At 69.8% G+C, this 55,869-nt stretch carries 55 protein-coding genes and 8 pseudogenes; 29 read left to right on the top strand and 34 right to left on the bottom strand.

The features are described from left to right. Positions 1-523: 523 nt before the first annotated feature. Both AB0A97_RS35310 and AB0A97_RS35305 read right to left on the bottom strand, forming a co-directional pair. On the bottom strand, positions 524-991 hold the full coding sequence (locus AB0A97_RS35310) for an ATP-binding protein (protein ID WP_361158021.1): 468 nt from the start codon (positions 989-991) through the stop codon (positions 524-526). Between the two features lie 216 nt (positions 992-1,207). Then, positions 1,208-1,705, bottom strand: coding sequence for an STAS domain-containing protein (locus tag AB0A97_RS35305; protein ID WP_361158019.1), 498 nt, complete (start codon positions 1,703-1,705; stop codon positions 1,208-1,210). A 635-nt stretch (positions 1,706-2,340) separates the two neighbouring features. Here AB0A97_RS35305 and AB0A97_RS35300 point away from each other — a divergent pair. Beyond that, positions 2,341-2,637, top strand: coding sequence for an STAS domain-containing protein (locus AB0A97_RS35300; RefSeq protein ID WP_361158016.1), 297 nt, complete (start codon positions 2,341-2,343; stop codon positions 2,635-2,637). Positions 2,638-2,881: 244 nt separating this feature from the next. Here the strand turns inward: AB0A97_RS35300 and AB0A97_RS35295 are convergent, their stop codons facing one another. Beyond that, the gene (locus AB0A97_RS35295) at positions 2,882-3,604 is read right to left on the bottom strand and encodes a chaplin family protein (protein WP_361158013.1); all 723 of its coding nucleotides are present in this window, start codon (positions 3,602-3,604) and stop codon (positions 2,882-2,884) included. Between the two features lie 614 nt (positions 3,605-4,218). Between AB0A97_RS35295 and AB0A97_RS35290 the strand changes: the two genes are divergently transcribed. Next, positions 4,219-4,686, top strand: a complete 468-nt coding sequence (locus tag AB0A97_RS35290) for a lamin tail domain-containing protein (protein WP_361158010.1) — start codon at positions 4,219-4,221, stop codon at positions 4,684-4,686. Between the two features lie 417 nt (positions 4,687-5,103). Here AB0A97_RS35290 and AB0A97_RS35285 read toward each other — a convergent pair. The 3 genes and pseudogenes from AB0A97_RS35285 to AB0A97_RS35275 all read right to left on the bottom strand — a co-directional run. Further along, positions 5,104-5,304 (bottom strand): annotated as a pseudogene (locus tag AB0A97_RS35285) (sigma-70 family RNA polymerase sigma factor); the annotation flags it as partial. A 611-nt stretch (positions 5,305-5,915) separates the two neighbouring features. Next, complete coding sequence (locus AB0A97_RS35280; RefSeq protein WP_361158008.1) at positions 5,916-6,512, bottom strand: 3-isopropylmalate dehydratase small subunit; 597 nt, start codon at positions 6,510-6,512, stop codon at positions 5,916-5,918. Between the two features lie 102 nt (positions 6,513-6,614). After that, positions 6,615-6,992: pseudogene (locus AB0A97_RS35275) on the bottom strand (aconitase family protein); the annotation flags it as partial. 270 nt (positions 6,993-7,262) lie between these two features. Here AB0A97_RS35275 and AB0A97_RS35270 point away from each other — a divergent pair. The 3 genes and pseudogenes from AB0A97_RS35270 (at position 7,263) to AB0A97_RS35260 (ending at position 9,767) form a co-directional block, all read left to right on the top strand. After that, a complete protein-coding gene (locus AB0A97_RS35270; protein WP_361158004.1) occupies positions 7,263-8,075 on the top strand; it encodes a helix-turn-helix transcriptional regulator in 813 nt (270 codons plus the stop codon). Between the two features lie 566 nt (positions 8,076-8,641). Beyond that, a pseudogene (locus tag AB0A97_RS35265) lies at positions 8,642-9,469 on the top strand (PAS domain S-box protein); the annotation flags it as partial. A 76-nt stretch (positions 9,470-9,545) separates the two neighbouring features. Beyond that, a complete protein-coding gene (locus AB0A97_RS35260) occupies positions 9,546-9,767 on the top strand; it encodes a hypothetical protein (protein WP_361158001.1) in 222 nt (73 codons plus the stop codon). 308 nt (positions 9,768-10,075) lie between these two features. Here AB0A97_RS35260 and AB0A97_RS35255 read toward each other — a convergent pair whose 3' ends face one another. The 7 genes and pseudogenes from AB0A97_RS35255 to AB0A97_RS35225 form a co-directional block, all read right to left on the bottom strand. Then, positions 10,076-11,041, bottom strand: coding sequence for a ribosome-inactivating family protein (locus tag AB0A97_RS35255; RefSeq protein ID WP_361157998.1), 966 nt, complete (start codon positions 11,039-11,041; stop codon positions 10,076-10,078). Positions 11,042-11,618: 577 nt separating this feature from the next. Beyond that, positions 11,619-11,993: a hypothetical protein gene (locus tag AB0A97_RS35250; RefSeq protein ID WP_361158239.1), complete on the bottom strand. Its 375-nt coding sequence runs from the start codon at positions 11,991-11,993 to the stop codon at positions 11,619-11,621. Positions 11,994-12,305: 312 nt separating this feature from the next. Next, a pseudogene (locus tag AB0A97_RS35245) lies at positions 12,306-12,413 on the bottom strand (RHS repeat domain-containing protein); the annotation flags it as partial. A 58-nt stretch (positions 12,414-12,471) separates the two neighbouring features. After that, entirely contained in the window at positions 12,472-12,909 is a 438-nt protein-coding gene (locus tag AB0A97_RS35240) for a lasso peptide biosynthesis protein (RefSeq protein WP_361157995.1), read from the bottom strand. Positions 12,910-13,013: 104 nt separating this feature from the next. Beyond that, positions 13,014-13,289, bottom strand: a complete 276-nt coding sequence (locus AB0A97_RS35235) for a PqqD family protein (RefSeq protein WP_361157993.1) — start codon at positions 13,287-13,289, stop codon at positions 13,014-13,016. A 77-nt stretch (positions 13,290-13,366) separates the two neighbouring features. Continuing rightward, positions 13,367-15,082, bottom strand: a complete 1,716-nt coding sequence (locus tag AB0A97_RS35230; RefSeq protein WP_361157990.1) for an asparagine synthase C-terminal domain-containing protein — start codon at positions 15,080-15,082, stop codon at positions 13,367-13,369. A gap of 73 nt (positions 15,083-15,155) precedes the next feature. Further along, positions 15,156-15,278: a lasso RiPP family leader peptide-containing protein gene (locus AB0A97_RS35225; RefSeq protein ID WP_361157987.1), complete on the bottom strand. Its 123-nt coding sequence runs from the start codon at positions 15,276-15,278 to the stop codon at positions 15,156-15,158. Between the two features lie 317 nt (positions 15,279-15,595). On the opposite strand from AB0A97_RS35225, the gene AB0A97_RS35220 reads away from it, so the two are divergent. The 5 genes from AB0A97_RS35220 to AB0A97_RS35200 all read left to right on the top strand — a co-directional run bounded on the left by AB0A97_RS35220 (position 15,596) and on the right by AB0A97_RS35200 (position 24,134). After that, entirely contained in the window at positions 15,596-16,594 is a 999-nt protein-coding gene (locus AB0A97_RS35220; protein WP_361158218.1) for an ATP-binding cassette domain-containing protein, read from the top strand. Positions 16,595-16,680: 86 nt separating this feature from the next. Further along, complete coding sequence (locus AB0A97_RS35215) at positions 16,681-17,466, top strand: ABC transporter permease (protein WP_361158215.1); 786 nt, start codon at positions 16,681-16,683, stop codon at positions 17,464-17,466. A 226-nt stretch (positions 17,467-17,692) separates the two neighbouring features. Next, positions 17,693-18,070 (top strand): hypothetical protein, encoded by a 378-nt coding sequence (locus AB0A97_RS35210; protein WP_361158236.1) that lies wholly within the window; start codon positions 17,693-17,695, stop codon positions 18,068-18,070. A gap of 214 nt (positions 18,071-18,284) precedes the next feature. After that, on the top strand, positions 18,285-22,157 hold the full coding sequence (locus AB0A97_RS35205) for a hypothetical protein (RefSeq protein ID WP_361157984.1): 3,873 nt from the start codon (positions 18,285-18,287) through the stop codon (positions 22,155-22,157). Between the two features lie 477 nt (positions 22,158-22,634). After that, complete coding sequence (locus tag AB0A97_RS35200) at positions 22,635-24,134, top strand: GDSL-type esterase/lipase family protein (protein WP_361157982.1); 1,500 nt, start codon at positions 22,635-22,637, stop codon at positions 24,132-24,134. Between the two features lie 218 nt (positions 24,135-24,352). On the opposite strand, the gene AB0A97_RS35195 is transcribed toward AB0A97_RS35200, so the two are convergent. Together AB0A97_RS35195 and AB0A97_RS35190 are read right to left on the bottom strand one after the other, a co-directional pair. Further along, a complete protein-coding gene (locus AB0A97_RS35195; protein ID WP_361157979.1) occupies positions 24,353-24,937 on the bottom strand; it encodes a hypothetical protein in 585 nt (194 codons plus the stop codon). Positions 24,938-25,148: 211 nt separating this feature from the next. Next, entirely contained in the window at positions 25,149-25,358 is a 210-nt protein-coding gene (locus AB0A97_RS35190) for a hypothetical protein (RefSeq protein WP_361157977.1), read from the bottom strand. A gap of 561 nt (positions 25,359-25,919) precedes the next feature. On the opposite strand from AB0A97_RS35190, the pseudogene AB0A97_RS35185 reads away from it, so the two are divergent. Continuing rightward, positions 25,920-27,119, top strand: a pseudogene (locus AB0A97_RS35185) (IS3 family transposase). Positions 27,120-27,239: 120 nt separating this feature from the next. Here the strand turns inward: AB0A97_RS35185 and AB0A97_RS35180 are convergent. Beyond that, entirely contained in the window at positions 27,240-28,118 is an 879-nt protein-coding gene (locus AB0A97_RS35180; protein ID WP_361157974.1) for a tachylectin-related carbohydrate-binding protein, read from the bottom strand. A 210-nt stretch (positions 28,119-28,328) separates the two neighbouring features. On the opposite strand from AB0A97_RS35180, the gene AB0A97_RS35175 reads away from it, so the two are divergent. The 3 genes from AB0A97_RS35175 (at position 28,329) to AB0A97_RS35165 (ending at position 30,553) form a co-directional block, all read left to right on the top strand. After that, on the top strand, positions 28,329-28,589 hold the full coding sequence (locus tag AB0A97_RS35175) for a GlsB/YeaQ/YmgE family stress response membrane protein (protein WP_361157971.1): 261 nt from the start codon (positions 28,329-28,331) through the stop codon (positions 28,587-28,589). A 480-nt stretch (positions 28,590-29,069) separates the two neighbouring features. Beyond that, entirely contained in the window at positions 29,070-29,996 is a 927-nt protein-coding gene (locus tag AB0A97_RS35170; protein WP_361157968.1) for a hypothetical protein, read from the top strand. Positions 29,997-30,340: 344 nt separating this feature from the next. After that, positions 30,341-30,553, top strand: a complete 213-nt coding sequence (locus AB0A97_RS35165) for a hypothetical protein (RefSeq protein ID WP_361157966.1) — start codon at positions 30,341-30,343, stop codon at positions 30,551-30,553. Between the two features lie 231 nt (positions 30,554-30,784). On the opposite strand, the pseudogene AB0A97_RS35160 reads toward AB0A97_RS35165, so the two are convergent. The 4 genes and pseudogenes from AB0A97_RS35160 to AB0A97_RS35145 form a co-directional block, all read right to left on the bottom strand. After that, positions 30,785-31,027, bottom strand: a pseudogene (locus tag AB0A97_RS35160) (transposase); the annotation flags it as partial. 59 nt (positions 31,028-31,086) lie between these two features. Further along, a complete protein-coding gene (locus AB0A97_RS35155) occupies positions 31,087-31,779 on the bottom strand; it encodes a GAF and ANTAR domain-containing protein (protein ID WP_361157963.1) in 693 nt (230 codons plus the stop codon). A gap of 96 nt (positions 31,780-31,875) precedes the next feature. Then, positions 31,876-32,604 (bottom strand): GAF and ANTAR domain-containing protein, encoded by a 729-nt coding sequence (locus tag AB0A97_RS35150; RefSeq protein WP_361157960.1) that lies wholly within the window; start codon positions 32,602-32,604, stop codon positions 31,876-31,878. Further along, the gene (locus AB0A97_RS35145) at positions 32,601-33,338 is read right to left on the bottom strand and encodes a GAF and ANTAR domain-containing protein (protein ID WP_361157957.1); all 738 of its coding nucleotides are present in this window, start codon (positions 33,336-33,338) and stop codon (positions 32,601-32,603) included. Before AB0A97_RS35145 ends, AB0A97_RS35150 begins: the two co-directional genes overlap by 4 nt. 359 nt (positions 33,339-33,697) lie before the next feature. Here AB0A97_RS35145 and AB0A97_RS35140 point away from each other — a divergent pair, with 359 nt between their 5' ends. Next, positions 33,698-34,453 carry a GAF domain-containing protein gene (locus AB0A97_RS35140; RefSeq protein WP_361157955.1) on the top strand — a complete coding sequence of 252 codons (756 nt, stop codon included), beginning with the start codon at positions 33,698-33,700 and terminating at the stop codon, positions 34,451-34,453. A 138-nt stretch (positions 34,454-34,591) separates the two neighbouring features. Here the strand turns inward: AB0A97_RS35140 and AB0A97_RS35135 are convergent. Beyond that, a pseudogene (locus AB0A97_RS35135) lies at positions 34,592-34,881 on the bottom strand (ISKra4 family transposase); the annotation flags it as partial. Between the two features lie 71 nt (positions 34,882-34,952). On the opposite strand from AB0A97_RS35135, the gene AB0A97_RS35130 reads away from it, so the two are divergent. Together AB0A97_RS35130 and AB0A97_RS35125 are read left to right on the top strand one after the other, a co-directional pair. Further along, positions 34,953-35,369 (top strand): nuclear transport factor 2 family protein, encoded by a 417-nt coding sequence (locus AB0A97_RS35130; RefSeq protein ID WP_361157953.1) that lies wholly within the window; start codon positions 34,953-34,955, stop codon positions 35,367-35,369. 58 nt (positions 35,370-35,427) lie between these two features. Next, the gene (locus AB0A97_RS35125; protein WP_361157950.1) at positions 35,428-35,700 is read left to right on the top strand and encodes a nitroreductase/quinone reductase family protein; all 273 of its coding nucleotides are present in this window, start codon (positions 35,428-35,430) and stop codon (positions 35,698-35,700) included. Positions 35,701-35,702: 2 nt separating this feature from the next. Here AB0A97_RS35125 and AB0A97_RS35120 read toward each other — a convergent pair whose 3' ends face one another. Both AB0A97_RS35120 and AB0A97_RS35115 read right to left on the bottom strand, forming a co-directional pair. Beyond that, entirely contained in the window at positions 35,703-36,518 is an 816-nt protein-coding gene (locus AB0A97_RS35120; protein WP_361157948.1) for a hypothetical protein, read from the bottom strand. 574 nt (positions 36,519-37,092) lie between these two features. After that, positions 37,093-37,218: pseudogene (locus tag AB0A97_RS35115) on the bottom strand (IS5/IS1182 family transposase); the annotation flags it as partial. On the opposite strand from AB0A97_RS35115, the gene AB0A97_RS35110 reads away from it, so the two are divergent. Next, complete coding sequence (locus tag AB0A97_RS35110) at positions 37,210-37,548, top strand: hypothetical protein (protein ID WP_361158233.1); 339 nt, start codon at positions 37,210-37,212, stop codon at positions 37,546-37,548. The pseudogene AB0A97_RS35115 and the gene AB0A97_RS35110 sit on opposite strands and share 9 nt — an antisense overlap. Before the next feature lie 166 nt (positions 37,549-37,714). Continuing rightward, entirely contained in the window at positions 37,715-38,176 is a 462-nt protein-coding gene (locus AB0A97_RS35105; RefSeq protein ID WP_361157944.1) for a hypothetical protein, read from the top strand. A 738-nt stretch (positions 38,177-38,914) separates the two neighbouring features. Here AB0A97_RS35105 and AB0A97_RS35100 read toward each other — a convergent pair. From AB0A97_RS35100 to AB0A97_RS35090, 3 genes are all read right to left on the bottom strand, one after another. Then, positions 38,915-39,040 (bottom strand): hypothetical protein, encoded by a 126-nt coding sequence (locus AB0A97_RS35100; protein WP_361158231.1) that lies wholly within the window; start codon positions 39,038-39,040, stop codon positions 38,915-38,917. 166 nt (positions 39,041-39,206) lie between these two features. Further along, the gene (locus AB0A97_RS35095) at positions 39,207-40,445 is read right to left on the bottom strand and encodes a tyrosine-type recombinase/integrase (RefSeq protein WP_361157942.1); all 1,239 of its coding nucleotides are present in this window, start codon (positions 40,443-40,445) and stop codon (positions 39,207-39,209) included. 47 nt (positions 40,446-40,492) lie between these two features. Next, positions 40,493-40,807 (bottom strand): helix-turn-helix domain-containing protein, encoded by a 315-nt coding sequence (locus AB0A97_RS35090; protein WP_361157940.1) that lies wholly within the window; start codon positions 40,805-40,807, stop codon positions 40,493-40,495. A gap of 1,538 nt (positions 40,808-42,345) precedes the next feature. Here AB0A97_RS35090 and AB0A97_RS35085 point away from each other — a divergent pair. Beyond that, positions 42,346-43,479, top strand: a complete 1,134-nt coding sequence (locus AB0A97_RS35085) for a tyrosine-type recombinase/integrase (RefSeq protein ID WP_361157937.1) — start codon at positions 42,346-42,348, stop codon at positions 43,477-43,479. Between the two features lie 192 nt (positions 43,480-43,671). Here the strand turns inward: AB0A97_RS35085 and AB0A97_RS35080 are convergent, their stop codons facing one another. The 7 genes from AB0A97_RS35080 to AB0A97_RS35050 form a co-directional block, all read right to left on the bottom strand. Beyond that, the gene (locus tag AB0A97_RS35080) at positions 43,672-43,941 is read right to left on the bottom strand and encodes a hypothetical protein (RefSeq protein ID WP_361157934.1); all 270 of its coding nucleotides are present in this window, start codon (positions 43,939-43,941) and stop codon (positions 43,672-43,674) included. 119 nt (positions 43,942-44,060) lie between these two features. Then, the gene (locus AB0A97_RS35075) at positions 44,061-44,273 is read right to left on the bottom strand and encodes a hypothetical protein (protein ID WP_361157931.1); all 213 of its coding nucleotides are present in this window, start codon (positions 44,271-44,273) and stop codon (positions 44,061-44,063) included. A gap of 304 nt (positions 44,274-44,577) precedes the next feature. After that, positions 44,578-44,709, bottom strand: coding sequence for a SapB/AmfS family lanthipeptide (locus tag AB0A97_RS35070; RefSeq protein WP_361157928.1), 132 nt, complete (start codon positions 44,707-44,709; stop codon positions 44,578-44,580). 378 nt (positions 44,710-45,087) lie between these two features. Continuing rightward, on the bottom strand, positions 45,088-45,924 hold the full coding sequence (locus tag AB0A97_RS35065; RefSeq protein WP_361157925.1) for a hypothetical protein: 837 nt from the start codon (positions 45,922-45,924) through the stop codon (positions 45,088-45,090). After that, positions 45,896-46,810: an aldo/keto reductase gene (locus AB0A97_RS35060; RefSeq protein ID WP_361157922.1), complete on the bottom strand. Its 915-nt coding sequence runs from the start codon at positions 46,808-46,810 to the stop codon at positions 45,896-45,898. Before AB0A97_RS35060 ends, AB0A97_RS35065 begins: the two co-directional genes overlap by 29 nt. Further along, positions 46,807-48,003 carry a cupin domain-containing protein gene (locus AB0A97_RS35055; RefSeq protein ID WP_361157919.1) on the bottom strand — a complete coding sequence of 399 codons (1,197 nt, stop codon included), beginning with the start codon at positions 48,001-48,003 and terminating at the stop codon, positions 46,807-46,809. Before AB0A97_RS35055 ends, AB0A97_RS35060 begins: the two co-directional genes overlap by 4 nt. Positions 48,004-48,031: 28 nt before the next feature. Continuing rightward, positions 48,032-48,250 carry a hypothetical protein gene (locus tag AB0A97_RS35050; protein ID WP_361157915.1) on the bottom strand — a complete coding sequence of 73 codons (219 nt, stop codon included), beginning with the start codon at positions 48,248-48,250 and terminating at the stop codon, positions 48,032-48,034. Positions 48,251-48,402: 152 nt separating this feature from the next. Here AB0A97_RS35050 and AB0A97_RS35045 point away from each other — a divergent pair, with 152 nt between their 5' ends. From AB0A97_RS35045 to AB0A97_RS35030, 4 genes are all read left to right on the top strand, one after another. Beyond that, on the top strand, positions 48,403-49,839 hold the full coding sequence (locus AB0A97_RS35045) for a Twin-arginine translocation pathway signal (RefSeq protein ID WP_361157912.1): 1,437 nt from the start codon (positions 48,403-48,405) through the stop codon (positions 49,837-49,839). A 15-nt stretch (positions 49,840-49,854) separates the two neighbouring features. After that, entirely contained in the window at positions 49,855-50,268 is a 414-nt protein-coding gene (locus tag AB0A97_RS35040; protein ID WP_361157909.1) for an NUDIX domain-containing protein, read from the top strand. After that, entirely contained in the window at positions 50,265-50,711 is a 447-nt protein-coding gene (locus AB0A97_RS35035) for an NUDIX hydrolase (protein ID WP_361157906.1), read from the top strand. The genes AB0A97_RS35040 and AB0A97_RS35035 overlap by 4 nt, the downstream gene beginning before the upstream one ends. 123 nt (positions 50,712-50,834) lie before the next feature. Continuing rightward, positions 50,835-51,377 carry an NUDIX hydrolase gene (locus tag AB0A97_RS35030; protein WP_361157904.1) on the top strand — a complete coding sequence of 181 codons (543 nt, stop codon included), beginning with the start codon at positions 50,835-50,837 and terminating at the stop codon, positions 51,375-51,377. Here the strand turns inward: AB0A97_RS35030 and AB0A97_RS35025 are convergent. Beyond that, entirely contained in the window at positions 51,374-52,696 is a 1,323-nt protein-coding gene (locus AB0A97_RS35025) for a hypothetical protein (RefSeq protein WP_361157902.1), read from the bottom strand. The two genes, AB0A97_RS35030 and AB0A97_RS35025, sit on opposite strands and share 4 nt — an antisense overlap. A gap of 289 nt (positions 52,697-52,985) precedes the next feature. On the opposite strand from AB0A97_RS35025, the gene AB0A97_RS35020 reads away from it, so the two are divergent. From AB0A97_RS35020 to AB0A97_RS35000, 5 genes are read left to right on the top strand one after another with little or no spacing between them, the layout of a single operon-like run. After that, positions 52,986-53,432 carry an ATP-binding protein gene (locus AB0A97_RS35020; RefSeq protein ID WP_361157899.1) on the top strand — a complete coding sequence of 149 codons (447 nt, stop codon included), beginning with the start codon at positions 52,986-52,988 and terminating at the stop codon, positions 53,430-53,432. Then, positions 53,432-53,962, top strand: coding sequence for a hypothetical protein (locus AB0A97_RS35015; protein ID WP_361157897.1), 531 nt, complete (start codon positions 53,432-53,434; stop codon positions 53,960-53,962). The genes AB0A97_RS35020 and AB0A97_RS35015 overlap by 1 nt, the downstream gene beginning before the upstream one ends. Beyond that, positions 53,959-54,399, top strand: coding sequence for a hypothetical protein (locus AB0A97_RS35010; protein ID WP_361157894.1), 441 nt, complete (start codon positions 53,959-53,961; stop codon positions 54,397-54,399). Before AB0A97_RS35015 ends, AB0A97_RS35010 begins: the two co-directional genes overlap by 4 nt. A gap of 26 nt (positions 54,400-54,425) precedes the next feature. Further along, positions 54,426-54,905, top strand: a complete 480-nt coding sequence (locus tag AB0A97_RS35005; protein WP_361157891.1) for a hypothetical protein — start codon at positions 54,426-54,428, stop codon at positions 54,903-54,905. Then, positions 54,906-55,523 carry a hypothetical protein gene (locus tag AB0A97_RS35000; protein ID WP_361157888.1) on the top strand — a complete coding sequence of 206 codons (618 nt, stop codon included), beginning with the start codon at positions 54,906-54,908 and terminating at the stop codon, positions 55,521-55,523. Positions 55,524-55,869: the final 346 nt, after the last annotated feature.

Here is a 55,869-nt window from a genome sequence, read left to right as displayed (position 1 = left end):
AAACACGCGCAAGGGCAGGGAGACGGAGCTGGCCTTCGGTCACGGTCGGCAGACGCTGCTTCGTCGGCATCATGCGGCTCCTGCATCGCGCTCCGGCATCGCCGTCCAGATTTTCGCCAACGCCTTGTCCGCAAGACTCTTGGGTCTGCTGTGCAGGCGGCCCGCCTCGTGCTCGCATCTCGTCGAGGCGGGCCGCCCGTACGGTACGCCAGCCGGCCCGGGCCCGGAGGCGGAATCGGCAAAGCCCGCCCGAAGACCGCACGGACCACGGACGGCGACACCACGAGGCGCATGGGACACGTCGTCTTTCCATGGCCAGGGGGTGCGGCGAGCCCCGACCGGGCCCTGAGATGCAGCACCCGGCTGGTGCGGCGCACCGCGCCGCTCAGCAGCTTGACGGGGATGGCCGGTAAGGGCCTGTTCCTGTGAGCCGGGCTGCTGACCGTCCTGCTTCCCTGGGACCGCAGGTCGCCGCCAACAGGCGGGGATGACCCGGGCGTGAGGGCGGCGCCCCCGGACGTCCTCACACCCGCCTTCGGGTGCTGCCGTCAGCCGCAGCGAAGCCGCCGGCCACTTCGGCCGGCTTCCGATCGGTGCCCAGCGTCGCCCGGACGGTCTTGCCGCCGCCCGGATCGCAGCGGACATCCAGCGTCTGGGCTATGGCGCCAACCAAAGCCAGGCCACGGCCGTCTTCCGCTTCCCCTCCGAGTGGCCGGGGCCGGAGCCGGGCCGGGCTGTCATCGTGCACTTCGACGCTCAGGTGCCCGCTGTAAAGGCATAAGCGCAGGCGGCAGGCGCCATGCGTATGGCGGACGGCGTTGGTGACCAGTTCGGAGACCACCACCGCCGCGTCGCAGGTGTCGACGGGGTGCCGCCCGGTGTCTTCTCGGCCGAGGTACAAGCCGGTCAGGCGCCGCGCCCACAAGGCCGCGCGCTCGGTGTGGGGCAGGAGGTACTCGGCTCGCAGGGTGCGGGCGTGCGGCTGGTACATGGGGCTCGCTTTCCGGGTACGAAGGCGGGACGGCGGGTGAGTGCCGGGTGCCCTCAAAGCCCCTGGACAACCGGCCTGCCCGGCAGTTCCGGCGACACCCGGCACACCGGGCGGGCGTACGCCGGGCGCACGCCCGCCGGGAGACCAGCGACAGCACCGGACCTGTACTGCAAAAAATGTTGCAGGCCGCCGAGAAGCTCGGCCTCTTCTGCACGGTCACGCGGGTTTCGGCCACGCCCCCTGCCGGCCTCCTGCCAGACATCCGGCAGGCTCACGGCGCCATGCCGGGGCGTGGGGCCAGGCACAGTGCAGTGGGCCACCCCCGCGTACGGCCGATCCTGCGGATGCGGCAGCAGAGCGGACGGCTACGGCCCGGGCCGGACGGCCTGTACAGGCGTCCTGGACGGTGGCGTAGCGGGGAAAGCGCCGGGTCAGTCCGGTCAGCCGGAGCAGCCGGCCGATGGCGAGCTGATGGTAGACCAGGCGCAGCCAGCCGCCGTCGGCCTCGCCGCGGGCCAGGGCGGTTTCGAGTTCGGTGAGGGTGCTGGTGTCCATGAAGGTCACGGCGGTGAGGTCGGCGATGAGGCGGGCCGCGGGTGCTGCCTCGTCTCCGCGAAGGAGGTCGCGCAGCGCCGGGGCCGTCGACAGGTCGAGTTCGCCGGTGGGCCGCACCGTGCGGACCTTCCCCTGCGGTGCGGGACAGCGAATGCTCAAGTGGGACAGCTCCTTGCCGGAAGAGGGCACCTGCGACAGGTCTCCTGCCGACGGTGGGACGCCACCTTACGGACCGCACACCAACCGCAGGAGCAAACGGTTTCCCTATCAAAGGAATGCGCTCTTCCGCCTCCTTGCGCTCGCGTGCGGCCGTGAACTGACCACATCTGACCGGCCGATGCGGCTTTGAGTCCACCCCCTTCGAACAAGGGACGGGGAGGGGAGCAAGGCTTCGTCCCTCGGTCTTCGGCTGCCGCCCGGTGCCGTGGTCCTCGGCGCGCCATGCTCCTGCGTGCGCCACCCCCTGCCGGTTGCCCCGCGCAGGTACCCTGCGGCCAAGGACTGGTGAGTATTCTGCGAAGAACAGCTACCCGTAGCAGGAGAGAGGCGTAGAGAACTTCGTTCCGGCGGGACGGAGTGGCGCTCGGGCGGCCGGGTATGTCAGTGGCACGGTCCTCGCGTTGCGCCATGCGAGCTGCGCGCTCTTGGGCCTGGGCGCCCAACTCTGCGACTGTGAGGCTTTGATGACGGCGGCACGGCCTGCTCAGTACCATCTGCTGGCCCTGCCTGACGGGTCGTGCGAGACAGTCAGCTGTCTGGCCTCCGTCATCCGGTGCGGCGCGACAGCACCCACGGTGATTCTTGATGTGTCGGCGGTGGAGCGGCTGAGTATCGATGCCCTGGCCGTTTTGGTCCGCAAGGCCATGCGCCTGCACTCGGTCGGCGGTGAACTGCTGCAGGCCGGGCCCTGCCCCGCCGTACGCAAGGTCATCGAACGGACGGGGACCGGTCCGCTGCTGCCCGTTTACGCCGACACCACTGCCGCAGTCCGCGCGCTGACCGACGACGGCCGCACCTGGCGCCGCCTGGAGCTGACGGCCGGGCGCGGTGCGCTCTTCGCCGAGCCACCGTCACCGCCACCATCGCTGTGACAGCACTGACCGTGACGATTGAGTGAAGGAACCGCAACGGTACGTGACCGCAGGGGCGGGGCTTCGTTGCTCCGTCCAGAAGACCGCCCGGGCCGCGAAGAGGAAGCCGGTGATCATGGCGCACCGTGGAGCACGTGCGGGCCCGACGCCCCTGCCGCGGCGCCGGGCCGGAGTGCTCGACTGGCGGCTCCCGCTGCTGGAGCCGCCAGGTGCGGCTGGTCACGCAGTGCCAGCGGGGCGGGGGTCAGTCGCGCGGGCTCCGGCTGCGGCGCACGAGTGCCATACCGCCGAGCAGCAGAGCGCCGCTCGTGGCAGCCGCAGCACCGAGGTGTTCGCTGCCGGTGTGTGCCAGGGCCGGGGCCTGGGCGGCGTGCCCGGCCTCTCGGCCCCTGCCCCCGGCCGGGGTGGCGGCCGACGGGTTGCGGGAGTCCACTTCTCCGGCGACATCAGCCGGCGGCCGATGCCCCGGCCCCTGAGGATCAGTGGGCGGCTGGTGACCCCCCGGCCCCGGAGTCCCGGGTACCTCATGCCCCGGCGGCCGGTCGCCGGGCGGCTGATGGTGCCCCGGGGGCTGGTGCCCCGGCGGCTTATGCCCGGGCGGTTTGTGGCCGGGAGGCTTATGACCGGGGGGCTGGTGGTTGCCCGGCGGCTTGTGCCCCGGAGGCTTGTGGCCAGGCGGCTGGTGGCCGCCTGGAGGCTTGTGCCCGGGTGGGCGGTGGCCGCTGCCGGTGCTGGCGCAGTGGTTGGCGAAGGCGGGGTTGAGCAGGCCGATGACGTTGACGGTGTTGCCGCACAGGTTCACCGGTACATGCGCCGGGGCCTGGAGCAGGTTGCCCGCGAGAACGCCGGGGGCGGCCGCGGTGCGTCCCGCGGCACCTGAGTCGGCATATGCGCCCACCGCCGTGCCGGCCAGTATTCCGGTCGCCGTCGCGGCGACCAGCACGCTGTGTTTCACGAAGTGCTGCACGTGTGGTCCTTCATCTTGTCGAAGATGACGAACCGGGCACCTGGTGCCGGCCAGGTGCCCGTATCCCGAAGGGATATCGCTCAACCCCCTGCGCCGGGGACCACCGCCCAGGCGGCGAACACCCGGCCTACCGGTTCTTGTTGAGCAGCCATGACGGAACCGGGCAGGGACGTTGAGCGCGTCGTATCGGATCAAACGATCGGTACGCCGGAAGGCAACGCACGGCTCTCCGCACACCCCACTGCCTGAACGGTTCTCCCCTCGCCCGCAGCGCCGTCGCGAACCCTCTTCGGCATGGACATGCGCTCCCAGCAGCCCACGCCATACCTGCACACCCGTGCGGGAGGCCACCCCCGCGCGCCACGAGCCCGGAAAGGGCCAGGTCACGGACGTGTGCGGTGCGGCGTGCCAGGGGGCGTGTGGCCTACGGCTGGGCGCCGGGGCGTGCATGGTGGACACACAGGAGTTGTGCAAATGTCCGGGTTCTGTAATGGGCCGTCGCATGTTCAACCACTGTCTGCCGCACGGGCGCACAGTGAGTCCGCCCGGCACCCGTCTGGGCATCTCGTCCTACCGGCCCCGCCCGCGGCGGGGCCGTCCGCAGGAGGTTCACCTTGTCCCGTTCCGCCCGTCTCGCGGCCCTCGCGCTCGGCTCGGCCACCCTCGTCGGCGCCGCCGCCCTGCCGGCCACGGCCACCGACACCCGCACCCTGCCCGCCACCCACCGCTCCCCCGTCGTCATCGGCGCGGTGCAGGCCGACAGCCCCGGCCGCGACGACGGCTCCAACCGCTCCCTGAACGCCGAGTGGGTCACCGTCAAGAACACCGGCCACCGCCCGGTCAACCTCAAGGGCTGGACCCTGACCAGCGAGCGTACCCACAAGACCTACCGCTTCAACCACCTGCGCCTGGGCGGCCGCCAGGAAGTGCGCGTGCGCACCGGCCACGGACGCGACACCTGGCGCGACGTCTTCCAGAATCGCCGCAACTACGCCTGGGACAACCGGCGCGACACCGCCACCCTGCGCAACGACCACCACCGCATCGTCGACACCAAGCACTGGGGCCGTCATCTGCGCTAGCCACAGCGCGGGGCCGTCTCCCAACGGCCCCGCCTGCCAGGTGCGCCGCGGCCACGGGGAAGGCTGCGGCGCACCGCCGACTCGCGGCGGCCGGTACCGAGCTTGGGCTCACCGTGCGGTGTCGCAACAATGAGCTTCGCGTCGGCGTGCGCCCGGCGCGAGGAGATGACCATGCTTCCCACCATGGCCACGCACGGCTGCGCGCCACAGCACCACCGCTCGCAGACCGAGGCCGACCACGTGATCACCGAAGAGTGCACACGGTGCGGCTACCGGATCTCCTACGGTCCCGCCAGAGTCAGCTACCCCTTCCTCTTGCCCTTGTCACAGCCAACGCCCCGGCCCTGCACGCAGCCGGTGTCTTTCACGCAACGGGAGGCATCAACGGGGTGGAGCCCACACCGAAGCACCCATTGATCACGCAGCGGCCCCGTACTCCTGCTCCGCGTTGTGCTCCACCTCCGCCCGAACCCGGGCCAGGGCCCGGCTGATCAGGCGCGAGACGTGCATCTGGGACAGGCCCAGCTCGGCGGCGATCGCGCTGTGCGTCATGTCCTCGAAGAACCGCCAGCACAGGATGCGGCGCTCGCGTCCGGGCAGCCTGCGGCCCGTTTCCCGGACGAGTACGTGCGAGGCGCCATCAGGTTCCTGAACGAGAACAGCATCGGCCGCCACTCCGGCTTCGCTGCAGCGACAGGCCGGCACGGCGTATCAGGACCAGCCCGTACGGGACGAACGGGCAGCGGGGCGGCGGCTGGAACCGCCGCCCCGCGGGCTCAACACCCGGCACCGTACGCTCCCCGAGCATCCTGGCCATCGTCGGCCGGTGCCCCTGACAGGTAACCGCACACCCACCGGACAGGCTGGGCCATCCGGTGCTTGTCCAAGCCAACGATCACCTCTGGCCCAGCCTTTCGCGGTCTTCCTCAGAGAGCTGCCGCGGCAGAGCCAACGGTCGAGGTACCAGGGAACCGAAGGGAGCCATGGGCCTACGATCAAGGTGTCCACTTGTGTGACTGTGCAAGGGCAGCCCGGTCACTCTGGAGTCGGCACCGGTTCCAGGTGACCTGTGATGTCCAAGCTCGCCGTCGCGACCTGACACTTCCTTCCGACCGCTGCGCCTGACGGCGACTCGGTGCCGACTACTGCATCCGACACGATCCTCAGCGCGTTGTGCCCCGCATGGGAGGCCAAGCTCCCCGGGCTTATCGTCCACTGGGAGCCCGGTGTCACAGACGGGCTTCGTACATCCTCACGAGGGCCTGACACACGACCTGCGTGCTTCGCGTCAAGGTGCTGGTGCTCTTCAGCCCGATGCAACTGCGTCGAACGCTCCTCGTTCGACGGCCGGCAGCCAGGGGGCGCGGTCCGCCTCGCGCTGCGATGGTGTCCTCCCGCAGCAGTGTCTGCTCGATGGCGTCCTGGCCTTCCAGCAGCATTCGGCGCGCCCGGTCGTCGACCGGGAAATCGGCGCCGCCGTCCGCCCAGCGCAGGCAGCGGGCCCGCAGGTCGACGGTGAGCCGGAATTCGGGGTCGGCCTCCACCCGGTCCACCAGCCCCTCGATCACCGGCGCCGGCAGATCGACCGGGATGAGTCCGTTGTTCAGTGCGTTGCGCCGGAAGATGTCCCTGAATCCGGTGGCCACCACGGCCAGGAAGCCGCCGTCGCGCAACGCCCAGACGGCGTGCTCGCGCGAGCTGCCGATGCCGAAGTCCTTACCGGCCAGCAGGATCGTCGCGCCGCGGTGTTCGGGCCGGTCGATGACGCAGTCGCCCCGATCCCGCCAGCGCTTGAACAACGCATCCGCGTAGCCCGATTTGACCACCCGCTTGCAGAACTCCGCGGGCAGGATCTGGTCGATGTCGTCGGCGCACGGGCACCGCGGTGCCGGTGTGCTGGGTGGAGGGTTGCACAGGTGTGAGACCTCTCATGCCAGGTCGGTGGGGGCGGCGAGCCAGCCGGTGACCGCCGTGGCGGCGGCCACCTCCGGGGAGACCAGATGGGTACGGGCGGCGGTGCCCTGCCTGCCCTCATAGTTGCGGTTGGAGGTGGACGCGCTGCGCACTGCGCCTTCGAGCCGGTCGGTGTTCATCCCCAGGCACATCGAGCAGCCCGGCGACCGCCATTCGACGCCGGACGCCAGGAAGACTTCGTGCAGCCCTTCGACCTCGGCTTCCTTTCGGACCTCCATGGAACCGTGGACGACGAGCAGGCGGGTGTCTGCGGCCACGGAGCGCCCCTCGATGACGGAGGCCGCAGCCCGCAGGTCCTCCAAGCGGCCGTTGGTGCACGAGCCGGGAAAGACCATGCCCGGTACGATGGGCGGCGCCCCGAGGACTGCGCCGTACCGCGCGCCGCGCCCTCTTGTAGCTGGCCCGTTGAGAGAGAATGTGGCGCTGTGAGCGCGGGAAGTTCCACCCAGCCTAACCTGGTTGAATTCTCCAGTACCGACCCGGAAGCATGCCGGGCATTCCTGGACGCCGCCTACGGTGCCCGCCTTCAGGTACACGGCCTCGGCCCGGACCAGAAGATCACTCACTGCCGGTACGTTTTAGGGGAGCTCTCCCTCGACCGGATGGTGCTGGCAGCTGACATCACCTATCGCCGTGAGCCCCTGCAGCCCCTGCTCTTCTCGTCCCTCCAGGGCACGCACGGCCGCCTGGAACATTCCTGGGGACACGACAGCCACCGGTTCGGCCCGGGCGACGTGCTGTTGATCTCCCAGCCCGACGCCCCCTGCGTCGGCCGGGTTACCGATGCCCGATTTCGCACGGTCGGCCTCGCGACAGAACAACTGGCCATGGCGGCGGCAGCTTCGGGCCTGCCCGCAGGTCCGCTGCGCTTCACCGACTCCAAGGCCGTAAGTCCTCAGATGGCCAGGTACTGGAAGCGCACGGTCGCGTTCGCCCTGGCAGAGGTCGCCGCCGGCCCGGAAGCCGTCGCCCAGCCCCTGGTCCTCTCCGGAATCACCCGTCTTCTTGCCACCGCCGCGCTCGCAGTCTTCCCCCACACCCTGAACCACCACAGCGACCCCGCCGCCTCCGCGTCACGCGACGCGACTCCGTCGACGGTGCGCCGGGCGGTGGCCTTCATCGAATCGCATCCCGACGCCGACATCGGCCTGTCCGAGATCGCTGCGGCCGCGCACGTCAGCCCGCGGGCTCTCCAGCACGCCTTCCGCCGCCACATGGACGTCACACCCACCGGTTACCTGCGGCGCGTCCGTCTCGCCCACGCCCACCAGGACCTCGTCGACGCCACCCCCGGCAGCGGTGCCACGGTCACCGCGATCGCCGCCCGCTGGGGCTTCGCCCACCCGAGCCGCTTCGCCGCCACCTACCGGACCGCCTACGGCCGCACTCCCCAGCAGACCCTGCGCGCCCCGTAGACATCTGGGCGGTGCCAGTGAAGCGGCGGGACCAGCCGTGCCTGATGTCCGGTCCCCGCCGCCCGCCACTCGCGTCGGCGGGGTCGGGGCCAACGCAGGCTGTGAACGGTTCGTACGCAGCCGCTCATCGCTCCATACTCCGCTGCCGCACCGCCCGTGGATAGCACGCAAAACGACACCCGGGACGCACCTGTCCGCGAAACGACACCGTGTGGCCCCGTCACGACGCCACCGGACCGGCCAGCACACGAGTTCACAACGGCGGCGGCGCCGCAGCCGCTGGCTGTCACCAGCGCCGCCGAGGCGGTGCACATCGGCGGACCGGGCGCTGCCGTCACCGGCATCCAGCCGCCATCGGTCCGGCCCGCCGCATCACCCGTCTGGTGCGACCAGCGAAGCCAGCCGGTCATGCCCAGCCATTCGGCCTCCCGCCCCCCCCGCTGGTAGGGCCGAGCAGACGTGCGCCTGCCTGGAGGTCCTCGTCCCGCCGGGCTCTCCTCCCCGCCGTCCGGCCCGCCGCACCCAAGCGATCGCCACACGATCGTTTCACGGAGCCGAAGTGACCCATGTGGTCGCAGGAACGGCAAGAGCGGGCAAAGGCCGTGCAGTCCGAGCGGCGGTGGTGCAATGTGCGCATCCTGTCGGGCATCGGGCCACAGAAGGTACCCCGGCCGCCTGCTGACCAGCAGGACCAAGGTCGTGGGTGGGGATGCGCCGTGCGAGATGAGGCACCGATGACGTCAGTGGCACCCCCGCGCAGCAACCCCGGCCGGCCGGAGCTGTTCCGGCAGCTGATGGAGTGCTCGCAAAACCCGATCCTGACCAAGACCGCCGACAGGCGGATCACCTTCTGGAACACGGCCGCCGAGCGCCTGTTCGGCTACCGAGCCGGCCAGGCCGTCGGCCGCCATGTCGAACTGGTGATCCCGTCCGGTCTCAAGGCCGAGGAAGCAGGGCTGCTGCGCCGCCTGGCCGCCGGCGAACGAATCGAGCACTACGAAACCCGCCGCCTGACCCGCGACGGGCGGCTGCTGGACATCGACGTGACGCTGTGGCCGATCCGCGACCGCAGCGGCACCATCACCGGCGCCTGCTCGACGATGCGCGATGTCACCTGCCGCAAACGCGCGCAGCAGGAACTGGCCGAGCTGCGGCACCTGTCCCTGGCATTGCGGCTGACGGGCGAGGCCGAACGCATCCCAGGCACCGACGCGGCCGCCCGCTACCTGCCCTCCACCCAGGGGCGCGGGGTGGGCGGGGACTGGTACGACCTGATCGACCTCGGGGCGGGGCGCACCGGGATCATCATCGGTGATGTGATGGGCCGCGGCCTGGAAGCCGCCGTGGTCATGGGCCAGCTGCGTTCGGCGGCCCGGGCCCTGGCGCTGCACGGGGTGAAACCGCGCGAACTGATGGCGACCCTGGATACTTTCACGGGCCGGCAGCACGCTGGCGCTGTACACCGACGGTTTGGTCGAGACCCCGCACAGCGACATCGACACCCGCATCACCGCCCTGACGGCGGCGCTTGGGCGAGCCCGCTCGCAAGCCGGCGACCTGGAGAGGGCTGCCGACCACGTCGTGCAGGCCATGCTGCCCGATGTCACCGCGGCCGACGCCGCTGACGATGTGACCCTGCTCCTGATCGCCTTCCCGGCAGCCCCGCCGAGCACTACGAGCGCCGGTTGCTGAAGCTGCCTTCGCCCCGGCGCCCCCAGGGCGTGGCCACCGTACCTGCGCGCCAGGCAACTGGGCGGATTGACCGACACCGCCGTATCACTTCATCAAGGCTTCGCAAGCCCGCCTATTGACAGCTATCCTGCTTCGGCTCAGATGGCGGGTGGCCACGGCGGCCGACGGCGCCGGGTTCCGCGGTTTCCGGGCCGGGGCAGGCGGCCGGTGCCGGGTTCGCTGCGCCCTGTATGCGGGCCGGCCGCGCCCCCTGACTTTGACAGCGGGGCACACGGCCGGCGTGTGTGGTGTGGCGGTCTGCTGTGAGGTCAGTTGCCGGAGGCGTACAGGGAGATGAAGGGGGCGATGCGGGGCGCGATTGACTGGTTGTCGCCGACGCCGCGGCTGACGTCGGTCCAGTTGCGGTAGGTCCGGTGGTCGACGGTCACCGGACGGGTGGTTTCGCCTCGCAGGCTCTCGTGGACGGCTCTGGACAGAGACGACCACGCGTTCTCCAGGCCTACGCCGAAGTTGCCGAGGTTCTGCACGGTGCCGTCCGACTGGGGGTCCCGTCCGTTGAGGATGACGGTGTCGATGCGTCGCTGGATCCAGCCGAAGCGGGCTGCTTCCGAGGTGGCGCCGATGACCGCGGCGATGTCTCCACGGTAGCGTCGCGTGTCCCCGTCGCGCACATGCCGCAGGCTCTGCATGGCGTTGGCGAAGCGTTCTGAGGTGTAGCGGAAGTTGCCGCGGTCCTCGCCGGGGTCCAAGTCGCGGTAGCGCCCGGTGTAGCCGAGGTTGTTGAAGAGCGGGAGCGGCCCTCCGTAGTGGGCCTGCAGTTCTCGCGCTAGGGACGAGGGGGTGTCGCTGAACCGCCAGTGGACCCCGTCGACGGCGAACCCGAGCAGGTAGAGGTTGCTCGCGCTGAAGTACAGCGCGATGTCCGAACGGAAGTTGTCCCAGATCCGCATCTCGATGATGTTGCTGTTCAGCTCTCGCGGAGACTGGGCCATTCCCGCATCCGCGTAAGTGAGCGGGTGGCTTGCGAGCTCCCGGAGCTGATCCACCATGTACCGGTAGCGGCGGGCGTTGGCGCTCGTCTCTGGAGTGACCTGGCCGGGGGTCTGGTACCGGAGGTAGTTCGACATGTTGAAGTCCATGACGGTCCAGCGCTGGGTGGTCTCGGCGTATGCGGGCTTCGCATTGCCGGTCAGCAGGCTGCACGCGGCGAACAGGGCAAGGCAGAGAATGCCGAGCCGCCGGCCGAAACGCCATGGTGCGGATATCGGATGCATCGAAGGTTCTCCTGAAACGTTCTGGTCGAGGTGGCTGGCCGGCGAGGGTGCGGCCGCAGTTCCGGGGCCCGGCGACCGCAAGACATCAGGCGGCCCGAGGCCGCCGAAGACCAGGACGGACGAGCCACGGCCCACAGCGGGTGTCCCTCACTCTGCCGCGCCGACCTAACGGTTATCTAACGTCGGCCCCCCGCCCTGCCCCATCGAAAACCGCCCACCCCGCACCAGCGTTGCACCAACCCGCCAACCGCCAGAGACAGTCAATGATCAGCGGATACGACACAGGTTCGAACAGGGCAGCCATGCTTTCGCCGCGTACCGCCAACGCGAGGGCACCTCTGAGGAGCCCGCCGGTCGTACCCGCAGACCAAGCAGCAGCGCAGCCGAGCCGACGACCCCGGGCCCGAGGAACGGGCAGAGCCGACGGGCCTGCTGGGAGATCCCGCCCCTGAAAACGGCGATCCTGAGCTGGGCCTCGGGTACGCGTGGGCCCAGGCGCGCGCCGAGGCTGCCTTCACAACCGGCCACAACCAACGGGGCCCCGCAGAGACTTTTCACCGCAGCGTGCCTGCACGGGCTACGCGCCGGACTCAGCGACGACATCGACTCTCTTGACCGCCACCTCCCGCCCCACATCGCGGCGATGGCCCGCAAGGCGGCGCCCGTCCCGCGTCACGTCGACGCGCCAGCGGGTGCGCTTCTCCGGCGGCGGAGGGGCGAGGACGGTGTAGTCCTCGCCCTCGATGGGCTGCACGATCGGGTGCGGAGCGCTGAGCTCGACAACGCTCGGGCATCGCTGCTTGCTGATGCGCGGCGGGGTCGTACGCCCGGTCCGCACAGCGGTGGTGCGCAGCTTCTCCCGCACCACCGCGCCGGTGAGGACCGCCCGGTCGTAGCGCAGCGGGACGCTGGGAATCTCCCGCTCCCCCGGCCCCGGACCGGTAGTCGGCACGAAGCGTGCGCACCGGGGCCGGCCGGCGACTGCGGGTCCTGGTCGGACACGACGGTGGGTGGGCACCGGGCGGGGTCGAGGTCGGACAGGCCCCACCGGGCGGTGTGGAGCCGGTAGCCGGGCTCTTCGCCACGCGGCGTCTTCGGCTCGCTGATGTCCAGACAGTGGGTGCCGATCGCGGCGCTCACGATCTGGTCGTCCAGGCCGGGGCCGCGGTGGCGGCCACGGAGTACGTGAAGTGAACGAAGCCAGCCGTCGGGCTGGGTGGGGGCAGCAGGCGGCCGTGCGCGTCGTAGGTGTAGTCGTAACACTGCCGTTGGTGTCGATCCAGGCGGTCATGCGGTGCGCGTCGTCGTACTCGAAGACCGTCGCGGTGCCGCTGGTGCCGGTCACCGAGGTGAGGTTGCCGTCCTGGGGCATGGCCCGCCTGCACAGCCTGGCCCGATGGGGCCTTGCCCGAGGACGGCCGCTCGGACGGTCAGTGGAGCGCGGTGCACCCGACCCGTTGGAGCACCGTGTGGCCGCTCTGGACGACCGGGACGTCGTTGAGGACCTCGCCGTACAGTTCGGTCCATGAGTGGAAGGCGAACCGGGCTCCGATCGACGACCGTTGCCGGGCGATGATGGTCTCGGCCGGCAGTCCGAGCACTGACAGGTGGACAGCCAGCGCGAATGACCTGGCCAGACACAGTGCGTTGGGCTCGGTCAGCCGTACCACGAGCTGACAGCGGGCCAGTTCCCGGCGGGCGAGGCGGACGGCCGTGGCCTCCGGCAGGCCGCGGTGGGCGCCCGTGGCCGGCCGCAGATCGCGTAGACGGGTCTGCGCCACGCCCCAGCCGTGCCGCCTCAGGCCCCGTAGAGCCCGCGCGGTGTGCACGGCGGCGGCCAGGTGCGCCGATGGGGGCGTGCGAGGCACGGGCCCGGCCGCATCCTCGCCCCACAGCAGGAAGGCCCAGTCCGCGGTCGCCCGGTCAGCAGCCGTCCGGTTCGTGGTCGTCCGGATCCCGCTCGCCCAGCCCGTCACGGCGACACACCACTCGGCACGATGAGGCGGCTCTCGGCGAGCTGGGCGGCGAGCGAGGTGATGCCCTCGCGCAGTTCGCTGTCGCCGGCGTCGATGCGTGTCGCGAGGTCGCGGACGGCTTCGTCGTAGGTCTCGCAGCGTATGGCCGCTTCCAGGATGAGGGTCGCGGTGGGGTTCAGCTCGAAATAGACGCCTTCGGTGGTGTCCAGGAGGACGCCCGTACCGTCGGCAGGGTCGAATACGGTCTGTTCGGCGAGGCGGATCAGCGGCATCGTAGATCTCCTGTCGCAGGGGCCGGAACCATGGCGGTCGTTGCGTGGACATGGGCCCCGAGGCGTGCGTCCGGTGTTCATGTCCCGGGCACCGGGGCGGTCTTGTGCGCCAGGTCATGCAAGAAGAGTTCGACCATGGCCGTACACAGCAGGTTCTCGGCGTTGCGGCGCAGGGCGCGCGGGTCGGCGAGGACGGTGGCCAGGCGGTGCGGGTCGACGATGCCCAGGGCGGTCAGCCGGGTGTCGGTCCCGCCCAGGATGTCCGCGATGGCGTCCGGGTGGCGCAGGCACCACGTCTCGTCCGGTGAGCCGAGCCAGTCCCGCCCGTAGTGCCGCCACACGCAGGAGGGCACCCCGCGGCGCGCGGCGGCGAGACGCAGTACGGGTTTGTCGATGGTGCGCCCGCCGTACGGGATGACCCGGTAGGCGTTGGGCAGCCGGGCCGACAGCCGGCGCAGGTCGCGCCCGCCCCAGGGCTTGGCGCAGTGGATGTCGTACGGCCGCCAGACCGTGAGGTTCAGTGTGTGCTCCTGCGCGGCCGAGTCCGGCTCGTACCGCTCGGGGCCGGCGTCGGGGGCGGGGACCAGGAAGTCGCTGGCACGCTCGGTTTCAGCGGTTGCTTCGGGGTCTTCGTAGAGCGAGCGTCCGGGGCGGAGGCTGCGGATGATCCGGCTCAGTTCCCATCGGGAGCTGAGCAGGCCGTTGGCCATGGCGAACCGCTCGCGCCACAGCACGTCGGCGACGGCGACGTCATACAGGCCGTAGCGCAGCGGGCCGAAGACGATGTCTCCGTCCAGGCCGGTGAGCAGCGTACGGACCCCGTCCTGGGCAATCCGGCGGGCCGTCAGGTCCAGGCGGCGGAACCAGACGTGGTTGAAGGGCAGCGGGAAGTCGTGACGGTCGGGGAAGTAGGGCTCGTCCTCACCGGGCGGGTCCACCGTCACCAGAGGAACCGACAGCGCGCGGCACACCTCGCGCGCCCGCGGCGATTCGTCGGCGAGCGGGTCGGTGCTGCGCATGTGGTATGCGGTGACATCGGCCCCGTGGTCGGCGAGCGCGGCGAGCACGGTCGCGGAATCGACGCCGCCCGAGAGCAGGACCCCGGTACGGCCGGCGGACGCGTACCGGCGGGTTTCCTCCCGAAGCAGTTCGTAGCCGACTTCGGCGTAGGTGCGCAGTGAGGTGCGGCGCGGGATCGGCAGTTCCGTTATCTCGTCGTACGTCTCGGTATGTGTGGACCAGCCGTCCGCCACGACGAGCCGGCCGGGAGACAGCCGCTCCAGGCCGGGGAAGACGAAGACGTCCTCGCCCCGGCACGCGCGCCAGAGGGTTTCGTGGTCGAAGCGCGGCGGGCCGTCGACCAGGTCGCGCGGGTCACTCGACCAGCGTGTCCAGCCGTCGGACGCGCGGAAGAAGAGCTGATCGGCGCTGCACACCCCTCGGAAGAGGACAATGCGCCGAGGCGTGACGATTGCGCCGGCGACATCCGGCCCCAGTTGGCGTAGGGCGGCGTACGCGCCGCGGTCCACGTCGCGGATCAGGCTCTGCACCCGTTCCGGTGGTAGTTCGCGCGGGGGCGGTCCGGCGAGGGAAAGGGAGGCATGGGAGAACGGCTGGAGGGTGCCGCTTGCGGGAGTGGCCGTTCCCTCCGGGAGCCACTGACGCACGTAGCTGCCGGGCGGACGGTGGCTGCGGCGGGCGCCGAACGGTACGTACGCGTGGTCCACGACGGTCGCACCGGCGGCCACTCGTCCGGAACAGCCGGGAAACTCCGTCAGGTACTGGACGGCCATCGCTCTCCCCGCTCCCCGGGTTGGTCCCCGGCACGGGGCGGAACCGTCCGGCTCCGCCCGTACTGAGAGTCGGTCAGAACAGGTTGCCGTGGCCAACCACGTCGGGGGTTCCCCGCCGCAGCTGCCCGGTCAGCTTCTCGACTCGCCCGATGCGGACGACCTTCGGAGGCGTGTAGCGCAGGCGCATCATCGTCACCTTCCTTCTGCTGTCAGGTCGGCGCCGCGCAGAACTTACGCGACATATAGGGTATTTTTCCCTCTATTTCCAGCGTGAGGGGTGCAGCGTGCCACGTCAAAAGGAAGCAGACAGATGAGCCGGACGGCGAGCCGGGTGGGCTGGTCAGCGGGGCCGCGCGGCCGGGCGCCGCACGTCGGTCGTGCACCGGGAGCGGGACGGTGACCGGCGCCGGAGACGATGCCGGTCACACCGATCGCAATGATCACACCGACGACGGTGATCACGCGGGCCGCACCGGCGAAGTCGGCCATGCTGACCACACCGCCCGGTACGCGATCTGCGTCCACGGCCTGACCAAGCACTATCCCGGCACGGAGGCGGTCCGCGGAGTCGACCTTCATGTGCACCCCGGGGAGACGTTCGCCTTTCTCGGCCCCAACGGCGCCGGCAAGACCACCACCATCGCGATGCTCTGCGCCCTGGCCCGCCCCACCTCGGGGCAGGCCCGGGTGGCCGGGGCCGATGTCCGTACCCAGCCGCAGCAGGTACGGCGCGGTGTCGGCCTGCTGTTCCAGCACAGCGCCGTCGACCCCGACCTCAGCGTCGAACGCAACCTCCTCCTCCACGCGCGCCTGTACGGCCTCTCCCGCAGCCGCTCCCGCGCGCGCAGTGCCACACTCCTGGAACTGACCGGGCTGACCGAGCGGCGCCGGGACCGTGTACGCACCCTCTCCGGCGGGCTACGCCGCCGCTTGGAGATCGCCCGCGCCCTGCTCCACGAGCCCGGCGTGCTCTTCCTCGACGAGCCCACCGTCGGCCTCGACCCGCGCGCCCGCGTCCAGGTCTGGGACCACCTGGCGCGGCTCCGCGCCGAGCACCGCACCACCCTGTTCGTCACCACCCACTACCTGGACGAGGCCGAGCACTGCGACCGCATCGCCATCCTCGACCACGGCCGCGTCGTCGCCCACGGCACCCCGGCGGCCCTGAAGGCCGCGATCGGCGACGACCAGGTACGCGTGCGCACCGGCGACGATGCCGCGGCGGCCACCGCCCTGCGTCACGACCTCTCCCTGCGCCCGGCCACCGGACCGGACGGCTTGACGGTCGCCGTGGCGGCGGGAGCGCAGCAGGTGCCCCGGGTGTGCGCCGCCCTGGCCGCGCGCGGCATCTCCGTGCATGCCATCACCCTCTCGGAACCCACCCTGGACGACGTCTTCTTCCACCACACGGGCCGCCGCATCACCCACCCCGGCCCGCCACCAGGCCACGTCGACACGGCTCCCGGTCACGGTGGCGCCTCGCCTGATCACGAGGAGGGGAGACAGCGGTGACGGCCCCCGCGGATCGCCCCGCACCACCGCGGCAGCCGGCCCCGGCGCCACCCGCCACCGACACTCCGGGCCCTCTCGTACGGGAACTGCGCGCCGTCCACGCGCTCGTCCTGCGCGACCTGCTGCGCATGTTCGCCCAGCCCGCGCAGACCACCCTGATGCTGGTCCAGCCCCTGCTGTTCCTGCTGCTCCTCGGCGGCGGCCTGGCCGCCCTGGTGCCCGCTACGGCCGTCGGCGGCGACTACCGCGCCTACCTCTTCCCCGGCCTACTGGTGATGACCGTGCAGACTCCCGCGGTGACCGTCGGCATGCGCCTGATCACCGACCGCGAGAGCGGCTACCTGCGCGAGACACTGATGGCGCCCGTACGCCGCTCCACCCTGCTGTACGGCAGCTGCCTCGGCGGTACCACGGAGGCCACCGTCCAGGGCGCGGTCCTGCTCGCCACCGCAGGCATCGTCGGGCTGCCCTACGAACCCGTGCTGCTCCTGTCGCTGCTGGCCACAATGGCGTTGACCTCGTTCGTCCTCACGATCCTGGCGGCGGCGCTGGCCATCGGCATCCGTACGGTCGAGTCCTTCCACATCCTGCTCAGCCTCGCCCTGATGCCGCTGCTCTTCCTGTCCGGAGCCTTCTTCCCGCTGACCGCTCTGCCCGGCTGGCTCGCCCAGCTGGCCGCCGTCAACCCTTTGGCCTACGCCGTCGACGTCCTGCGCCGCAGCATCGCACACCACGTCCCCGGCTCCACTGCCGCCACCGGGGTGCTCTGGGACGACTGGCAGCCCCCGGCCGCACTTGAAATCGTGGTCCTGGTCCTGCTGGGCGCGGGCGTGCTGCTGTGGGCCGCCCGCCGTTTCGGCCGACTGGAATGAGGCGCGGGAGAACTTTCCCGAAGAGCAGGACCCCCACCCCGAACCCGTTGGAAGAACCTTCTTTCTCATACGAGTTCCAAGTCGGGGCCGCTTTCGTATGGCACCGCACTCGCCAGCACGGCGAATCCAGTGAGGGCAAACGCGGGCGGGGGCAGTCACACCCCCGTCCACACGTCTTCCACGCCATACCTCGTTCAGGCGGCCGCAGGTCTCGCACGACCGAGGCGTGAACCAGGCTGGTCATCGAGCCTGGGGCATCGGCGTGGTCGTGGTCGTTGGCGCGAGCGTACGAGTGTGCGGCCAACGGTCGGTGGCGCTCTCCCCCGCGGTGTGGCGGGACCGGCGAATTTCCGCGCAGCCGCCCCGAAGCCTCGCCGGCATCTTCGCCAACTGCCCTGAGCTGGCCGCCGCCGAACAGCTCATCCGCTCCTTCGCTGAAATCCTCACCAGCCGCTCCGGCCAGCATCGCAAGGACCGGGTCATCGCAGCCCACATCCGACTCCGCCTCGCCCGGCCGCTGGCCGCGGACCTCCGCCGCCCCTGGGGGAAGCCGGCCGGGCCCGGCCGGCTTCCCCGAGAGCGCTGTCCCGACACCGGTGGCTGACACATCCCAGGGGTGGGTGCTCAACGACGCGACGAGGGTGGATTCGGCCGGCTCCCAGTGGCGTACCGCGCCTGCGGCACCCTCGATGAAGCTGAAAGAGCCACCCGCCGCTGGACCGGTGCCACCGGCTCGGCAAGAACCTGTTGTCCAGTGTCCAGTAGCTGGTGACATACAAACGGATGCTGAACAATGCGGGGCTCGGGGAGGTGGGGCGATGCCTCGCGCAGAGCGACCCCTTGATCCTGGGGACAGCCCGCTGCTGCGGTTCGCCGCAGATCTGCGGCGGCTGCGGGCTCAGGCCGGTGGTCCTACGTACCGGGTGCTGGCGGAGCGTGCGCACTACTCGGCCGCGGCCCTCTCCGGAGCCGCTGCGGGGCGGCAACTGCCCAGCCTGGCGGTGGCGGTGGCGTATGTGCGCGCCTGCGGAGGTGACGTCCAGCAGTGGGAGCGGCGCTGGCGGGAGGTGGCGGCCGAGCTCGCCGCCGAGGCCGCAGTGCGGGAGACAGCCGGCGCGAAGGACGCAGAGCGTGCGCCGTACGCGGGGCTGGCAGCCTTCCGGGCGCAGGACGCCGACTGGTTCTTCGGCCGCGAGCGGCTGGTCGAAGAGCTGGCCACACGCCTGCAAGGACAGCGCTTCGTGACCCTTTTCGGTGCCTCGGGAGCGGGCAAATCCTCACTGCTACGGGCCGGCCTCGTGCCTTGCCTGCGTGCCCGGAACGCGCAATTGCTCCCCCTGCTCTTCACGCCCGGGAGCCACCCGCTGGAGGAGTGCGCGATTCACCTGGCGCCGCACGTCGGCCGCTCCCCCGGCTGGCTCCGCAGCGACCTCTCGGCCGACCACGCGGAGCTGAACCGGGTGCTGCGCCAGATTGCCGTCCTGGCTTCGGACGAGGCAGAGGTCGTCGTGGTGGTGGACCAGTTCGAGGAAGTCTTCACCGTATGCGGCAGTGAGCGGGAGCGTGCTGCCTTCATCGCCGCGCTGGTCACCGCGGCGCACGCCCCGAACAGCCGCTGCCGGGTGGTGCTGGGCGTGCGCGCCGACTTCTACCCGCACTGCACCCAGCACGCACAGCTGGTGGAGGCATTGTGCGACGCGCAGGTCACGCTGGGCCCGATGACCAGTTGCGAGCTGCACCGGGCCATCGTCCAGCCGGCCGCCCGCGCCGGATGCCGGGTGGAGGGGGCGCTGCTGGCGGCGCTGACCGCGCAGGTCCACGGGCAGGTGGGTATGCTGCCGCTGCTCTCTCACGCTCTGCTGGAGACCTGGCGGCGCAGGCAGGGCACCACGCTGACGCTGGCCGGCTTCCAGGCGGCCGGTGGGCTCGACGGTGCGCTGGCCCAGAGCGCGGAAGCCCTCTACACCACCCTCACCGGCCGCCAACAGCGCCTGGCCCGGCCTCTGTTCTTGCGGCTGACCGCCCTGGGCGAGGGCACCGAGGACACCAAACGCCGCATCCCGCGCAGTGAACTCGACGAAACCGCGGACCTCACGACCGTCTTGGACCATGCGGCCTGCGCCCGGCTGCTCACCTTGGACCGTGGCCATGTGGAGATCACCCACGAGGCGCTGATCCGCAGCTGGCCGCGGTTGCGCCGGTGGCTGGCCGAAGACCGCGACCGGCTGCGCCTGCACCGCCAGCTCACCGAGGCCGCCCAGGAATGGGAGGCGCTCGGCCGTGATTCCGGCGCCCTGTACCGGGGCACCCGCCTCGCCCTGGCCAAGAGCCTCCTCAAACACGACGAGACCGCCCTGACCGTGCGTGAGCGGGCGTTCTTGGACGCCGGCCTGGCTGCCGAGGCAGCGGAGAGCGCCGCGGCCCGCCGCCGCGCCCGCCGACTGCGCCGACTGGTCGCGCTGCTCGTCGTGTTCGTGGTGTTGTCCGCCGCGGGCGCGCTCTACACGGTGGGGGCCGAACGCCGGGCGACCGAAGAACGTAACAGTGCGCTGGCCCGCAAGGCGGTGGCGCAGGCCGCCGCGCTTCAGGTGAGGGATCCGGCCTTGGCGGCGCAGCTACGGCTCGCCGCCCACCGGCTGGCCCCGCAGGACGAGACGCGCGACAGTGTGCTCGGCACGTCCTCCCAGCCGTACACGACGCGGCTGACCGGGCACCACCGCGGCACCACCCACGCAGCCTTCAGCCCCGACGGCACCGTGGTCGCGACCACCAGCATGGACCGGACCATCAAGCTGTGGGACGTCAAGAACCGGCACCGGCCCCGGCAACTGTCGACCCTGAAGGGGCATACCGCCACCGTCCAGGCTGCCGCCTTCCGCGCGGACGGCCGCGTACTGGCCACCGTTGGCTGGGATCGGACGATTCGTCTGTGGGATGTCACCGATCCGCGACAGCCCCGTCATCTGTCCGTGGTCACGGGTCACTCAGCGGACATCAGCGCTCTGGCCTTCCACCCCACGGGCTCGTTGCTGGCCACAGGAGGCCAGGATGGTACGGCCCGGCTCTGGGACGTGGCCGATCCCCGCAGGCCCCGCGCGCTGGCCGTCCTGAGAAAGCATCGCGACAACGTCAGCTCCGTGGCCTTCAGCCCCGACGGCACGACGCTGGCGACCGCCGACTACGACGCCACGACCCACCTGTGGGACGTCACCCACCCCGCTCGTCACCGCCACCTCACCACGTTGACCTCGGCGGGCTATGCGACGGCCTTCAGCCCCGACGGCACGACGCTGGCCACCGCCGGGACCGGCCGGACCATCCAACTGTGGGATGTCACCACCGCCTCCAGGCCCCGTTCGCGTACCGCATCGCTCGCCGGCCACACCGACGTCATCAACGCTCTCACATTCAGCCCCGACGGCGATATGGTGGCCAGTGCCGGTACCGACGACACCGTACGGATCTGGCTCACTGCCGGACCGGGCGGCCCCCCGACGCTGCTGACCGTCCTCGCCGGTCACACCGACATGGTCTCCTCGGCCGCGTTCAGCCCGGACGGCACCACGCTGGCCACCGCCAGTGACGACTACAGCGTCCGCCTGGAAGACCTGCGCGCCCTGACTGCACGCCACACCGGCATCGTCTACAGCGTGGCCTTCAGCCCCGACGGGCGGATACTGGCCACCGGGAGTGCCGACCGCACGGTCCGGCTCTGGAACGTCACCGATCCCGCCGCGCCCACCCGCCTGGCCACCCTGACCGGCCAGGGCGAGGCCGTCCATACGGTGGCCTTCAGCCCCGACGGCCGAATGCTCGCCACAGGCGGCGCGGCGCACACCATCCAACTGTGGGACGTCAGCAACCCTCACCGCCCCGAGCGCATCACTACTCTCCCCGGTCCCACCGGTACTCCTGGCGGCCCCGGATCCGGTGTCATGTCGGTCGCCTTCCACCCCCGCGGCCGCCTCCTGGCCGGTGCCGGCACGGACCAGACCATCCGCCTGTGGGACCTCAGCCGTCCGGCACGCCCCCGCCGCCTGGCCGCCATTCCCAGCCGTACCGGTTCCCTCGTGTCCGTGAGCTTCCACCCCAGCGGCACGGTCCTGGCCGCCAGCGGTGTCGATCCCACCATCCGACTGTGGAACATCGCCGACCCCCGGAACCCTGAAAGGCTGCGCAGCGTCACCGGCCACACCGACATCACCGGTCTGACCTTCGTCTCCCATGGCGACCTCATGGTGAGCTACAGCGCGGACCGCACTGTCAGACTGCGTGCCGTGACACCGGCCGGGTCGGCCCGTGAGCTGTCGGTGCTGCGCGCGCACACCGCCACCCTCCAGGACGCGGCCTTCAGCCCCGACGGCACCCGCCTTGCCAGCGCGGGCAACGACCAGATCGTCCGCTTATGGGATACCGCCGATCCACGGCACCCCGTAGAGACGGCGCGGCTCACCGGGCACACCGCCAAGATCTACTCAGTGGCCTTCCAGCCCCGCGGGACCGCCCTCGCCTCCACGGACGCAGACGGCTCCGTGAAGCTGTGGGACACCGACCTGGACCGCGTCACCGCCCGCATCTGCCGCACCGTCCATCCAGCCATCACCCGTGCCCAATGGGACCAGTACTTCCCCGGGGTCGCCTACACACCACCCTGCACGGAACCATCCACCAGTCACCGGGACCGGGGCTGAGCCACGTCCCCACCTTTCGCCACCCGCCCGGCCCATTGTTCGGTGTGTGTTTGTTCAACGCGCCGCCATGACCCTGAACAACGAGCCTCCGGTATACCCGGCACACATGAAGCGCCCATCGGCGGCCGCGCAGGCAAGAACTGATCGGAGACGCGGCAGCCGACGGTGCGCCATTCCTTCGGCCGGGTGGCCGTACGGCCCGGCTACCGGGAGGAAGCCGGGCCGGCGGGAGCCCGGCCGATGGGGAATGTGTCGTTCTTCCACACGGGAAAGGACTGTCCTTCCATGCGTGCTCTCAGACGCACCGCGGCCGTCGTCGCGGCCGTGATGCTCCCCGGGGTGGCACTGACCGCTACGGCGAACGCCGCCGAGACGGCGCCCGTCTCTTCCAGCACGTCCACCGCCCCCACAGCCGTTTCGCCGGCAACACCACCGACGCCACACCCGGGCCCTCGGACGCCGGGCCCCCGGTCCGCGATGCCCCGGCCCAAGATGACCGCCGAGGACTGCCTGACCGTCCTTGATCCGGTCAAGCCAGGACAGCGCTTCTCCCGCGTTGTCTCGCGCACCTGCGGACAGCGCGCCGAGAAGCCGCTGGCCGAGGCCAAGCAGGCCCGGACTCTGCTGCTGAAGGTCTATGAGCACGAGCAACTGCGCGGCAACTGGGAGGTCTACAGCAGCAGTGACGGCTCCTGCGACGCCAGCGGGTACGGCATCAGGGACCTGGGCCACACCGCGAGCACCACAACGACTTCCTTCGTCATGTACAACAACTGCACACAGGTCACGGCCTACCAGGCCACCGACTTCCGCGGCCTGTCCGAGGACTACTACGGCGACCGGGTCGTGAACGTCGGGCTGAAGATGAACGACAGAATCTCCTCTGTCCGGCTGAAGAACGCGCCGCGCAGACTACCGCCAGGCGAGACCGTCGCGGTGGCCATGGGCGACAGCTACATCTCCGGCGAGGGCGGCCGCTGGAACGGCAACTCACCCACCGGGGACCTGACCCGTAACGGATCCGACCGGGCGGCCACCTGCACCATACTGTCCTGCGACTACGACCCGGCCAGGATCTACGGCGGCACCACCGCCGACGGCGGCAACGGATGCCACCGCTCGGACACCGCCGAGATCGAAGGCAGAAGCTCCGGTCTCCCGGTCACCACACGCGTCAACCTGGCGTGTTCGGGCGCCGAGACCACCCACGTGCGCAACACCACCTTCAAAGGGGAACCACCCCAGGTCGACCAGCTCGCCAAAATCGCCGCCCAGGCACAGGTGAAGTACATCGTGTTGTCCATCGGCGGCAACGACCTGGATTTCACCGGTATCATCACGGACTGCGTACGGCGCTACGCGATCGGCCTGGGCCCTTGTAACGATCTGCACCAGCCCAACGTCGACCGCAAACTTGCCGACGTACGCGCCGGCATCGCCGCAACCATCGCCGACATTCGCACCGCGATGGGGGCCCAGAGCGGCTACCGCATCATCTTGCAGTCCTACCCCTCACCCCTGCCGCGCGGCAGCGAGTCCCGTTTCCCCGACCGCCCCGACTCGAACCGGCGCGGCTGTCCGTTCTACGGCGCCGACGAGGACTGGGCCCGCGACCGGCTGATCCCGCAGATCTCCGAGAATCTGCGGCAGGTCGCCCGGGAGAACAACGTGGAATTCCTCGACCTGCGCAATGCCCTCGAGCGCCGGGAGGTGTGCGGACGGGACACCCGTCAGGCCGACGAGCAGAACCCTGGCGACACTGTCAGCGAATGGGCCCGCGACATCTCCTTCTTCCAGGGCCACATTCAGGAAGACGCGCACCCCAACGCCTACGGTCAGACCGCGCTCGGCAACTGCCTGCAGAAAATGGCCGTCCTGTCGCCCGGTTTCTACGGATGCGACAACGGCGGTCCGGGTACGTCCGCAACCGCGATGACCGTACGGCCGATCCCACCGCAGGCGAGGGCCCGCACGTAAGGCCCCTGGGCACATCGCGCTCCCTGCGCCCGGGCCCGGGCGGCGTCCGCCGGTACGCCGCCCGGGCCCACCAGTCCCGCCGTTGATTGCCCCGGACGTCAGTGGGCCCCGGCGACGCCTGCCGGGGCCCACTGACGCGATCTGCCCTCTGAACCGCAGGCAGCCGCTCAGCACGTTGTCATCCCGCGGAACCTGCTACGTGCCGCTGCCATCGGTGCTTACTTGCAGTAGGTGACCCCGGTGACACTCGTTGGCTCCGGAGGATAGGAACCCGCGGGGAAATACCACCCCTCGGTGTGGCCGGGCGCGATATACTGGCAAATCCGGACGTAGGTGTAGGTGTTCCCCTTGCCGTTCGAGAAGACCGGGGTTTCGCTCAGGCCGTGGTTGTCCGCCCAGCAGTTGTTCCAGTAGATCCAAGCCGGGGCACCCGTACCTCCCGGCTGGTCGACCGACAGACCGCAAGGCCGTTTCTCCGCTTTCACCTCGGCCGCGGTGAGCGCTCGGGGCTGTGGCGCGGTCTTCTCCGCATCACCACTGGCCTGGCCTGCTGCGGGCACCGCGACGGCAACGACCAATGCGGCAGCTGCCGCGACCCCGGTCTTGACGAATCTCATGAAGCCCTCCCCAACATTGCCGGAGAAGCGGCGCACCGTTTCCCGTTGCACGCCGCCCCGATCGGTTCCCAGCCGCATCGCCGCAACGAGGCGGCCTGTTGGTGTCCGGTATAGCTGCGACTCGTTGTTCAGTGTCAGGACACCGCACTGAACAAACACACGCCGAACAATCGGCTGAGTCTCCATTTAGTCCTGGGCAAGCTGGGAAACACCACATATCGGCTGTCGTCGCTGCCCGGGACGTGCCGACCGCGTCTGATCAAGAACAACACCCTGCTCCATGCCGATCAGCCGATTGCTTGCCGTGCCCACTTGGACGGCTTCCGGAAGCCGAATGCTCCAGCCAGCCAGAATCGGGGCGCTTCACCCCCGATCCGGGCCAGGAGACAGACTCGTGCTATTCCACCGTTTTCCCGTCGACGATCAGTTCCGGGAAGGGCAGCGCGTCCAGAAACCTGCCTCGCACGTGGTGGCCGAGCGTGGCGAGGCTGCTGGCCGCCGCGCCCGTCATCACGGCCGCGGTGCTGCGGGCACACTCGGCTGTCAGGGTCTTGTCGTAGATGGCATTGCATCTGCCGAGGTCCGCGCTAAGGGCCCACTGGAGCATGCCCCGTCCTTCCTCAGGGACAGCACGACGCCGCTGCGGTCATGCAGGCCAGCCGCATCGAACTCGAGGACGCGGACGTGTCCGGACAGGCTGTCCCACACCGCTACCTCCAGCACGTGGTGCGGGTGCCCGTCGAAGCGTCGAAACGCCAGCGTGCCCGGTCTCGTAGGTGACGAGCCTGACCGGGCCGGCCGCGATGTGCTGTGCGGCCGCGGCCCGTTGGACGATCTCGTCGTCGACGACTTGACGAGCACCCAGCTTTCCCGAGGTGCGGAAACTCTGCCTAGAAGATCACTGAAGATGTCGGAGAGTCTGGTCCCGGCTCAGAAGGGCCAGGACCAGACTGCGGGTATGCAGGGGGCCGAGACTCCTCGTCGGGTGGGGCCTGATGTGCGGGCAGTGTGCCGGGAGTTGATGCCGCAGCAGAGTGCGTCCGCGTGCCTGGCCGAGCACCGGGAGGCGCAGTTCTCCGCGGGGACGTTCGCGGACGGGCCTTACCCCTTGATCTTGGACACGCGAGACACTGGATCCTGAGGATCTGAGAACGGACATCTCGTGGTCATGAAGAACGATCCGCCGCAGTTCAAGGCGGACGCGGTCGCGCTGTACCAGTCGCGGCCCGAGGCGACGATCAGGCAGGTCGCCGCCGACTGGGGGATCAACCCCGAAACCTTGCGGAACTGGGTCCGGGTGGCCGGAGCGAGCCGGTCCCGGGGGCGCCGGGCGGAGGTGCTGACCGAGCCGCCGACGCCGTTGGAGGCGGAGAACGCCGTTCTGCGCAAGAAGGTCCGTGAACTGGAAGAAGAGCGCGAGATCCTGCGGAAGGCGGCGAAGTATTTCGCCGGGGAGACGCACTGGTGAACCGCTTCCAGTTCGTTGCCGGCCACCACCGCCGCTACGGCGTGAAGCGGCTGTGCACCATCCTGGGCATCGCCCGCTCCAGCTTCTGCTACTGGCGTCGCACGGCCGCGGACCGGGCCGCACGGCCCGTATCCGGCCGACGCCCGCCTCGCCGCCCGGATACGGGCCGTGCACCGCGAGTCTGACGGCACCTACGGCGTCCCCAGGATCACTGCCGAACTCCGCGAGGCGGGCGAGCGGGTCAACCACAAGCGGATCGCGCGGGTGATGCGCAGCATCGGTCTGGCAGGTGTGCGCTTGCGCCGCAGGCACCGCACCACTGTCGCGCATCCGGCCGCGGCGAAGGCCCCGGACCTCGTCGGCCGTGACTTCACGGCACGCGAGCCAAACACGAAGTACGTCGGTGACATCACCTATCTCCCGCTGGACGGCGGGACGTTCCTGTATTCGGCCACCGTCATCGATCTCGCCTCACGCCGCATGACCGGCTGGGCGATCGCGGACCACATGCGCACCGACCTGGTCACCGACGCCCTGACCGCCGCCGAACAAACCCGCGGCAGCCTCGCCGGGGCGGTCCCGCACACCGACCACGGGGCCCAGTACACCAGCCGGGCCTTCGCCGATGCCTGCCGCCAGGCCGGCGTCCGCCAGTCCATGAGCGCGATCGGCTCCAGCGCGGACAACGCGCTCGCCGAGTCCTTCAACGCGACGTTCAAACGCGAGACGCTTCAGGGCCGAAAGCACTGGTCCAGCGAACACGAGGCTCGCCTCGACGCGTTCCGCTGGCTCAATCGCTACAACACCCGACGCCGTCACTCCCGCCTCGGACAACGCAGTCCCATCGCCTACAGGACAGCACGCGACATAACATCAACTACTCTGGCCCAAGCCGCATAGCCCGTGTCCAAGATTCCGGGGCAAGGCCCGTTCAAGCGGCCGGGGCTTCTCGGGCGTGCGGCGGGCCCTGCTCCGGCCGGCCGGAACGGGCCGGACCGGGGCAGGTCGGACCGGAGCAGGTCAGAACAGGAGGTCGTAGATGTTCCAGCCGCCATCGACCGGGATGGCCTTGTTGGGAACGATCCCACCCTGGTAGCGCATTCCCTCGTAGACCGACAGGTTGCCGTCGAGGTCGCGGGCAGTCAGATCGGGCAGCTGGTCGCCGTCCAGGTCCCGGATGCCGACGAAGTCGGCGTAGATGTTCCAGCCGCCGCCCACGCGGGCCCGGCTCTCGAAGGGCCGGGAAGGGTCGCTGGAGCCGGTGGCCTGGTACTTCCAGAGCACGCCGTCCGTGTCGCGGGCCAGGAGGCCGTTGCCGAAGGTGGTCAGGTGGTCGTAGACCTGCCAGCCGCCGCCCACCCGCACCGGCGGCGCGAACGGGGCGGAGGGCTTGCCCGTACCGGCGTAGAAGTAGAGGCCGCCGTCGGTGTCGCGGGCCACCAGGTCGTTCTTGCCGTCGTTGTTGGCGTCGCCCGCACCCGTGATGCTGATGTACCGGTCCCACCCGTATCCGATGGCCTGCCGAGACTTGAACGGCGCGGACGGATCGCCGCTGCCCTCGTAGAAGTACAGCTTCCCGCTCCGGTCGACGGCCGCGACGTCCCCCGTACCGTCGGCCGACGTCCCCCCGAGCGAGGTGATCTGCACATACTCGTCCCAGCCCCCACCGATTCTCGCCCGCGGCCGGAACGGCGGAACGGTCCACCCCGTGCCCTCGTACTGCCACAGCACACCGTCGTGGTCACGGGCGTACATCGCCGTACGCTCCGAGGCGGGCCGGGGCTGCGCCGACGCGGCGGCCGGGCCGGCGGCGGCGAGCGGCAGGGCGAGCGAGGCCGCGACGGCGGCGGCGATCAGAGCCGGACGGAAACGACGGCGGATGCGCTGCATACGTAACATCAAGTCCCCTTTGTACACGTGCCGTTACGCCCCCCATGTCCGGAAGACGGACGGCATCGACCGTTTTCCAGGACCATACCGACGAGTGACCGTTATCTGAGCAGGACGTGAAGATCGGTGACCGAATGGTCATATTGCGGGGCGTACGGCGGGCCGCGAGGGGCACGCGTACAGGCGCCCGAGGGGGCACCTCCAGCGGAAGGAGTCGTCGTGTCGTTTCTGTGGGCCGTCATCGCGGGCCTCGTCGTCGGGCTGCTGGCCAAGCTGGTCCTGCCCGGGCGGCAGCCCGTTCCGCTGTGGCTGACGATCATCCTGGGCATGATCGGCGCCGTTGCCGGCAACGCGCTCGCCACCGCCTTCGGCGTGCGCGACACCGGCGGTATCGACTGGATCCGCCATATCTTCCAGATCGGCATCGCGGCCGTCCTGCTCGCCGTCATCACCCCGCTGTGGGCCAAACGGCACACCTGACACGCCGTACGGGCCGGCTCCGCCGGGCACCGGCGGGAGGTGCCGACTCGCAGCTCAGCGGCTCGTCGTCAACCGGCGCTACAAGGAAAGGAACGTCGCCATGCTCCGGGCGGCCGGATTCAGACCAGATTCCGGCCGATGATCTCGATGAAACCGTCGAGGACGGGGACGACGTCGTACAGGGCCTTGCCATCGACCCATGATGCTGTTCTCGGTTTTCCGGTCATGGACGAGACCTTCTCAAGGACTACGGGGGCACACGAACCCACCGGTTACGCCGACTGACCTGCGCGCTTAACCTTCGACAGGCCAAGCGCTGCCCGCCGCTCGCCGAAGATCACTCAACGAAACCGGTGCGAAGGAACGGTACGTAGGGCCTCTCGCGATACCGCTTGAGCGACTCTCAGCGCAGGCCGGGCGTTCTGAGTCTGAGTACGAGAACTCATGTGCGCCCGGACGTCGGCTGGCAAGCTCCACGGTATGCACAGCGGCAGAAGGGCACTGACGGCCCTGCACCTCTTCCTGGTCTGGGCGCTGACGGCGGCCGTGGTGCCGACGCTCGGCTACGGGCTGGTGCTGTCGAACTGGGGTGGAGGGGCCGGTGCGGCGGTGCCGGTCTTCGCGTTGGGTGTGCCGCTGACAGTGGGCCTGCTGGCCACGGCGGGCCTGCCGGCGCGGACCGTGGTGCCGCTGTGCGGCTCCGCGTCACAGCGGCTGGGCTGGGCGGTCCTGGTCTTCGTCCTCGGCACGCTCGGTGTCCTGGGCGGTCTGGCCGCCTACTTCGGGGAGGTCGAGCTGGGCAGCGCCGGTATCCGCATCGCGCTGACGGGGGTCCCGTACGCCGTGGCCGCGGCGTTGTTCGTGCCGGGCCGCTGGGTGCGGCTGGGGGCGCTGACCGTACTGGCGTCCGCGGCAGCCTACGGGGGCTACATCGGCCCGGCGCAGGCCCAGCAGCGCCAGCACGAGGCGGAGGTCGCGCGGTACCGAGAAAAGCCGGAGCTGCTGTACCTGGGCGCTGCCCCGCCGGGTATGCAGGTCTCCCGTGCCGAGGTCGGCCCGGCCTCCTTCAGCGTCGAGTACCTTCCCGTCCGGGCGGGGTACGAGGTCGGGTACGTGGGCCTGACCGTGAGTCCGCCGCTTACGCCGGCACTCCGCTGTCCCGAGCCCGCGGACACACGCATGACCTGCGCGGTCGACGCGCACGGCGAGATGCGCATCGTCCGCGGCCTCACCGGCGGCTCCCGCGAAGTCACCCTCGTCCGCCGCCTTGGAAACGCGGAGGCCCAGGTCACCAGCCAGACCCTCGACGAACCCGGGCTGCGCGATCTCCTGCGCACCCTGCGCCCATTGTCGGACACAGAACTGGAGAAGCTGATGCGGGAAAAGAAGATCAACTACAGGAACTGAGCCATGCGCTCCCGGGCCTCGGTGCCGAACGCCTGGTGTGGTGCGGCCGGGCGTGACACGTCGAGCACAACAGAACGCATGACCGATTTTGAAGGGCTTGAGCGGGACCCGCCATGGCGGCGGGCCTTGTACGTCTTCGACCAGGGCGCCTGGACGTGCGACCGGCCACAGCCCGCCCCGTCGAGGACCTCGTGGTCCGCTCGTCATGCTCTTCTGTAAGGCCACTTCCCCGGAAGCAGAGGGCGCCCGCACCCGGCCAGACCTGTTGGCCCGCTCCGTCGGCGCGCCTGCCGGCATCCGTAGCCGCACCAACCGCCGCCACCGCGAGAAGTAGGACACCGATCATGAATGAGCCACGCCAGTACGACGTCGGCTGGACCGACGAGAACCACCCGAAGATCGTGATCGCGCAGCCCGGCCACGACGCCATGACCCAGGCCGAGGCGCAGCAGGCCGTCGGCCTTACCTACCGGGTCGCGGCGCTCGGCGAGGTGTCCTCGGTTCCGGTGCTGCGGACCGTGTGGCTGGAGGAGCACAACCGCAAGGCGGACGCATGAGCGGTGGCGCGTACACCGCTCCCGCGGCGCTGGCCGCCGCCCTGGAACGAGGGGCCGCCCAGACACAGGCAGCAGTGAACACCGTGATGCGGCACCGTACCCAGGCGCTGGTCGAGCAGGTGCAGCACAACACCTCCGGCCGCCCGGGACCACGCGTGATCACCGGCAAATTAGGGGCACACAGTCCGACTCCTACCGCCCCCGCGGCCTCACTCCAGCGGAGCCACATCCGACGGGTTTCAGGATCCGGCCCCAGGCCCCACCCGCCGACCATCGACGATGGCGTTCATAGACGGTCTTCCACTTCCCGTACCGCAGGGGCAGATCCCGCCAGGGATCGCCTGTGCGCTCTCGGAGATAACTGCCATTCAGCACACGACGATGGTCATTCCACCGCCCGCCCCGGCCACCGTTGGCAGGCAGGTGCGGCGAGAGCCGAGCCCTCTCCTCGTTCGTCAGATCGCCACGTCCCACACTGCCCAAACGATCAAGGGAGGCGCTTCAAGATCGAATGACGATTCACCGGACGCGGCCTAGTCGAGGCTTTGGTGGGCCAGGACGTACTGGGCGGTGTGCAGGAGGGGCTGGTTGTGGCGGAAGGAGTGGGCGCGCAGGCGGGCGAGGGCGTCGTCGGGGGTGAGGCCGTACTTGGCGGCGAGGATTCCGGCGGCGATGTGGACGGTGGGCGGGTAGCCCTGGGGGCCGGGCCGGGGCGGACGGTTTCGCGGGGTGAGCAGGTGGGGGTGCTCGTCCAGGGCCAGGAGGGCGATGATGCGGGCGTAGGCGCCGGCCCGGGCTTGGTGTTGCGGGGTGAAGGGGGCGGGGGTGCAGCGGTAGAGATCCAGGGCACCGATGGCCCGGCTGCCGAAGGTCAGGGGCAGGGCCAGGACGCTGCGGGCGCCTTGTTCGCAGGCGGTGGGGGCGTAGGCGGGCCAGCGGGGGTGTGCGTGCCGCAGGTCGGTGACGTCGACGGGTTCGCGGTGGGTGTAGGCGTCGATGCACGGGCCTTCGCCGGTGACGAGCTGGGCGTCTTCGACCAGGCGGGCGCGTGCGTCGGTGGCGCCGGCCAGCAGGCGCAGCTCTGCGGCGGTGATCAGGGTGGTGCCGGCGAAGTCGGCGTCCAGGTCGTCGGCGCAGGCCCGGCAGGCGGTGGTGAGGGTGAAGCCGCCGGTGGCGACGGCGTTGCTCAGGTGCTGCCAGGCTGCGGTGTGATGGTCGTGGTCCATGGGGTGTCCCTACAACGGGGTGGGTGCCGGGCCGCAGAGCGGGAGGGACACGTCCTTCCGCCGGGGTCTGGGGCGGATGCCGGGCCGGGTGGTGGGTCAGGGGCGCCGGATGGTGCTGGTGTCGAGGGTGCCGTCGATGAGCTGCTGGCACATCCTGGTCAGGGGCAGTTGGTGGGCGCGGGCGTGGCGGCGCAGGGCGTCGAAGGCGTCGTCGAGGGTGGTGTGCCAGCGTTCGGAGAGGACGCCCTTGGCCTGTTCGATGACGATGCGGCTGGAGAGGGCGGCGCGCAGCTGGGCCCGTTCGACGTTGCCGTACATGATGCTGCGGTGCTGGAGGATGGCGATGGTCGCCACGTCCGCGAGGGCCTGGGCGACCCGGGCGTCGGTGGCGCTGAGGTCCTGTTCGCGGGTGTGGAAGAGGTTCAGGGCGCCGACGGTCTGCTGGCGCAGGCGCATGGGCAGGGCGTGGGTGGTGGTGTAGCCGGCCTGGCGGGCGCGGGCGGCGAAGCGCGGGAACGCGGCGGTCTGCACGGGGGAGGTGAGGTCGACGTTCAGGCGGGGGGTGCCGCTGCGGTGGCATTCCACGCAGGGGCCTTGGTCGGTCTGCAGGGCGAACAGTTCCAGCAGTCGGGTGTGCTCGTCGGAGGCGGCGATCACCTGGAGCCTGCCGTCGGGGTCGGCGAGCATGACGCCCACGGCCGTCACGTCCAGGAGCTGGTTGCAGCGGTCGCACAGCTGGTGCAGGAAGTCGATCAGGTCGAAGTCGTCGACGAGGGTGTCGACGGCTTCGACCATGGCCGCCAGCAGGTGTTCCTCACGTGTCATGGCCCGTCAGTCCCTTCGCCGGCAGCGGTGGCCGGCCCGTTTCCATCTTCTCGAAAGCTCAGCCGCCTGGCCACCACGTCCCCGGCGACCTCGGTCACCGGGCGTCCGTGGCGGAAGGCGTGGGCACGCAGCCGCAGCAGCGCCTGCGCCACGGGCACGCCGGCCTGCACGCTGACCATGCCGCTGGCCTGGTGGACGACGGCGTGGTAGAGGTCCGATCCGCCTTCCGCGGCGGCGAAGGCATCGTGCTGCGGACCGCTTTTGACCAAAAGGGCGGTCAGGGCGTTGGCCACCAGCCATGCGTCGGTCATCGTGGCGTCCGCCAGCGGGCCCGGCGCCGCGCGCTGCAGGGTCAGGGTGCCCAGGCACGCGGAACCGACGAGCAGCGGGAAGCAGAAGAGAGCGCCGATCCCCAGGGCCGCGGCCTCGGGCAGCAGCGCGGGCCACCGGCCGGGCGGGACCCGCGCCAGGTCGGGCACCAGCACCGGCGCGCAGCACGCGCCCACCTCCGGGCCCGGCCCCTGCCCCAGGGTGAACTGCAGCTCCTCCAGCCGCGCACTGGCGCCCTCGCAGCACCACAGCACCTCGCTCAGGCCGTGGTCTGCCAGCACGGAGACGGCGACGCCGTCCGCGTCCAGCGCCCGGGCGCACACCTGCGGATCAATGCCGGCCAAGCCCGCCCGCGGGGGGCCCAGGCGCTCCAGTACAACAGCCACGTCACGGTCGGCACCCACCCGTCCCACCTCCAGCAAGCCACATCCGCAAAACGGTCCCGCGGCGCAGGAACGCACTTCGCCAGCCGACAGTCTAGGGACACTCCCGCCTCGGTCTCCGGTCTTCGCCTACCCGAAAGGAGGTACCCGACGCCGCGAACCGGCCCGGAAGCGCGAACCGCCGGAGAAAGGCGGCCCCGGCCGCCGGTGAGCCAGGGTGGGCCGCCTGCCCGGGGCGTAGGCTGGAGGAGTGGCTGCCCGAAGGTGACGCCGCTCGCCCACCACTTCTGACATTGGCTTCCGGTCAGGGCAGCATCGGCGGTGAATGCCGGAGATCGGAACACACCCATGTGTGCCCACCCCACCGCACGCCCGCCCGCTTGTGCGCCGAGCCCGCGGTGAGCCGGTCCCGGGCGGAAGCCGTCGCCCTGGCCGCCCGCTACGCCGGCCAGCCCCACCCGGCCCGGCATCTCGGCGAAGCCTGCCGCACCGCCGTGCACGACGCCTACTCTGTGGGCCTGACCCTGGCGGCCGATGCGGCCTTGGCGCAACGGGCGTCCCTGTGCGCCGCCGGCCCGCTGGCCGACCACGGCGAGAGACTGCAGATCAACCTCGGTGAAGGCCCCTGCGTCCAGGCCCTGACCCAGGGCACCCCCGTGCTCGCCAATGATCTCGCCGACCCCCACACCACACGCCAGTGGCCCGTCTTCGCCCAGCAGGCCCAGGCCCACCACATCCGCGCCGCCTTCGCCCTGCCCGCCCTCCACGGCCCCGACCCCGCCCAGCAGTCCGGAGTGGCCCTGACCCTCTACCGCGACCAGCCCGGCCCGCTCTCCACGGCCGATCTGCACACCGCCCAGCTGCACACCGACGCCGCGGAACTCCTGCTCCTGGCCGCCCCCCAGCCTGCCGAGGACGACCTCACCTACGCCTGGTACCTGCCCGCCGACGCCGTCGTCCACCAGGCCACCGGCATCATCAGCTACCGCCACACCCTCACCACCGGCCAAGCTCTCGCCCTCCTGCGCGCCCACGCCCACACCACCGACACCGACCTCACCACCCTCGCCCACGCCATCGTCCACGAAAACCTGCACCTGCCCGACCCACCCGGCACCGGCCCCACCGACACCTGACAGCCCCCGACGACCTGAGCACAACGGATGTCGGTGCGCATCCTCTGAAGTGACGGTTGTGGTCAAGCAGTGAGGTTGTATTTCTGGCCGGTCAGGGCCGAGGCGGAGGCGTTGATGTTCACAGGCGGTATGGGTCACGGTGAGTTTTTCTGCGGTCCAGATCTCGGCCTCACGACTGCCGACCGGGTGGGTGGCGTGCGCGGCCGTCGAACCGTACTCGACGGCGATGACGAAGCCGAGCAGCACGTGAGGGTGGATGCCGCGGCGGGCGGCTTCGGTGTGGGCCAGATCTCGGGCTGGCGGCGTGTGCCGTCAACGAGCACGATCCAGTCCCGAGACGTTGCGGGCCTCGGGGAGAAGACTTCGGCAACAACCTGCTCCGGAGGACGGCTCACCGAAGCGACACACCATTTCCGCTCTGCTCTCGGGCGCCGGCCGGACCTCACTGCAGCAGGGCTGGCAGGGGGCCGCAGACTGCGTTTCCGGCTAGGATCGAGCGGTGGGCGACTACGCTGGCACACCCCCGAAGGGTCCAGAAGACGACACGGTGCGCGCTCAGCTCATCACTGTCGCGGAGGACTGGGCGGCTGCGGTCGTCTCCAACGATGCCGCACGGATCGGCCGCTTCATGGCCGACGAGTGGGTGATCGTCTCGGCATCGGGCGTCGCCTGCAGGGAAGACTTTCTCGCGGTCGTCGAGTCCGGGGAGCTGACCCACTCGGCCATGAACCTCGTGAATCAGGCCAGGGTCCGGGTGTACGGCGATACTGCGGTTTTCACCGGACGAGTGACGAACACGGCCCACTACCGGGGACAGAGCTTTGACGCTGACGAGTGGACGACTGATGTGTTCGTGAAGCGGGACGGCCGCTGGCTGTGCGTGCTGAGCCACATCACAGCGGCAGCCCCTGACTGAATCCTCGCGAGGGGTGATTGAGCGGGGAAAACGCTGACTGGCGTGCGCCGGTGCCACTGTGCGATCGCAGCCCCGCACTGGCCACAACCACAGAATACGCCCGGCGCCTGGCCGCCGCACCGGACGGTGCCACACAGTCCCCCTGTACGCCTTCGCCGACGGCAGCTGGTTGGTGGTCCCCACCAACTTCGGCCGCGACCACCACCCCGCCTGGTCCACCAACCTCTTGCACCACCCGCACGCCACCCTCACCTGGCGCGCAGCCGACAGCACCAGGTCGCGTGGTGCGGTCGTACAAATTCCCGTACTCTACAGCGACGTGGCGACATAAACTTAACTCGGCCCTGAAAGGTCGGGGACTCCTGCGGCTAGGGAATGCAGAGCACTGAGTGATTTTGCGATGTTGTCCGGACTGAAAACTATGGCGCCCTCTACGTTCATTAACACTGTATGCAGGGCTGCATCCCCGACGCGATCGGCTGATTCGATCAAGTGCTTTAAGTGCCGAACGACCTGCTCGCCCTCGTGAGGGCCTTTAAGTTTCGCCTCCCCCGCTGTTAGGGCCGCCAGAACATGCGCAAGGCAGTCGATTGCTCGGCCAGGTTTAGGAGGTGTTGCACCTTCGGCCCAGGTGACGTGCGCCAGGAGCCAGAGCGGCAAAGTTGAAGCCAACCAGTCCCTTGCCTGCCGACGCGCAGCAAGCATCGGCCCACTGAGTCGACCAAGCCCTCCGTGAGAGATGTCGGTGATCGCGGCAGAGGTAGCCGCCACTCCACCCAAAATGGCCGAGTTATCCAGGTCTTGCCCGAAAGCTAGCAGCGTGAAAAGTGACGATCCGATGCCGTAAGTCAACGAGCGCACGGTAATTTGCCGGTACCGCTCACGGTTACTCAACTCCGAGCGCGGTATCCCGCGGAACACTTCACTGGCCATTTCGTCACGAACACGGTTCTGCTGCTCCGGCAGGCCGTGATCCAAGAGTAGACGCTGCGTGTAAGCGACCAGCCGGTCAGCAAATTTCCGAGCGCGGTCCGTATCCGAGTACCCCGGCAAGAAACCTGCATGATTGAGCGCCTTAACACCTCCAGGATGTCGGGCTGCGGCCTCACCCCAGAGCCGCAAGCGATCCCAGTAGGTATCGCGGAACACACTGTCAAATCTGGGATACCTAACGCCATGGGTGATCCGTTCCCGGAGCCAACGCCTCATCCGGACCATGCGGCCCCGCGCGACCTCCATGGGAACTTCAGTAGTGTCGAGTATTGCGCAGATCGTTAGTGCGGCTTCATTAACGGCCGCAGGCACGGGCCCTTCGGCCGTCATCAGAGCCCTCAGTACGGCCTGCAAGCGGAGGTACGAGAGCCACTTACGTTGCCGAAAGATTCGCCATGCCAACTTGACTCCGCGATAGGCGCTCGCCCCACCCCGGGAAGCAGTCGTGATGTCAGTCACACTAAGAGACAGTAGGGGCGAGAGCGCCGTCCCGCCCCAAGATCCGTCGTTCTGCTGGGCGTGAACTTCCCTCCCCCCAACAGGTGTTGCCCAAGGGGCCTGGTTTCGAGCCCACCGAGTCAAGCCGGTACATATTTGCCCGTATCCTGCGTCACCTTCCAGGCAAACGCACCATGCCGGACGAGACTTCTCTTCGCCCACCTAAGGGCTGTCCCACAAAGATCTTGGAGTCGCCTCGTGCAAGCGGGCCAGCCACCCTGCTGCCTACGACCTATCCGGCGAGGGCGAGGTTGTGCATCCGGGCGATGCCGAGCATGGCGTGGTGGACACCGTCGCCCTTGAGGCGGCAGTCACGGAGGATCTTCCATGTCTTCATGCGGGCGAAGACGTGCTCGACCGGTCGATGGAGCAACTCGCCCGGTCCGCGGGCCTGGTGAGCCTGGCCCACACGGCCTACCACCTCATGTGCCTCGAAGCCGCCCGTACCATGCCGCTCGTCCGCCTGCCCGCCACCCAGTGGCTCGACGGCCTCGGCGGCGGCCCCGAAGGCGAGCGCCTTGTCAACGCTGCCCTGAAGGTCTGTGCAGTGACCGCCGGCGACGACGCCCAGATCATCCTCACCACCCCCCAGGTGCTCCCGGCCTCCACGGCCGGACTGATCGTCACCGAACACGAGAGCACGCGACCGCTGATCCCGCACGCTCGCCCTGAGAGCGAGGAGTTGTGAGCGGCGTCCGCATACCGCCCCCGTCCAGGCGCCGCCGGCCAAGGATCAGGCTGCCCCCTGCGCATGGGTACAGACCGTAGGCATCGACGACATCATCCTCAGCTACTCAAGCGAGCACTGGCTCGCGCCGTGGCACGACGACAGCGTCCAGCGCTGGGACATCAGCATGCACCTCAAGGACGAAGGCCCCGGCCCCTGCTTCGGGACGATCGAGCTGTACGTCGTCGACCACTGGCGCTCGCCGGACATCGTCGAGAGCCTCGACGCCGTCAGCGTCGATCTCTGCGAGATCGGGACCGCCCTGTACGACCCCGAGCAGGGGGGCCTACGGGACGAGTTGTACGAGGACCTCGCTCTTCCGGGCAAGACCCCGATCGTTGACCGCGTCAGGATGGACCGGCGCTTTCGCGGACAGGGGCTCGGCGTCTACCTCACCGGGCTGGCCCTGGACTACCTCAGCCACGGGGCTGGGGTGATCGCCTTGTTCCCCGGACCCCTGGACGACGCCCCCATGCCTCCTACGGGCTCCTGGAGGGAAGCGGACGAGGCGGCCCTCGCTGCGGCTCGCGCTCGCCTTGGCCGCGCGTGGTCGCGCCTCGGGTTCGAGCACTACCGGGACGGGACCTGAATTCTCGACCCGGGCATGCGGACATTGCATGACGCGCTCCGCCGCGAACAGCAGCGGCTGCAGAACCGCAGGTGGAATGTGACCTTCACCGACGTGGCGACCATTGGGACGGACATCTCTGCGGGGATCGCCAAGGTCACCATGCCGAAGTCAGCCCCGCATCCTCTTCGCTCTGGCGGGATCGAAGGCCCGTAGCGTCCTGAGCGGTACCGCCCTGGGATCGAAGTGAACCTCTCAGGCATGCAGCAAGGCCGCCGTCCCACAAAGGGACAGCAGCCTCCCCCACTCCGACATCGACATCATCCGCCAGGAAAAGGACGAGCTGCAGCCGACGCGAAACCAAGGGAGGAGCACATTACCTGAACCGCCTCTAGACCTGCGGGCACCCATGCAGCACACGCGCGGGTCCGCAGCACCAACCGCGGCCCGCCGATAGAAAGAACAGCACACAACCCGATCCGGCTCCCGGGCGTAGCTCCTACGTGACCAAACCAGGCCCACGCGCCACCGGAAGGCTCGACTGCGTCACGCAGCGTGCGCGGCGGAAGCTCAGCGGAGGGGCTGATAGCGCACGTTGCCGACGTCTGCGGCGAGTGCTCCCTGGGGAGAATTGGGGGAGTATGGCCCCCGGTGGGGAGTGGTTGGGGAGAATCGGCCGCATAACGCGGCACGGCCCTGAAAGACGCAGAAAGAGGCATCGCTGCAGGTCACAGACACGCGAGAGCGCATACGCGCAGGTCAGCCCAGTGCGATAGACGACTTCATGACGTACGTACCGAGATCGTCGGCCTCGACGATCCCCGGAAGCGACCCGCCTTCACGCAAGGGTGTGACGTAGCGGGTCGCGGTGACTTCGGACAACATGCGGATCAGGCTACTTCCTGGGCTTCGTCGCAGGTCAGCGACGTGCGGTCGATTCGGTCCACAGATACTGATGCAAGCATACCGATACGACCGCATCGAATCCCGCCCCGGCCACCCCCTTAGCCCGAAAGGCCGCCGGAGGGCCTTGGGGAGAATTTGGGGAGTTTCAATTTTCAACCACAGTGTCCACCGGGTCGCCGAGCAACCCATCGATGGCCCGACGCCCTCGCCCGCCGGCCTCCGGCATGAAGTGAGCATAGTGACTGAGCGTGATCACCGAGGACGAGTGACCCAGCCACCTGGCCAAGGTCACCACCGACTCGCCGGCTTCAAGGACCAGCGACGCGTACGTATGCCGCAGCACATGGAAACCGTCCCGGTGCGCAGCCTTCCACTGCCACGGCTTCGCACCCGCAGGCCGCGGAGGGATGATTCCAACGCGAGCCAGCGCAGGCTTCCAGATGTAGGTGTTGTACGTGTTCACCGCGACGGCATTGCCGAACCTGGTCGTGAGCAGCAGCAGGACCGTCCTCGTCGGCTTACCGGGCTCACCCCATGGCAGCTCCACCTCCACCGCCGGGTACTTCTCGGAGTGCTCCCTCAACTCGCAGGCGACGGATACAGGCATATCTGCGACACGTGTCTTACCACCCTTCGGGAGAGTGAAGTAGAGGCGTCCACAAAATGTCTGAACTTGCCTCCTCACATAGATGACACCTTTTTCATAGTCGATGTCATCTGGGCTCAGCCCGAAGACTTCTCCCTGCCGCAGACCACACCCCACGCCGAGAACCACCGTTATCCGGTAGCGATCGCTTATGCTGTCCCGCATCTGGCGAGCCGTCTCCAAGGGCCACGCTTCGCGTCTCACTTCGTCAGCCTTGGGCCAGCGGACCGATTTTGCCCGCATGGGGTTGCGGATCAATCGCTTGTCATCGATGGCTGTCTCGAAGATATTGGACAGAGCCCCGAGGATGGCTCGCGCGTACTGCGGCGAACAGGACTTCTCCAAGTCAGCGATATAGGCGCGAAGTCGAGCAGCCGTTACGTCCCTCAGCGGGACTTGACCCAGGTGCGGAAGGACGTGAAGCAGCACCTTCCTGCTCTGATTCTGCCGGGTCTTGATAGAGCCAGACATGCCGGGGAACCAGAAGCGCTGCACGTAGTCTTCCAGAAGAATCGACCCGTCACGGGGGTCGACAAACTCCCCACGCTCTTGATCGGTGCTGGACCGCCGTAGCCACGCCTTCGCGTCCTCCAGCGTCTCGAACGACCTGTCCCGCACCCCCGGGATCCCCGAAACTCTGTAGCGAGATCCCTTGCCGTAGCGGCTGGTGCGCTCCCGCTTACCGGTGACAGAGTCCTTCTTTTTCTTGATCCAGCGGTCTTCTACGTACCCAGCCAAAAAAGAACTTTCCTCGATTCGATCGGCGAAGAAGAGGCGGCGATGTGTCAGGTGGCGGCAGTGCGGCTGAGGCGCGGCGCGGAGCTCACCGGGTTCAGGGAAGTGTTGGAACGAGAGTCGGCCAGCTCTTGCTCTCGAACCCAGGCATCGAGCGCTTCCAGCCGGTACATCACTCGGCCGCGAACGCCCATGCGGAAGCTCGGCGGTCCTTGCCGTCGGTGCCGCCATACATAAAGCGTGTTCGGCGAGAGACCGAGGTACTCCGCCGCTTCCTTCAGGTTCAGGAACGCTCTTTGCGCGGCACCCGTTGGGCCGAGGACGGAGACGGTGGCAGGCAGGGAAGACAATGAGTTTGCAGTCATGGGGCGCTTCCGGGTATCGGCAGGACAGTGTGCAGCGACGTCGGCGCGCGAGCTCGACGTTGCTCGTATCCGCTTGGCTCCACCGCCAAGCGCAGCCGGTTGCGGACTGTTCGAGTGTCCGGACGATCCCCGGTTTCCCTAACCGGGGATCGTCGGCTATGTTCCTCACATACCGCCTAAGATGACGCGCTGGCCGTCGCTAGTGGTGCCGGCCAGTAGGCTTCTCCCGTGCCTGATGCTCGTGTTCCTTAACCAGCAGACCTGTCGAACGGTGACGTTCAACCCCTCGTAACGACAATGCATCCAGTCCGGCCTCGGCTGCGATTCATCGCACCGAAGCGGCCGGTGGCGCGTACACACAAAAGGGCTGGCAGACGAACTACGCCGTAGCCGACTTGCGTGCGCGCGGAACGTGCGTTGGCGATCTGGTCGCCAAGGTAGTTGTCCGAACGGAACGGAGAGCGCGGGCCGACAGAACAGACTCCTCACATGTCGCCCGGTGAGCTGTTGATGAGCCCTGGCTTTCCGGGGGTGTCATACGTTCACATAACCCCGGAAAAGGTTCCATTCCTTTGTGGTTCTTCCTCGTCTGCCGTGAGCGAATAGGCTGATAGGCGTCCCGCACCATGCGAGCGGGGAACGCGACAGTCGCGCACCGGCGCCCTCATCGGCATGCGGCTCTCTGGCTGACGCCGCATGGCGGGTACTTCGACGCGGCAAACCCACGAAGCGGAGTAGCCCACGAGCGCCGCGAGCTGCCCCTGGGGCATCTTCAGCCGGCGGGCGCCTGGTCTGCCCCGTATCAGCGCACCAAGGTCAGGCTTAACGGAGAGGCAGGCAGGGATGTGATGCCCACGGTGCCTCCTTGCGGCGAGAGCACATCTACGGGGACTACGCCCCTCACCCCACATCGGAATGTACGCTAAGACCTTGCGTATGGGTCGGAGAAGTTGAGCTCTTCGCCATTATGCCCTGGCCGCCATTAGCGATGCTGGAGACTGGCGAAGGCACGCTATCGGACCGCCGTGAACTGCGCTCTGCGACTTGCCCATGTCCGGTTCGACTGTGGGTCATCACGGGCCGCCTCAGGACCTAGACTCGCCGTCTTCTCCGGCTGCGAAGGGCCGCCAACCCGGCGCAGTGGCCGTGTCACTGCGCGGAGCTTCGAAGGCGCGGGGCTCGATACTTGCTCTTCGCCGTCTTATGTCAACTTATCGACTGTGCGGCGCAGTTCCTCGTCGGTAAGAACGCACTGGCCAGGGGCAGTCATACATGAAAATTGCGATTTTCCTGTAGCCTCACGCCATTCCGCCCGGACTACCGTCAAGCCGGCCGACACGAAGGGTTCACGTGCAGCAGCCCCGAAAGCCAGGAAGCGAGTCAACGCCGTCCGGCCGGACGGAGCCGCACCGAGCCCATCGCGCCTGGACCACCTCCGAGGTCGGCATCTGCCCCGGAGTCCCCACCCTGAACACAGAGCAGCAGGACACGGGGTTCGACGCCTGGGCTGCACCCTTCGCCCCCGCAGAAGCCGCGCAGTGACACTCGTCCCCATCGAGGGCCCCGAGGCGTACGCGCTGGCCCTCGCGGCGGACGGCGCGGAGCGCTCCGCCCGTGCGAGCCTCGCCCGGCTGGCCGGCGACGCACGCGAGGACTGGCCGCCGCAGGTCCGGCGCCTGTACGCGTACCTGGCCGAGTTCTACGGCGAGCGCGATGCGCTGCCCACCCTCGCCGCGGCCTGGATCGCCCATCAGCGCTCGGACGGCACCCGCAAGACGTACGCCCAGAACTTCAAGGTCCTGGAGGGCTACCTGCGAGAGCGCGGCGTGCACCCGCTCGCCCTCACGTTCCTGGTCGCCGACACCTTCGCCAGCCACCTCAAGACGTTGCCCACCCTCGTCTGGCGCGGCGGCCGGCGCGTGCCGGAGGGCGGGCCGCGTGACGCTGCCACCCGGCACAACGTGCTCTCCGCCAACTCCTCGTTCTTCAAGTTCGTGCTGCAGACCCGGGTCCTGCCCAGGGAGGCGATGGACAGCAATCCCTTCGACGGGGTGCTGTACCCGGCCATGGACCCGCTGTTCACCCGCACCGAGGGCCTGACCGAAGCCGAGTACGTCACGCTGGCGCGCACCGCCCGGCACGAGCATCCGTGCCGCCGTACGGCGTTCCGGCTCTACGCCCTGATCCTGGTCCTGTACCACCTGTGCCTGCGCATCGACGCCGCACTCGGCGCGCGGATCGAGAAGCTGGGCTACGACAAGGGCCACCACATCCTGGAAGTACAGGTCAAGGGCGGCACCTGGGTCACCAAGGCGGTGCCGCCGTTCGTCTGGCACGCCCTCCAGGCCCTCATCGGCGACCGTACGGAGGGCTTCATCTTCTGCACCAGCACCGGTCAGCGGCTCGACCAGGCGTCGCAGTGGCGCGCGATCCGGGCCACCGCGAAACGGGCCGGTCTGCCGCAGAAGAGGATCGGCCCGCACTCCCTGAAGCACTCCACGATCACCCACGCGTACGACCGGCCCGGCGCCCGCCCGGAGAAGATCCAGCACTGGGCCGACCACAAGGACCCGCGCACGACACAGCGGTACAACCAGCGCCGCGGCGCGCTGGAAGGCAGCCCCGCCTACGACGCAGCCGCCTCCATGGCCGAGCAACTGGACGCACCGTGACGGCGGTGACCGCCACAGCCCGCACGGGCCCAGTTGCCCACCGAGCGCGGCAACGCGAACCCGGGGCGTGTGGCCGTCCCCTGTCCGTATCCTGACGACGACCGGACGGGATGAGAGGAGCACCACCGTGACCAGCGCAGCCGCGGAGCCCGCCGACGGCCGGAGTTTCCACGACCGGCGCGTGGCCGACGATCACCGCTCCGACCGCGGCACCGCGGCCGAAGCGGCCGCGCGTTTAGCCACTGTGAGAGCACGCAGGGCTTCGTACCACTCGGGGTGCGCCCGGCATTTGTGGTTCTCTTCTAGGCCATCGACAGTGAGCCATTGCTCGTTCGCGTGCTCATGTACGTCCCCGGACACCGCAGCGTAGGCGGCGCACAGGGCGCATTTCGCGATCTCGTCCGTCGCTGCGCGAAGGCGGCGTTCGGCGGCCTCGACCGACTCGACCTCATGATCACTCATGCTCGCGCCTCCACGCCGACCGACGGACCGAGCGTACCGAGCCGATCCGGCCGCGGTGAACACTCTGCCGTAGCCCCTCTGTGGAGCACCGATGTCGCTCAGCACCTTCGGGCAGTTCGTCACGGTGCCAGCGCGGCCGCCAGGTCGTCGCGCCCTCGTGTGTGGTGGGGAAGGCTGTGATGAAGCGCCAGCGCTCGGGTACGGGTCAGCCCGGAGCGGTAGGCGACGGGCAGTTCGGCGTACGCCTGGGCCGCGATGCGCGCGGCCTCCTCCCGGTCGCCGTCGTGGGCCCGGCACGTCCCCGTGTCGTCGGCGATCAGGGCCCGGGTCATGCGCGAAGGGGACCGTGACAGGCGGGGCAACGTCGGTCAAACCGAGCGCGGTCCCCGTCGCGGGTTCGCAGGCGTTGGCTGCCCACTGGTGAAGAGGCGGTGCTCCATCCTTGCAGTATCTGGTTGCCGCATGCTGCGCCGGAGGGCGGCCGGGGTACTTGTCCGGTATGAACTCACTGAGCGTCTCACCCTGGGGTTGGTGTCTGGCCCCGTCGGGAATCGCCCAAGCGAGAGCCCGGGGCGGCGTCGAGCACGGCAGCGCGGAGCGGATGCCGGGCTGCGGTGGGGCCTCAGCGTGGTGCAGTCACGGGTAACACAAGAGGATGCTGAAGTCACTAAAGCACCCGGCCATGCTAGTTGTGCTGTCGCGAAGTTGGTCGCCGTCGTCGCGACCGAAACGACGCATAGGCAAGACCTGGAGATCGAGGAGTGCCATGACGGCCTCCCTATTCCGTGAGGGGTCACACGTGGGATGCGGGGCACGAAGCACCGCTAGGGCCGCCGAGGAGCGGCCATTGCCCCTGGTAGCGGTCAGTATAGGAAACGACTGCCCCCGGAATACGGCGAAACCGGCCAACTTGAGACGCCGAGGCCATCGGTCCACAACCCTGATCGAGGGGCCAGTGGAGCCTCGGATGCTGGGACACGGGATACAGGGCTCCGCCAGCCGCACCACCTCATCCAGCAGACCGGCGTCCCGCAGGCGCCAGATGCCGCTCGAACGAAGCAAGCAGTTCGTCGCCCCATGACGTCGAGCTGGCGGCGGCCGTCGATTCGCAGACTCCGGCGGCAGATAGCCCGCAGCGCAGCACGCCTATAGCGTTTCGCTGATCTCCTTGATGAGCGCCCGCAATGGCGGTACGAGGTCCGGGTGGTCGCCGCGGGAAGCGGACTGGAGCAGTTCGGCGACCACGATCACCTGGGCGGCTTGGCCTTGCGGGGAGTCGAGGATGTCAGCGAACTCGTGCTTCACGCGCGTGGCGGTGGCGGGGGCGAGGAGGCTGTAGACGTACAGCAGAGCAGCGTCATAGCCGAGCGGGGCGACGCCCCAGCCTTCCCAGTCCATGATCACGGGACCATCGGCGGTGAGGTTGGCGAAATGCAGGTCGCCGTGAGCGGTGGCCCATTCAGTGATCTGCGGGGCGGGCGCGCCGGTGAAGCGGGGCACGGACCGGTCGATCCATTCCTGGCGCACCGCTACCCGGTCGGTGCGGACCGCGGCGAGGTGGGTCAGGCTCTCGCGCAGCGTCGACCACCAGGTGGGGGCCAGGGTGAGTTCCTGGCGGATCACGGGGCTGGGCGCGCAGATCGGTGCGTCGACGTAGGAGGTCAGCTCGGCCCGGTAGGCGTACGTGCCGTCCGTGTGGTCGTGCAGGCCGTGCAGCACCGGTCGGCGGACCGCGCTCGGCACGCTGCGGGCGGCGTCGGCGGTGCCGGTCCACAGCTTGCCGCCGGCCTTGTCGGCCGGGGCGGCCAGCAGCCGCAGCCAGCAGGCGTCGTGCTCGGGGTGCTCGGCGCGGCGGCTGAGGGTCCGGCCGTGCCACCCCCACGTCAGCGGGCCGCTGTGGGTAACACCGAGGGCGGCGGCGGCCTTGTCGTGGGCGTCGGCGAGGCGGTGTGAGTCAGCCGGGTCGGGGGGCGGCGAGTACATCCAGGACGCTCCGCAATCTGGTGGGCGGGATCGGGTCGGCGGCCAGGGCGCCGAGGGCGGCGTTCCAGTGTGCCCGGTGGGAGGCCGAGAGCAGGACTCGGGAGACTCCGGGGCAGGAGGCGACGGCGAGCAGGCACGCCTGCGCGATGCTCAGCCCCGGGTTCAGCAGTGCGGCGAGCTCGGGGGTGGCCAGGTGGGGCAGTTCTCCGCCGTGCAGGGGCGCGGAGGCGTGCACGGCCCAGCCGCGGCCGGCTGCTTCGGTGATCGGCCCCCGTCCGTGCAGGGCCAGGGTGAAGGCGTCGGCGGCGACGAGGCTGACCGGGAGCTGGATCACCCGAAGGTGGTGGTCGGGACGGCCCGCGGCTTCGGTGGCCAGGCGGTCGAGGTCGGCGATGGTGAAGACCCCGGTGTCGAAGCCGTTCCAGGTGGCTACGCCGTACGTCTGCACGGCTCCCGTTGCCGCCAGCTCCTCCAGGACGGTGAACGCCTCCCGCAGTTGCTCGTGCAGCCGGTCGGGGCGGCAGGTGCGTTCGGGGTTGTGCAGGAACAGGGCTGCCAGCCGCCCGCGGCCCAATGCGGCTCGGTTCTGCTCGGCCTGCCACCGTACGTACGAGGCGGCGAGGCTGTGACCGGCCGCCACGTCCGGGGCGGGCACCACGCCCGCGGCCCGTCCCAGGGACAGCGCCACCGCGTTGAGGAACCCCACCTTCGTCGCGACCGGCACCGTCGGGTGGGCGGCGAGCGCGGGGGCGAGCCGGTCGTGCGCCCGGCCGCCGAGGTAGTTCGGGGCGGTGTCGATCCACGGGGCGGGAGAGGCGGCCGCCAGCTCGACGGCGACGGCCACCTCCCGGACGCGGTGCGTGCCCAGCCCCAGCGCCGCCGTCACCGCTGCTCCGCGGCGAGCGTGGCGGCCTGGCCCTGGACCAGCTCCCCCACCACCGCGGCGACATCCCCCAGCGGAAGCCTGGCGAGCCCGGCCAGCTCGGCGCACGTGATCCAGGCCCCGGCCGGGGCCGTCAGCAGATGCCGCAGCAGCGGCGCCGCGGCCGGAGCGAACTCGATGACATGGCCAGCCGCGGTGAAGACCGCAGCGTCCGCCGTCACGTCCAGCCGCCCGCGTCCCGTCGTCAGCCGCACCCGGGCCCCCGGTACCTTCAGCGCCCCGTTCACCTGGGGGAGGCTGGGCCGAAGGCGGCCGAGGTCGTCCGCGTCCTGGGCGGCGGCGTACCGGGACAGCAGCTCCGGGCCCTCCAGCGCGGCCGCCATCTCCTTGCCCAGGGCGGCGAGGTATTCGTGCTGTTCCTCGGCGGAGCGGTGGACGGGCAGGTCGCTGCGGACCCGGTCGCTGGCGCGCAGCTCGTCCGATAGCCAGCGGATCAGGTCGGCCCCGGTGTGGGTGCCGATCCCGCACGTCAGGTGCAGGGAGGCGCTGCCCTGGTCGGCGGTGACCGCGTGCCACCAGCCGCGCGGCAGGTACAGCACGTCACCAGGGTGCAGGACGAGGTCGGCCACCGGGCCCGGGGGCGGGCCTTCTGGCTCGGCGACGTCCCGGTACATCGGCGCGGTGCGCGTCAGCCCGAACAGCCGCCACCGTTTGGCCCCGGCGACCTGGACCACGATGACGTCATGGTCGTCCCAGTGCGTGCCGAAGCCCTCGGTCGATGTCCAGGACGCGTAGGCGTTGACCTGGACGTGCGTGCGCAGCCAGCCCTCCAGGCCCTGCGCGAGGGCGCCGATGGGGGCGTGCAGTTCGTCGATCGCATCGACCACCAGGGACGCGCCGTCGGCCAGGCGCTCGTGCAGTTCGGCGGGGTGGGTACGCTGCCACACGGTGCTGCGGCGGGTGACCACCGGGACCGCGTAGCGGTGTGGGGCCAGCATCTCGCCGCCGGCCGACAGCCGCAGTCGCGGCGGCTCCAGGCGATGTGTGGCGATCACGTCGTTGATGGTGTCGAAGGAGCACAGCGCGCCGGATTCCTGCTCGGACAGCGCGCCGGGGACATGGCGGTAGTCGCGGTGCAGCACCCGGGCCGGGAACGTGTCCCGGCCCAGGCGCTCCGCGAGAGACACGAAGGTCATCTCAGCTCTTCACCTCAGCCGGTCGGCGTCAGTCGTTGCCGTCGGTACGGCCGGTGCCGCCGCCGTCGGACGGGGTCGCGCCGCGGTTGCGCGCGCCGTTGATCCGGGTGCGGGCGCGCACCAGCCCGCTGTTCTGGCTGCTGTTCGAAGGGGTGGGGTTGGCCATCTCGTGCTCCTTGATGGTCGGGTGACGCAGGACCTTGCGCTCATCAGACTGCCGCCGCCGCACCACGCGCGTCATTGCCACCTGCTGCTCAACTCATTGCGGGCCAACCGCAATTGCTGCGCCCACTGGAGTGCGCTGGCATGATGCTGTGCGCCGCCCGGATGCGCCTTCCGCCCGCCAGCGCAGGCGCTAGCGTGGGCGCCACCGCCCCGTCGCCGCGCACCGGGAGCCGTATGCCTGCCGTAGCCCGCTCACGACGCGCCGAGATCCGCCGGGAAGCGGCCGCCATCCGCAACCGGGGCCAGCAGCACGGGTGGGGTGTGCACCGCACGCTCACCGCGATCCGCGGCACACTGCCCGAGGTCTCCGTCCTGGAGGGTTGGCGGCTGGCCCTGGGCTGGTCGCGCGCGCAGACCATCGTCCGCATCGCGGCCCTCTACCGTGCCGACGGATTGCGCTCCCCCGCCCTGTCGGAGTCCATGCTCTGCCGCTGGGAACACGACCCGCACGAACGCCCCGGCGACGAGTACACGGTGATGCTGTGCCGCGTCTACGGCGCCCGGCCCGAACAGCTCGGACTCGACCGTCCCGGTGACCCGTTCGCCGCACGGCCCCAACCCCGGGTTCTGATCCGATACGGTCGCCACGCACCGCAGCCTCGGGAATGGGTGGAGCCGATGACCACAGCCGCCGGACTACCGGCCGTACGCGAATCCCTCAGCCTCGCCCTGCTCGCCGACCCGACCGGCAGCACCACCGTGGCGGAACTGGCCGAGGCCGCCGTCGAGCACTACGCCCTCCACTACAGCAAGCACCCCCCACAGATCCTCTTCAACGAGGTCCACGCCACCCGGGGACTGCTGAACCAACCGCTGGCGTTGGCCACCGCAGGCGCAGATGCCCCCGGCGCCCGCGACCTGCGCCGCAGCATCGGCTACCTGTCCGCCCTGCTGGGCAACCTCGCCGCCCACCTCGACGACGGGCCCGGCGCCCGCGCCCACCTGGCCACCGCGTACGCCTACGGCCAGCGCACCGGCGACATGCGGCTGACGGCCTGGGCCTGCGGCGCCCGCAGCATGGTCGCCCTGGCCGACCGCCAGCTCGACGCCGCGGCCCAGCACGCCGAGGAAGCCCTCACCCTCGCCCCGCGCGGACTGCCCCGCGCCCAGATCCACTCCTGGGCCCGCCTGCCCGTCCTCGCCCAGCAGGGCCGCGGCCAGGACGCCGACACGGCACTCGCCGCCGCCCTGGACGAACTGGACGCCGACCCCGTCGGCTCCGCAGCAGGGCGGTTCGGCTTCGACGAAGCCGAGCGCGCCCTGCACGAGGCCGAGGCGCACCTCATCCTCGGCCGCAGCGACCAGGCTATTCGCACAGCGGAGACCTCAGCCGCGCAGAAGCCCGCTGGCACCCCCGGTTGGGCAGCGGCGACCCTGGTCCTCGCCCGCGCCGAAGCCGCCGGCCGCCCTGAGGACGCCGCACAACGCGCCCTGGACGTCCTCGCCCGCGTGCCCCCCGCCCGGCTGCGCTCCACCGCCCGACGGCGCCTCAGCCAGCTCGACACCGCTCTGGCCACCACTGCCGCACCGGCCGCCAGCGTCACCGACCTGCACGAACAACTCCGCGACCTGCCTGCGCCCATCGATCCGTACGGCGCCAGCACCGCCTGATTCGAGGAGAGGGCCATGGGCGTGGCGGCAGCGATCCGCAACAGCGACGGCGCCTACCTGCTTCACCTGCGCGACAACATCGACGGAATCTGCTGGCCCGGCCACTGGTCCTTCCTTGGCGGCCAGCTGGAGGCCGGGGAAACCCCCTACGAAGCCATCACCCGCGAGCTTCAGGAAGAAGCCGGCCTCACCCTCCCCGACCTGCGCCCCCTGGCCACGGTGCAGCAGGGCAACGACCGAGCCGACATCGAAGTCTTCGCCGCCTCCTGGAACGGAGACGCCGCCCGCATCGAGGTGACCGAGGGCATCATGCTCGCCTGGTTCCAGCCCCGAGTACTGCCGCGCCTGCGCGTCCCGCCCTGGTGTGTCGAAGCCATCCACCTCCACCACTCCACCCCACAGCAGACAAGCCCACCCGTCCTTCCATGAACCACGCAGACGGCGGGCCAACCCGCGACGCCTCCGTGGTCGTCGCGATGGACGCAGCGGGCCGCGTCGCCCTGCTCAGCGCCCACTTTCCCCGGCACGGCGGCGATTTTCTCTTCCTGCCCGGCGGCCGTCGGGAGGACGGTGAGAGCCCCAGGGAGTGCGCCCGCCGCGAGCTGCGGGAAGAGGCTGGCGCCACCGCCCGCACCTGGCGCCCCCTCGGCTCTTACGCCATCACCCTGGCCTCCACTGCCCGCGTCCACCTGTTCGCAGCACGCGACCTTACCCTGGTCCCGCAGGAACTGAGCCCGTCCGAGCAGGACTTCAAGCTGAGCTGGTGGCCGATGGCCGACGCCCTCACCGCCGCGGCCGACGGACGCTTTCTCCTGCTGGCCGGACCGCTCGCCCTTTTGCTGGCAGACCACGGCGCACAGACGCTCGAATAGCGCATCGATAGTCCCCTTCGAGCACGCTGAGGGCGTACGCACGACCGATTCCCCCGCCTTGGCTGGCCACCTGCCCCCAGCATCCTGAGATGCTGGGGGCACACGGTTGAGAGGGGCAGAAGGATGCAGTGGCAGATCCATGGTGAACGGCCGATCTACGAGAGCCCGTGGGTCAATCTGTGGTTCGTCGATGTTCAGCAGCCGGACGGTCGCCGCTGGGAACACCACGTCGTACGTATGCGCCATCTGGCTGTTGCCGCGATTGTGGATGACCAGAAACGCGTGCTCATGATGTGGCGCCACCGGTTCATCACGGACACGTGGGCGTGGGAGCTGCCGATGGGGCTGATAGAGGAGGGCGAGACTCCCGAGCAGGCGGCGATCCGCGAGGCACGGGAGGAGACCGGGTGGCGCGTCGAGGGTGTCAAGCCGCTGATCTATGCCCAGCCAGCCAACGGGATCACGGACTCCGAGCACCATGTCTTTCGGGCTGAGGCCGCTGAGTACGTCGGCCCGCCCACCGAGCTGAACGAGTCCGATCGGGTGGAGTGGGTTCCCATCGCTGACCTCAAGGGCATGATCGACCGCAAGGAGATCGTGAGCAGCGGCTCCTTGGTCGGTGTGCTCTACCTGTTGCTGGACGAGATGACAGGTGGGGCAAGCTAGGTCAGCATCTTCCGCATATGCGCCTCGAAGGCGATGACCGGCGTCTCCCGGGCGTACGGACGTAGCTGTGCGTGAAAGTCACGCACATGGGCAGTGACTCGCGGTGAGTTGATGGCGCTCGCCAGGTCGAGCGCCATGGTGGCCGCATCGCACGCCCGGGAGATGTCGCCGCGTTGCAGTTGCGTCGAGGCGAGCCAGAAGGCGTGAAACGCTCGGCCGCGCTGCTGGTTACCGCGCTGCTCGGCGTCGTTCTCGCGGCGCAGCCCCTCAGCGATCAGCGGTTCGGCCTCGCGGGTTTTCCCGAGCTGGGCGAGGGCGATTCCGGTGTCCACAATCAGCTTGGTTTCATCGAAGTAGCGAACCCATGCTGGGGCTTCTTCGGTGCTGGCACGTTCGAAGTGCCGGTGTGCGCGTGTCACGGATCGTTGACAGGCCGCCTCGTCCCGCAGGACGGCCTGCGCGAAGGCTTCGCGCATGTAGAGCATCGACATTACGAGGGCGGAGCCGGACGAGTTGCGGGCGGCGTCCTGGGCGGCGTGGGCGAGCGCTACCGCTTCAGTCGCCTCTTCCTCGTAGGTGGCCTGCAAGCTCATGCAGGACAGGATGTTGGCGATGAACTGTGGGTCTCCAGAGTTCTGCGCGCTGGCCAGTGCCTCGGTGAAGTACGCCTGGGCCTTGCTGTACTGCCGGGCGTCAAAACAGGCCCACCCGGCCAGGCGCGCAAGCTCAGCCTCGATCGCCTGGAGGTCAGCTTTCAGGCCGTGCGCGTTGCCGCGCCGCAGCAGACGCTGAACGTAGTGCAGTTGCCCGACGACGGCCGGCCGGAGAAGGGCGCCTCCGTGAGCGTCGTCCTGACGCCAGTAATCCGTGATGAATGACCGCAGGGCGGAGACGGTAGACGGCGTGACATCGGAGTCATCGGTGACGGCCAGCACGTCGTCCAGGGCGGCGGATCGCCGAGTCGTTTGTAGTGGCGCTTCGCTTGGGGCATCCGGCGCAGGAGGCTGAGCTACAACTTGCGGCGGCAGTTCCCATGGACGGTGTGCCAGGCCGAGCATGGCTCCGGGGATACGTAGGCCGTCAGCGATGCGCTCAATCACGTCGATGCTCGAAATCCTCCGCCGCCCCTGAATGACATCTCCTACGCGGCCGGGTGTCAGGTCGCAGAGGACCGCGATGCGGCCTTGGGGAGTGCCTGTTTTGCGATACATGAGCTGGAAGATGAGCCCGAAGTCGCGCACTCGGCACGCTTCGACGAATTCCGCGCTGCGCAGCAGCGCCGGAGGAAGCTCACGGGGGATGTCGTTCAGACTGGCCACGGGCCCGGCTCCTACCGATTCTCAACTGACCGGTCAGTTTACCCACTTGGGGTAACCCAATGGGTGTAGGCATCCTCCCTGTTCCTCTCCAGCCTTGGAAGCAGTTCGGCCAGCTCTCCCCCAGAAGCGTCCAGAAGGCGAGCGAGCAGTGATGACTGCTGGAAGAAAAGCTGCCTGCGGTCTCGGTCCTTTGCGTCGGGTCGCGCAGCACAGTGAACCGACCCCGGTACAGAGGCTCCCCGTACGCCTGCGGAAAGGGGTGCCCCGACAACCGTCGGGTGACGGCTCTGTGAAGCTGACGATCCAACGGGCGCCCGGCGAGGAGGCCACCGACGAGCACTACCAGCTCGTACCCGGGGCCCGTCAGCTCGGTCGCGACTTCGTCCACGAGCGCTGGCCGTCCGAGGACTTGGCCGACACTCTGGGCCTTGTAGTCACCGAACTGTTGGGCAACGCCCTGCGGCACGGCGACGGCACGGTCTCCGCCGAATTCCGATATGCGGCAAGCGAGCACGAGATCCGCCTCGTGGTCACGGACGAGTCGTGCAATGAGCCTCGCCTCGCTCTGTGCACCGACCTGGCAGCAGAAGCCGGGCGCGGTCTGGCGCTCGTGGAGTTCTCCGTGCAGGAACAGCGAGGACGGTTGACCGTAGAGGTCGCCTCCTCTGGAAAGGCAGTGATCTGCACGTTCCCAGCCCCGGAGCCCGGCACCAACGGTGAAAGGCAGAGTGCCTGATGCTCGGCTTCGCCTGGGGCCGTCCCCTGCTCCGCCCGCGCCCGGCCCGTCCGACGGCCGGGGACGCGGTCCGTACGCCCCCGGCTCCCGAGGCCCCGCCGGTGTTCGTCAGCGGGCGCGGTGTCAGCGTCGACTGGGGTGCGCCGCTTCCGGATGGGGCGTGCCTGCTCACGTGGTGGGTGGGGTACGCGCAGTCGGCCGGCGGGTGGCCGGACAGCTACCTGGAGACGGACGACGGCCGGGCGCAGCACGCGACGCATGCCGTGGACTGGCTCTACCGCGGGCTGTGCCGCCTCGACGTGGCCGCGGGCCACCCGCTGCGCCTGGAGCTGGAGCACCTGCGGCAGGCCCGCGCCCGGCAGCAGTACGCCGCCTACCTGGCCCGTCATCGCTCCTCCCTGAGCATCGGCGTCACCGCGGACGACGGTGTCCGTCACCTTTTCGCGGTGCGGTGCCGTGCCACCGCCCTCCCGGTGGTCACGCCGACCGCCGACGCGGGCGAGCACGTACTCGTAGGCGGTGCGGTGTGACGGGCCCGGAGGCGATCGTGCGGGGGCTGTGCTGGCTGGCCTGCAAGCCCTCGCGGCCGCGCCCGCTGACGTGGGCCGGCGTGGCACGGGCCTGGGGCCAGACGGTGCCGCTGTACGCGTGCGAGCCGTGCACGCGCCGGTACATCAGACGCGCCCTGGACGGTGTCGGCGCGGAACTGTGCTGGCTGTGGTGCGGCCGCAGCGGCGTGCCCACCGAACTGATCGGCGCCTTCGAGATCGCGGTACGCACCTGGCGCACCGGGACCGGCCCGTCGCCGCGGCTGCTGTCGTGGTGGGAGTGCCGGGCCGCGGTGTACGGCTGCGCGATGTGCACCGAGCCCGCCCAGCGCCTCATCCGCCAGGGCCCGGTGGTCGAACGGCCGCCCGACGCGCTCGGGCCGCACCGCATCGTCTCCCCTCTGCTCCCCGCGGCCTGACGCCGCCCCACTCCCCGGAGGACTTGATGGACTGGCTCAGTCCCGTCGTGAAGGTGCGATACACGCTGTCTGCCCTGGTGCTGACGCCCGGCGACGACGTTCTGGTCGTACGGGCCGCGATGCCGGGCGGCCTGTACCGGCTGCCGGGCATCGCGGACCTGGAGGTCAGCGACCCCTATGAGCTGATGGCCACGGTAGAGGCCCAGACCGGGCTGTCCCTGGCCGCCGGCCGGGTCCTCGCCGAGGACATCGGCGACCCTCCGCCACCCGCCGACGGCGACCCGTTGCGCATCGACCGGGTGCACCTCTTCCCCCGGGTGCCGCACAGCTGCCGCCTGAGCCTGGCGGGCGGCCTGAACCACTACCGGTGGTCGCCGGTCGGCGACCTGGCCGAGCACTGCGGTGAACAGGCGCCGCTGATCGAGGCCGCGCTCAAGGGCTACGCCAACGGCACGTCCCTGCGGCTGCACAACGGCCTGATCGTCACCGAGAGGCGGGCCGCGTAGATGTCCGGCACCGCCCCCGTACCGGCCGGCACCCCGACGCCCGGGGCCGCACCGCGCTACCTGGTCCGCCCGGCCGAATACGCCGACCACGCCCGCGTACGACAGCTCGTGGCCGCGCACCCCCCGTGGACGAGCCGTCATCCCCTGCCCGGCAATCCCGCCGACAACCCGCTCCTCCTCCATCTCGGGGCGCTCGACACCGAGGGGCTGCCGATGACTTGGGCGCTGCTGGAGCACGCCCAGCTGCGGTGCTGCGCCCTGGTGTCCCTGAACGCCACCCGCGACCGCCAGCTTCGCCTGCACTCCGGCTCCGGGCTGGCGCTGTGGATCGACATGCTCTACGCGGACCTCGACGGACCCGATGCCGCGATGTACGGACCGCTGCTGACCGCCTGGTTCACCGACTACGCCGCCCGCCACGAGCAGGTGGGCTGGGTGTGCGCGTGGCTGTCCGACGGGCCGGTGGCCGACGACCTCGGCGCCCGCCACGGCATGGAGATCCTGCGCAGCGAGCCCACCGCGTCCTCCCTGCTGCGCCGCCGCCCGACGCGTCTGCCCTCCCTGGACCGGATGATCGAAGCGCAGCTCCCGCCGTGCGTCGGGAGCCGAAGACCCTGATACGCAGACTTCCGCAGACGGTGCCGCGGGTCACCGTCGCGCGGGCGGGCACGAGTAGCTCCCGTGCCCAGGGCGGCCGTCCCCCTCCGTGGCGGCTGCCCACCTCCCGAGGAGCCGGCACCGGCACCGGCTCGCTCTCGGGGAGAGCGGCCTGCTCCGCACAGCGGGAGCGGGCGGGCCGCGCGCTGCGGCCTTCCCGGCCATCGCACGCCGGGAAGGTGCCGGCCGTCCGTCTGGGGAGGCGGACCGGCCGGCCGGGGGCGGGGGGGGGGGGGGGGGGGGCCCCCCGCCCCCCCCCCCCCCCCGCGGGGGCGCGGGGGGGGGGGGGGCGCCCCGGGGGGCGCGC

Source organism: Streptomyces sp. NPDC045470 (assembly GCF_040646595.1).
GTDB lineage: Bacteria > Actinomycetota > Actinomycetes > Streptomycetales > Streptomycetaceae > Streptomyces.
This window is presented reverse-complemented; position numbering and strand designations above follow the sequence as displayed.

Bases quoted from the DNA above. Each gene is read 5' to 3' on its own strand.
- AB0A97_RS35190 (WP_361157977.1), bottom strand. From the start codon at position 25,358: ATGCTCCAGTGGGCCCTTAGCGCGGACCTCGGCAGATGCAATGCCATC.
- AB0A97_RS35100 (WP_361158231.1), bottom strand. From the start codon at position 39,040: ATGTTGTCCGAAGTCACCGCGACCCGCTACGTCACACCCTTGCGTGAA.
- AB0A97_RS35230 (WP_361157990.1), bottom strand. From the start codon at position 15,082: ATGGCCGTCCAGTACCTGACGGAGTTTCCCGGCTGTTCCGGACGAGTG.
- AB0A97_RS35270 (WP_361158004.1), top strand. From the start codon at position 7,263: ATGGTGCTGGCAGCTGACATCACCTATCGCCGTGAGCCCCTGCAGCCC.
- AB0A97_RS35150 (WP_361157960.1), bottom strand. From the start codon at position 32,604: ATGACACGTGAGGAACACCTGCTGGCGGCCATGGTCGAAGCCGTCGAC.
- AB0A97_RS35180 (WP_361157974.1), bottom strand. From the start codon at position 28,118: ATGTTACGTATGCAGCGCATCCGCCGTCGTTTCCGTCCGGCTCTGATC.
- AB0A97_RS35065 (WP_361157925.1), bottom strand. From the start codon at position 45,924: ATGTACTCGCCGCCCCCCGACCCGGCTGACTCACACCGCCTCGCCGAC.
- AB0A97_RS35170 (WP_361157968.1), top strand. From the start codon at position 29,070: ATGCACAGCGGCAGAAGGGCACTGACGGCCCTGCACCTCTTCCTGGTC.
- AB0A97_RS35040 (WP_361157909.1), top strand. From the start codon at position 49,855: ATGGGCGTGGCGGCAGCGATCCGCAACAGCGACGGCGCCTACCTGCTT.
- AB0A97_RS35090 (WP_361157940.1), bottom strand. From the start codon at position 40,807: ATGACTGCAAACTCATTGTCTTCCCTGCCTGCCACCGTCTCCGTCCTC.
- AB0A97_RS35005 (WP_361157891.1), top strand. From the start codon at position 54,426: ATGGACTGGCTCAGTCCCGTCGTGAAGGTGCGATACACGCTGTCTGCC.
- AB0A97_RS35205 (WP_361157984.1), top strand. From the start codon at position 18,285: ATGCCTCGCGCAGAGCGACCCCTTGATCCTGGGGACAGCCCGCTGCTG.
- AB0A97_RS35105 (WP_361157944.1), top strand. From the start codon at position 37,715: ATGCACCTCAAGGACGAAGGCCCCGGCCCCTGCTTCGGGACGATCGAG.
- AB0A97_RS35235 (WP_361157993.1), bottom strand. From the start codon at position 13,289: ATGCCGCTGATCCGCCTCGCCGAACAGACCGTATTCGACCCTGCCGAC.
- AB0A97_RS35045 (WP_361157912.1), top strand. From the start codon at position 48,403: ATGCCTGCCGTAGCCCGCTCACGACGCGCCGAGATCCGCCGGGAAGCG.
- AB0A97_RS35055 (WP_361157919.1), bottom strand. From the start codon at position 48,003: ATGACCTTCGTGTCTCTCGCGGAGCGCCTGGGCCGGGACACGTTCCCG.
- AB0A97_RS35070 (WP_361157928.1), bottom strand. From the start codon at position 44,709: ATGGCACTCCTCGATCTCCAGGTCTTGCCTATGCGTCGTTTCGGTCGC.
- AB0A97_RS35015 (WP_361157897.1), top strand. From the start codon at position 53,432: ATGCTCGGCTTCGCCTGGGGCCGTCCCCTGCTCCGCCCGCGCCCGGCC.
- AB0A97_RS35200 (WP_361157982.1), top strand. From the start codon at position 22,635: ATGCCCCGGCCCAAGATGACCGCCGAGGACTGCCTGACCGTCCTTGAT.
- AB0A97_RS35195 (WP_361157979.1), bottom strand. From the start codon at position 24,937: ATGGAGACTCAGCCGATTGTTCGGCGTGTGTTTGTTCAGTGCGGTGTC.
- AB0A97_RS35080 (WP_361157934.1), bottom strand. From the start codon at position 43,941: ATGAGTGATCATGAGGTCGAGTCGGTCGAGGCCGCCGAACGCCGCCTT.
- AB0A97_RS35075 (WP_361157931.1), bottom strand. From the start codon at position 44,273: ATGACCCGGGCCCTGATCGCCGACGACACGGGGACGTGCCGGGCCCAC.
- AB0A97_RS35165 (WP_361157966.1), top strand. From the start codon at position 30,341: ATGAATGAGCCACGCCAGTACGACGTCGGCTGGACCGACGAGAACCAC.
- AB0A97_RS35000 (WP_361157888.1), top strand. From the start codon at position 54,906: ATGTCCGGCACCGCCCCCGTACCGGCCGGCACCCCGACGCCCGGGGCC.
- AB0A97_RS35310 (WP_361158021.1), bottom strand. From the start codon at position 991: ATGTACCAGCCGCACGCCCGCACCCTGCGAGCCGAGTACCTCCTGCCC.
- AB0A97_RS35035 (WP_361157906.1), top strand. From the start codon at position 50,265: ATGAACCACGCAGACGGCGGGCCAACCCGCGACGCCTCCGTGGTCGTC.
- AB0A97_RS35155 (WP_361157963.1), bottom strand. From the start codon at position 31,779: ATGGACCACGACCATCACACCGCAGCCTGGCAGCACCTGAGCAACGCC.
- AB0A97_RS35255 (WP_361157998.1), bottom strand. From the start codon at position 11,041: ATGCATCCGATATCCGCACCATGGCGTTTCGGCCGGCGGCTCGGCATT.
- AB0A97_RS35030 (WP_361157904.1), top strand. From the start codon at position 50,835: ATGCAGTGGCAGATCCATGGTGAACGGCCGATCTACGAGAGCCCGTGG.